The 56,867-nt window shown below is 67.6% G+C and carries 50 protein-coding genes, 1 tRNA gene, 1 other RNA gene and 2 pseudogenes; 26 read left to right on the forward strand and 28 right to left on the reverse strand.

Translation table 11 applies throughout. From position 1 onward, the window contains the following. The 5 genes and pseudogenes from AC5RW2_RS19780 to AC5RW2_RS19800 form a co-directional block, all read left to right on the forward strand. The coding region (locus AC5RW2_RS19780; RefSeq protein WP_494074340.1) for a malate synthase at positions 1-920 on the forward strand (920 nt) is incomplete at its 5' end. Between the two features lie 595 nt (positions 921-1,515). Further along, positions 1,516-2,424: a hypothetical protein gene (locus AC5RW2_RS19785; protein ID WP_494074341.1), complete on the forward strand. Its 909-nt coding sequence runs from the start codon at positions 1,516-1,518 to the stop codon at positions 2,422-2,424. 319 nt (positions 2,425-2,743) lie between these two features. Beyond that, positions 2,744-2,926: a MarR family winged helix-turn-helix transcriptional regulator gene (locus AC5RW2_RS19790; protein ID WP_494074342.1), complete on the forward strand. Its 183-nt coding sequence runs from the start codon at positions 2,744-2,746 to the stop codon at positions 2,924-2,926. 207 nt (positions 2,927-3,133) lie between these two features. Then, the gene (gene mtr, locus AC5RW2_RS19795) at positions 3,134-4,543 is read left to right on the forward strand and encodes a mycothione reductase (protein ID WP_494074343.1); all 1,410 of its coding nucleotides are present in this window, start codon (positions 3,134-3,136) and stop codon (positions 4,541-4,543) included. A 52-nt stretch (positions 4,544-4,595) separates the two neighbouring features. Further along, positions 4,596-4,905, forward strand: a pseudogene (locus AC5RW2_RS19800) (dioxygenase family protein); the annotation flags it as partial. A 237-nt stretch (positions 4,906-5,142) separates the two neighbouring features. Here the strand turns inward: AC5RW2_RS19800 and AC5RW2_RS19805 are convergent. After that, positions 5,143-6,057, reverse strand: a complete 915-nt coding sequence (locus tag AC5RW2_RS19805) for a LysR substrate-binding domain-containing protein (RefSeq protein WP_494074344.1) — start codon at positions 6,055-6,057, stop codon at positions 5,143-5,145. A 103-nt stretch (positions 6,058-6,160) separates the two neighbouring features. Between AC5RW2_RS19805 and AC5RW2_RS19810 the strand changes: the two genes are divergently transcribed. The 4 genes from AC5RW2_RS19810 to AC5RW2_RS19825 all read left to right on the forward strand — a co-directional run bounded on the left by AC5RW2_RS19810 (position 6,161) and on the right by AC5RW2_RS19825 (position 10,553). Continuing rightward, a complete protein-coding gene (locus AC5RW2_RS19810) occupies positions 6,161-7,480 on the forward strand; it encodes a cytochrome P450 (RefSeq protein WP_494074345.1) in 1,320 nt (439 codons plus the stop codon). A 15-nt stretch (positions 7,481-7,495) separates the two neighbouring features. Next, complete coding sequence (locus AC5RW2_RS19815) at positions 7,496-7,822, forward strand: 2Fe-2S iron-sulfur cluster-binding protein (RefSeq protein WP_494074346.1); 327 nt, start codon at positions 7,496-7,498, stop codon at positions 7,820-7,822. Between the two features lie 8 nt (positions 7,823-7,830). Continuing rightward, on the forward strand, positions 7,831-9,081 hold the full coding sequence (locus tag AC5RW2_RS19820; RefSeq protein ID WP_494074347.1) for an NAD(P)/FAD-dependent oxidoreductase: 1,251 nt from the start codon (positions 7,831-7,833) through the stop codon (positions 9,079-9,081). 77 nt (positions 9,082-9,158) lie between these two features. Next, a complete protein-coding gene (locus AC5RW2_RS19825) occupies positions 9,159-10,553 on the forward strand; it encodes an MFS transporter (protein WP_494074348.1) in 1,395 nt (464 codons plus the stop codon). 116 nt (positions 10,554-10,669) lie between these two features. On the opposite strand, the gene AC5RW2_RS19830 is transcribed toward AC5RW2_RS19825, so the two are convergent. Next, a complete protein-coding gene (locus AC5RW2_RS19830) occupies positions 10,670-11,077 on the reverse strand; it encodes an XRE family transcriptional regulator (protein ID WP_494074349.1) in 408 nt (135 codons plus the stop codon). 56 nt (positions 11,078-11,133) lie between these two features. Here AC5RW2_RS19830 and AC5RW2_RS19835 point away from each other — a divergent pair, with 56 nt between their 5' ends. Together AC5RW2_RS19835 and AC5RW2_RS19840 are read left to right on the forward strand one after the other, a co-directional pair. After that, entirely contained in the window at positions 11,134-11,646 is a 513-nt protein-coding gene (locus AC5RW2_RS19835) for a hypothetical protein (protein ID WP_494074350.1), read from the forward strand. A 48-nt stretch (positions 11,647-11,694) separates the two neighbouring features. Continuing rightward, a complete protein-coding gene (locus AC5RW2_RS19840) occupies positions 11,695-12,024 on the forward strand; it encodes a hypothetical protein (RefSeq protein ID WP_494074351.1) in 330 nt (109 codons plus the stop codon). Positions 12,025-12,090: 66 nt separating this feature from the next. Here the strand turns inward: AC5RW2_RS19840 and AC5RW2_RS19845 are convergent, their stop codons facing one another. The 5 genes from AC5RW2_RS19845 to AC5RW2_RS19865 form a co-directional block, all read right to left on the reverse strand. Then, entirely contained in the window at positions 12,091-13,113 is a 1,023-nt protein-coding gene (locus AC5RW2_RS19845; protein ID WP_494074352.1) for a 1-aminocyclopropane-1-carboxylate deaminase, read from the reverse strand. A gap of 19 nt (positions 13,114-13,132) precedes the next feature. Further along, positions 13,133-13,579, reverse strand: coding sequence for a VOC family protein (locus AC5RW2_RS19850; RefSeq protein WP_494074353.1), 447 nt, complete (start codon positions 13,577-13,579; stop codon positions 13,133-13,135). Positions 13,580-13,759: 180 nt separating this feature from the next. Then, the gene (locus AC5RW2_RS19855) at positions 13,760-14,713 is read right to left on the reverse strand and encodes an acyl-CoA thioesterase (protein ID WP_494074354.1); all 954 of its coding nucleotides are present in this window, start codon (positions 14,711-14,713) and stop codon (positions 13,760-13,762) included. Between the two features lie 166 nt (positions 14,714-14,879). Then, on the reverse strand, positions 14,880-16,337 hold the full coding sequence (cycA, locus tag AC5RW2_RS19860; RefSeq protein ID WP_494024796.1) for a D-serine/D-alanine/glycine transporter: 1,458 nt from the start codon (positions 16,335-16,337) through the stop codon (positions 14,880-14,882). Positions 16,338-16,487: 150 nt separating this feature from the next. Then, a complete protein-coding gene (locus AC5RW2_RS19865) occupies positions 16,488-16,667 on the reverse strand; it encodes a hypothetical protein (RefSeq protein ID WP_494024797.1) in 180 nt (59 codons plus the stop codon). Between AC5RW2_RS19865 and AC5RW2_RS19870 the strand changes: the two genes are divergently transcribed. Continuing rightward, positions 16,666-18,636: a vWA domain-containing protein gene (locus AC5RW2_RS19870; protein ID WP_494024798.1), complete on the forward strand. Its 1,971-nt coding sequence runs from the start codon at positions 16,666-16,668 to the stop codon at positions 18,634-18,636. The two genes, AC5RW2_RS19865 and AC5RW2_RS19870, sit on opposite strands and share 2 nt — an antisense overlap. A gap of 7 nt (positions 18,637-18,643) precedes the next feature. On the opposite strand, the gene AC5RW2_RS19875 is transcribed toward AC5RW2_RS19870, so the two are convergent. The 4 genes from AC5RW2_RS19875 to AC5RW2_RS19890 form a co-directional block, all read right to left on the reverse strand. Next, positions 18,644-19,978 (reverse strand): DUF2254 domain-containing protein, encoded by a 1,335-nt coding sequence (locus AC5RW2_RS19875; protein WP_494074355.1) that lies wholly within the window; start codon positions 19,976-19,978, stop codon positions 18,644-18,646. Further along, the gene (locus tag AC5RW2_RS19880) at positions 19,975-20,607 is read right to left on the reverse strand and encodes a CG0192-related protein (protein WP_494024799.1); all 633 of its coding nucleotides are present in this window, start codon (positions 20,605-20,607) and stop codon (positions 19,975-19,977) included. The genes AC5RW2_RS19875 and AC5RW2_RS19880 overlap by 4 nt, the downstream gene beginning before the upstream one ends. Positions 20,608-20,718: 111 nt before the next feature. Further along, positions 20,719-21,216, reverse strand: a complete 498-nt coding sequence (locus AC5RW2_RS19885) for an SRPBCC family protein (protein ID WP_494024800.1) — start codon at positions 21,214-21,216, stop codon at positions 20,719-20,721. Positions 21,217-21,229: 13 nt separating this feature from the next. Beyond that, positions 21,230-21,562: an ArsR/SmtB family transcription factor gene (locus tag AC5RW2_RS19890; protein WP_494024801.1), complete on the reverse strand. Its 333-nt coding sequence runs from the start codon at positions 21,560-21,562 to the stop codon at positions 21,230-21,232. 237 nt (positions 21,563-21,799) lie between these two features. Here AC5RW2_RS19890 and AC5RW2_RS19895 point away from each other — a divergent pair, with 237 nt between their 5' ends. Beyond that, a complete protein-coding gene (locus AC5RW2_RS19895; RefSeq protein ID WP_494024802.1) occupies positions 21,800-23,236 on the forward strand; it encodes an amino acid permease in 1,437 nt (478 codons plus the stop codon). Positions 23,237-23,267: 31 nt separating this feature from the next. Here the strand turns inward: AC5RW2_RS19895 and AC5RW2_RS19900 are convergent, their stop codons facing one another. The 7 genes and pseudogenes from AC5RW2_RS19900 to AC5RW2_RS19930 form a co-directional block, all read right to left on the reverse strand. Beyond that, positions 23,268-23,831, reverse strand: coding sequence for a hypothetical protein (locus AC5RW2_RS19900; RefSeq protein WP_494025739.1), 564 nt, complete (start codon positions 23,829-23,831; stop codon positions 23,268-23,270). A 51-nt stretch (positions 23,832-23,882) separates the two neighbouring features. After that, a pseudogene (locus AC5RW2_RS19905) lies at positions 23,883-25,457 on the reverse strand (DEAD/DEAH box helicase); the annotation flags it as partial. 10 nt (positions 25,458-25,467) lie between these two features. Then, positions 25,468-26,121 carry a GDSL-type esterase/lipase family protein gene (locus AC5RW2_RS19910; RefSeq protein ID WP_494024538.1) on the reverse strand — a complete coding sequence of 218 codons (654 nt, stop codon included), beginning with the start codon at positions 26,119-26,121 and terminating at the stop codon, positions 25,468-25,470. Positions 26,122-26,308: 187 nt separating this feature from the next. Further along, positions 26,309-26,932 (reverse strand): RraA family protein, encoded by a 624-nt coding sequence (locus AC5RW2_RS19915; RefSeq protein ID WP_494024803.1) that lies wholly within the window; start codon positions 26,930-26,932, stop codon positions 26,309-26,311. After that, positions 26,925-27,320, reverse strand: a complete 396-nt coding sequence (locus AC5RW2_RS19920) for a RidA family protein (protein ID WP_494002081.1) — start codon at positions 27,318-27,320, stop codon at positions 26,925-26,927. The genes AC5RW2_RS19915 and AC5RW2_RS19920 overlap by 8 nt, the downstream gene beginning before the upstream one ends. Continuing rightward, positions 27,317-28,678, reverse strand: a complete 1,362-nt coding sequence (locus tag AC5RW2_RS19925) for an MFS transporter (RefSeq protein WP_494013251.1) — start codon at positions 28,676-28,678, stop codon at positions 27,317-27,319. The genes AC5RW2_RS19920 and AC5RW2_RS19925 overlap by 4 nt, the downstream gene beginning before the upstream one ends. A gap of 194 nt (positions 28,679-28,872) precedes the next feature. Beyond that, positions 28,873-30,030: an RsbRD N-terminal domain-containing protein gene (locus AC5RW2_RS19930; RefSeq protein WP_494024804.1), complete on the reverse strand. Its 1,158-nt coding sequence runs from the start codon at positions 30,028-30,030 to the stop codon at positions 28,873-28,875. A gap of 117 nt (positions 30,031-30,147) precedes the next feature. On the opposite strand from AC5RW2_RS19930, the gene AC5RW2_RS19935 reads away from it, so the two are divergent. From AC5RW2_RS19935 to AC5RW2_RS19945, 3 genes are read left to right on the forward strand one after another with little or no spacing between them, the layout of a single operon-like run. Continuing rightward, positions 30,148-31,833, forward strand: coding sequence for a thiamine pyrophosphate-dependent enzyme (locus AC5RW2_RS19935; RefSeq protein ID WP_494025740.1), 1,686 nt, complete (start codon positions 30,148-30,150; stop codon positions 31,831-31,833). Further along, positions 31,830-33,086: a M20 family metallo-hydrolase gene (locus tag AC5RW2_RS19940; protein ID WP_494024805.1), complete on the forward strand. Its 1,257-nt coding sequence runs from the start codon at positions 31,830-31,832 to the stop codon at positions 33,084-33,086. Before AC5RW2_RS19935 ends, AC5RW2_RS19940 begins: the two co-directional genes overlap by 4 nt. 28 nt (positions 33,087-33,114) lie before the next feature. Next, on the forward strand, positions 33,115-33,819 hold the full coding sequence (locus AC5RW2_RS19945; protein WP_494074356.1) for a DsbA family oxidoreductase: 705 nt from the start codon (positions 33,115-33,117) through the stop codon (positions 33,817-33,819). A 67-nt stretch (positions 33,820-33,886) separates the two neighbouring features. Here the strand turns inward: AC5RW2_RS19945 and AC5RW2_RS19950 are convergent, their stop codons facing one another. Beyond that, complete coding sequence (locus AC5RW2_RS19950) at positions 33,887-34,528, reverse strand: dihydrofolate reductase family protein (protein ID WP_494024807.1); 642 nt, start codon at positions 34,526-34,528, stop codon at positions 33,887-33,889. 246 nt (positions 34,529-34,774) lie between these two features. Here AC5RW2_RS19950 and AC5RW2_RS19955 point away from each other — a divergent pair, with 246 nt between their 5' ends. After that, positions 34,775-35,965 carry an MFS transporter gene (locus tag AC5RW2_RS19955; RefSeq protein WP_494024808.1) on the forward strand — a complete coding sequence of 397 codons (1,191 nt, stop codon included), beginning with the start codon at positions 34,775-34,777 and terminating at the stop codon, positions 35,963-35,965. 123 nt (positions 35,966-36,088) lie between these two features. Here the strand turns inward: AC5RW2_RS19955 and AC5RW2_RS19960 are convergent, their stop codons facing one another. The 5 genes from AC5RW2_RS19960 to AC5RW2_RS19980 form a co-directional block, all read right to left on the reverse strand. Then, complete coding sequence (locus AC5RW2_RS19960; protein WP_494024809.1) at positions 36,089-36,766, reverse strand: LytR C-terminal domain-containing protein; 678 nt, start codon at positions 36,764-36,766, stop codon at positions 36,089-36,091. Continuing rightward, complete coding sequence (locus AC5RW2_RS19965; RefSeq protein ID WP_493977152.1) at positions 36,759-37,058, reverse strand: type II toxin-antitoxin system VapB family antitoxin; 300 nt, start codon at positions 37,056-37,058, stop codon at positions 36,759-36,761. The genes AC5RW2_RS19960 and AC5RW2_RS19965 overlap by 8 nt, the downstream gene beginning before the upstream one ends. A gap of 140 nt (positions 37,059-37,198) precedes the next feature. Continuing rightward, positions 37,199-38,719: a multicopper oxidase domain-containing protein gene (locus tag AC5RW2_RS19970; RefSeq protein WP_494074357.1), complete on the reverse strand. Its 1,521-nt coding sequence runs from the start codon at positions 38,717-38,719 to the stop codon at positions 37,199-37,201. After that, positions 38,719-40,257 (reverse strand): multicopper oxidase domain-containing protein, encoded by a 1,539-nt coding sequence (locus AC5RW2_RS19975; RefSeq protein WP_494074358.1) that lies wholly within the window; start codon positions 40,255-40,257, stop codon positions 38,719-38,721. The genes AC5RW2_RS19970 and AC5RW2_RS19975 overlap by 1 nt, the downstream gene beginning before the upstream one ends. Further along, the gene (locus tag AC5RW2_RS19980; RefSeq protein ID WP_494074359.1) at positions 40,250-41,005 is read right to left on the reverse strand and encodes a DUF4352 domain-containing protein; all 756 of its coding nucleotides are present in this window, start codon (positions 41,003-41,005) and stop codon (positions 40,250-40,252) included. The genes AC5RW2_RS19975 and AC5RW2_RS19980 overlap by 8 nt, the downstream gene beginning before the upstream one ends. 73 nt (positions 41,006-41,078) lie before the next feature. Between AC5RW2_RS19980 and AC5RW2_RS19985 the strand changes: the two genes are divergently transcribed. The 3 genes from AC5RW2_RS19985 (at position 41,079) to AC5RW2_RS19995 (ending at position 44,291) form a co-directional block, all read left to right on the forward strand. After that, positions 41,079-41,990: a Cof-type HAD-IIB family hydrolase gene (locus tag AC5RW2_RS19985; RefSeq protein WP_494013260.1), complete on the forward strand. Its 912-nt coding sequence runs from the start codon at positions 41,079-41,081 to the stop codon at positions 41,988-41,990. A gap of 202 nt (positions 41,991-42,192) precedes the next feature. After that, on the forward strand, positions 42,193-43,224 hold the full coding sequence (locus tag AC5RW2_RS19990) for an isopenicillin N synthase family dioxygenase (protein WP_494074360.1): 1,032 nt from the start codon (positions 42,193-42,195) through the stop codon (positions 43,222-43,224). A gap of 161 nt (positions 43,225-43,385) precedes the next feature. Beyond that, complete coding sequence (locus AC5RW2_RS19995; protein WP_494074361.1) at positions 43,386-44,291, forward strand: oxygenase MpaB family protein; 906 nt, start codon at positions 43,386-43,388, stop codon at positions 44,289-44,291. Positions 44,292-44,610: 319 nt separating this feature from the next. Here the strand turns inward: AC5RW2_RS19995 and AC5RW2_RS20000 are convergent. Further along, a tRNA-Ser gene (locus AC5RW2_RS20000) sits at positions 44,611-44,698 on the reverse strand. 383 nt (positions 44,699-45,081) lie between these two features. Between AC5RW2_RS20000 and AC5RW2_RS20005 the strand changes: the two genes are divergently transcribed. The 5 genes from AC5RW2_RS20005 (at position 45,082) to AC5RW2_RS20025 (ending at position 52,150) form a co-directional block, all read left to right on the forward strand. Beyond that, positions 45,082-46,095 (forward strand): prenyltransferase/squalene oxidase repeat-containing protein, encoded by a 1,014-nt coding sequence (locus AC5RW2_RS20005; RefSeq protein ID WP_494024813.1) that lies wholly within the window; start codon positions 45,082-45,084, stop codon positions 46,093-46,095. A 46-nt stretch (positions 46,096-46,141) separates the two neighbouring features. Next, positions 46,142-46,237, forward strand: an RNA gene (gene ffs / locus AC5RW2_RS20010) — signal recognition particle sRNA small type. Between the two features lie 75 nt (positions 46,238-46,312). Continuing rightward, complete coding sequence (locus tag AC5RW2_RS20015; RefSeq protein WP_494024814.1) at positions 46,313-49,999, forward strand: DNA polymerase III subunit gamma and tau; 3,687 nt, start codon at positions 46,313-46,315, stop codon at positions 49,997-49,999. A 24-nt stretch (positions 50,000-50,023) separates the two neighbouring features. Next, entirely contained in the window at positions 50,024-50,620 is a 597-nt protein-coding gene (gene recR, locus AC5RW2_RS20020; RefSeq protein ID WP_494002065.1) for a recombination mediator RecR, read from the forward strand. A gap of 240 nt (positions 50,621-50,860) precedes the next feature. Further along, positions 50,861-52,150, forward strand: coding sequence for an aspartate kinase (locus AC5RW2_RS20025; RefSeq protein ID WP_494002064.1), 1,290 nt, complete (start codon positions 50,861-50,863; stop codon positions 52,148-52,150). Positions 52,151-52,264: 114 nt separating this feature from the next. On the opposite strand, the gene AC5RW2_RS20030 is transcribed toward AC5RW2_RS20025, so the two are convergent. Beyond that, complete coding sequence (locus AC5RW2_RS20030; RefSeq protein WP_494074362.1) at positions 52,265-52,477, reverse strand: hypothetical protein; 213 nt, start codon at positions 52,475-52,477, stop codon at positions 52,265-52,267. A gap of 74 nt (positions 52,478-52,551) precedes the next feature. Next, entirely contained in the window at positions 52,552-52,764 is a 213-nt protein-coding gene (locus tag AC5RW2_RS20035) for a hypothetical protein (RefSeq protein ID WP_494002062.1), read from the reverse strand. A 91-nt stretch (positions 52,765-52,855) separates the two neighbouring features. Between AC5RW2_RS20035 and AC5RW2_RS20040 the strand changes: the two genes are divergently transcribed. After that, positions 52,856-53,320 carry a MarR family winged helix-turn-helix transcriptional regulator gene (locus AC5RW2_RS20040; RefSeq protein ID WP_494024554.1) on the forward strand — a complete coding sequence of 155 codons (465 nt, stop codon included), beginning with the start codon at positions 52,856-52,858 and terminating at the stop codon, positions 53,318-53,320. A gap of 113 nt (positions 53,321-53,433) precedes the next feature. On the opposite strand, the gene AC5RW2_RS20045 is transcribed toward AC5RW2_RS20040, so the two are convergent. Continuing rightward, positions 53,434-56,595, reverse strand: coding sequence for a S8 family peptidase (locus AC5RW2_RS20045; RefSeq protein ID WP_494024815.1), 3,162 nt, complete (start codon positions 56,593-56,595; stop codon positions 53,434-53,436). Positions 56,596-56,867 lie beyond the last annotated feature (272 nt).

The following is a 56,867-nucleotide window of genomic DNA, read 5'->3' on the forward strand; positions in this document are numbered from 1 at the left end:
TCCCGCAGGGCACCATCCGCGCCACCGTGCTGATCGAGACCATCACGGCCGCGTTCGAGATGGAGGAGATCCTGTACGAGCTGCGCGACCACGCCTCCGGGCTGAACGCCGGCCGCTGGGACTACATCTTCTCGGTGATCAAGAACTTCCGGGCCCGCGGGCCGCGCTTCGTGCTGCCGGATAGGACGCAGGTGACCATGACGGCTCCGTTCATGCGCTCCTACACCGAGCAGTTGGTCCGCGCCTGCCACCGCCGCGGCGCCATGGCCATCGGCGGGATGGCCGCGTTCATCCCCAGCCGCCGCGACCCGGAGGCCAACGCCATTGCCATGGAGAAAGTGCACGCGGACAAGACCCGCGAGGCCTCCGACGGGTTCGACGGCTCCTGGGTGGCGCACCCGGACTTGGTGCCGGTCTGCCGCGAGGTGTTCGACGGCGTGCTGGGTGACCGGCCGAACCAGCTGGACCGCCAGCGCGAGGACGTCATCCCGGACGACGCCGCCCTGCTGAACGTCGCCGGTACCGAGGGCTCCATCACCGAGACCGGCATCCGTACCAACCTCGAGGTCGGCATCCAGTACATCGAGTCCTGGCTGCGCGGCAACGGCGCGGTGGCCATCCACAACCTGATGGAGGACGCGGCGACGGCGGAGATCTCCCGCTCGCAGATCTGGCAGTGGATCCACGCCCACGCCGTGACCGACGACGGCGAGATCATCACCCGCGAATGGGTTCGCGAACTGCTGGAGGAAGAGTTCGCCGGCCTGCCGCGGTTCGACGGCGACCGGTTCGACGACGCCCGCGAGATCTTCGAAGAGGTGGCCCTCGGCGAAGAGTTCCCGGCCTTCCTGACGATCCCCGCCTACCAGAACTACCTGCTGGAGAAGCCGTCGTCGGTCAGGGAGCCCGCCGCCGCCTAGTCCGTCCGGTGGCGGGCCGGGGTCAATAGCCAGCACCGGTCTGCCGCCGGCACCAAAGACTTTCCGCAGGGCCGCCAGGTCCACGCATCTTTCGCCACAAGCAGCCCGATGGTCGGGCGGGCCACCGGCCCTGCGGAAGCACAGCCAAACGAAACGCCGGGCGCGGCTCTATCTTCAGAGCCGCACCCGGCGTTTCTTCGTTGCTACATGGCGTCACGAGCCCGGCGACGAGGACTGCTGAGCCAAGATCTAGCTGTCGGGGTCGTATCCGAAAGCCCGCACCTCCTGGGCACAACGGCAAGCGAGCGCGAACTTCGCGGCCCATTTCAGGGCCGCATCGTAGGTGGCCCAGCTCCAGCACCGTATAACTGCATTCGAGATGCGACGCAAATGACATTCGCTTCCCGGACGTTTGGAAGAAATATGCCCCTGATGTCCGTGGAAATGTCGGTGATCGCACGTACAGTTGAAGCACGGCCCATGGGGGAAGTTGTCGCTAAAACGACAGCAGCGTCGCTATGTCTGGACGTGCCGGAAGGCTGAGGGTCGCCCGCAGGCGTACCCGTCTTATATCGCGGCAAAATGAAGGCGACAAATGGCTAAGAAGAGATTTGACGTTGAAATTCCCGACGGTCAGCACCTCGGATTTTCAATGGACACTGATGGTGCATTCCGCGCTCACCTCTTTGACGATGAAACCAACGATCTCGTAGGTCATGCAGAGCTATTCAAGCCCGATGACGCGGATTCGCCGGACATTCAGTACGTGTATGTATCGGATTCGGGGGCAGACGACCGAGGGCTCACACAAGAGGAACTGGACCAGGCAGCTGAGGCCCTGGTTGGCCTTGCAATCATCGTTACGATGCTTGCGGCTACGGCTGCTCCGCACGTCAAGAGATGGTGGCATGACATAGCGTTTCCGGCAATAAAATCCGCAAGTGACAACGCGCTCCTAACCATGAAGTCAACAAGTGACAATGCGCTCCAGACCATGAAGTCGACAAGCGACAAAGCCCTTTTGACCGTGAAGTCGACGTGGAACAGATTCACCGGAACTCATAACGTCGAGCGTGCGGTTGCGCCTACTGAAAAGGCTTCCGCGACGGGACCTGTGCGTACAGAATCCTCCACAGAACTAAATCTTGCGTTTCAGCACTATCAATCTCGCACTGACAGCGCAATGGCACGGGAACGCCTTGTTGCGGCTCTGCTGGCAAAGGCGTTCAGAGAAGATTGGATGAAAATGCTGCGTAAAGCCAACAGTGCGGACAACGGTGATCCACTCGGTATGAAAGCTGCAATGGAGGCGCTTACACCGCAAAGGGTTGGTGAAACTATCACATTTTTGCTTGAGAAGAATCCGTCGCTACTCGAGCGTGAGTCACTGGTTGAGCTCGGGACGATCCTCAGGGAGAGTCGAGCCGATGGCAAGCATGCACCGTTGAGAATCGAAAGGATGAACGCTGGGCCGCGTTTGGGTAGCGGTCAGAGGGGGTCTTAACTTAAAAGTTCCGCCGGAGACGGCGGCAGGAGGAAAGACGGTCCTCGTGTAGATCGACCTTGACTGCACGCCCGCTCGATCAGATCGTCTAAGACAAGATGATCCTTTTTGGATGATCTGACGTAGGTCGATACCTTGGTGGGCGTGATACCCGACCTTGACCTTGAGACGCCCACGCTCAGGCCGTGCGCGGCGGGGGATAACCCGTTCACCAGCGACCTGACTTGGCTGATGCATCGTGCGGTCGGAGTGCTGACCGAGAACTTCAACGCAGCGTGCGGGACAACGGTTTGCACGGCGTGACACGCTGGTGCTTGCGGTGGCCGGAGATGGCACGCCGCGCACCCAGATCGAGATCGCCACCACGCTCGGCCTAGACAAGTCCACGCTGATGTCGATTATCGACCGGCTCGAAAAGCAAGGCTACGTGGTGCGGGACGCCGATCCTGGAACCGGCGCATCCGCATTCCACGCACCACCGACGAAGGCCGGGCGGTGCTGAACCGCGCCCTTGCCGCACGCGATCAGGTAGTCGAACAGACGCTCGCCGGCTTCGGCGAGGACGACGTCCGGCAACTGCGCACTCTCCTGTGGAAGATCGCCACCGCCAAATAACCCCGACTCGCCTCTCCAGCCGGCTGCCTCCCGCTGCCCGGCCCGCCCTTTTCCGCGCCCCCACCCCGAAACGAACCCTTAGTGAGGATTTGCCATGGATGCTCCTGCCAGCGATATCGCCGTCGATGCGCACTACGACCTGATCATCATCGGCACCGGATCCGGAAACTCCATTCCCGGGCCGGAGTTCGAGGACAAATCGATCGCGATCATTGAGAAGGGAACCTTCGGCGGCACCTGCCTCAATGTCGGCTGTATCCCCACGAAGATGTACGTCTATGCAGCCGATGCAGCGTTGGAGACCGCCCAGGCAGGGCGGCTGGGCGTGAATGCCCAGGTCAACTCCGTGGACTGGTCTGGAATGGTCACCCGCATCTTCGAAAACCGCATCGATCCGATCGCCGGCGGGGGTGAAGCGTACCGCCGCGGTCCGCAGACTCCCAACATCGACGTCTACGACCAGCATGCTGTCTTCGTCGGCGAACGCACGCTGCGCACCGGCCAAGACCAGCAGCAGAAGATCATTTCCGGTGACCAGATCGTCATCGCCGCCGGCTCCCGCCCCTTCATTCCCAACCCCATCGCTGCCTCCGGAGTGCGGTACTACACCAACGAGGACATCATGCGCCTGCCGGAGCAGCCAAAGTCCATGGTGATCATCGGTGGAGGCTTCATCGCCATGGAATTCGCCCACGTCTTTGAGGCCCTCGGCACCGAGGTAACGATCATCTCTCGCTCTTCGCTGCTGCGCAGCCTGGACACCGAGCTGGGCGAGCAGTTCAACGCTATCGCCGCCCAGCGGTACGAGCTTCTGTCCGGCCGAACCGCCATCGGCGCCGAGGAGACAACCGAGGGCGTGACTGTCAGGCTCGACGACGGCACCTCCGTCACCGCGGAAGTACTGCTGGTGGCCACCGGCCGCGTACCCAATGGAGACCAATTGGACCTGACTTCTGCCGGGATCGAGATGACCGACGACGGACGTGTCCGAGTCGACGAGTACGGTCGTTCGACCACCGCCCAGGGTGTTTGGGCCCTTGGCGATGTCTCCTCGCCGTACATGCTCAAGCACGTGGCCAATGCGGAGATGCGCGCCGTGCGCCACAACCTCCTCCACCCAAATAATCTGCGAAAAATGCCGCACGACCACGTTCCCTCCGCCACGTTCACCTACCCGCAGGTTGCCACGGTCGGGCTGACCGAGGAGCAGGCGCGGGAACAGGGCCACAATCTGACGGTCAAGGTGCAGAAGTACGGGGATGTCGCCTACGGCTGGGCCATGGAAGACACCAGCGGCATCTGCAAACTGATCGCAGACCGCGACACCGGGAAGCTGCTCGGCGCGCACTACCTGGGCCCGCAAGCCTCCACCCTGATCCAGCAGATGATCACCGTGCTCGCCTTTGACCTGGACCTCCGCGAATTCGCCGCCAAGCAGTACTGGATTCACCCTGCACTGCCCGAGGTCACCGAGAACGCGCTACTCGGCCTTGAGTTCAATTAGAACGAGGGCACGCTTTCCTCGTGGGGGCGGCTCTACCTCAAGAGCCCACCACGGCAACCCCGTCCCCAACGCCCGGATCGAGGTCTGGGAAGCCGACGACGACGGTTTCTACGACGTCCAATACACCGACGGACGCGTCGCCGGCCGCGCCCACCTGTACACCGACCAGGACGGGAACTACAGCTTCTGGGGCCTGCCCCCACCCCCTACCCATCCCGCACGACGGACCCGTCGGCCGGATGCTCGAAGTTACCGGCCGCTCCCCGGTCCGCGCCTCGCACCTGCACTTCATGGTCACCGCCGAGAACCTGCGCACCCTGGTCACCCACATCTTCGTCGACGGCGACCCGCAGATCGAAATCGACCAGTTCCTGCAGGACAGTTCGAGTTCTGATCCCGAGGTTAACGCGTTCCCTATCCCCCGCCTCTGGCTGGGGATGACGCGGCCATCCCGCCGTGCGGAGCCGTCTCAGGTTGTCGCGGTTCGTGTCGGCATTGAAGCACGGCCTCCTTCCTGATGATGCGAACCATGCAGCCAGAGCGCTACTGCACCTTCCCGCAGGGCTGGGCACCGCCGTCGTTATTTCCAGCCCCGAGGGTCAGACCGTTTCGATCCCTTCCAGCACTTCGGATGCGTAGTCCATGACCGCACGTGCGCGCGCGCTCAGGGCGACGCCGTCGGGCCATACGGCAACGACGGAAGTGATCCCTGCCCTGGGACGTAATGGCCTGGAGACTATAGGCAGCCCCTCTGTAGTCACTGGGATCTGGTTGGGCCGTGACATCAACAAGCTGTAGCCAAGCCCCCGGCCCACTAAAGCGCGGACCAGGTCAATCTGCGGCACGCGCGCCGCATATGTGGGAGTGAGTCCACGTTCGTCGAACATCAGCTGGGTGTAGCCGGTGCTGGGCTGTGATTCGAGCATGATCAGCGGTTCAGGGGCGAGCTCCGCAAGGTCGACGTCCGGATTCTCAGCCAGCGGGTGCGACTCGGCGAGTATTGCCATCACTTCTGTCTTGTAGATCTCCTGCCGCTGCAATCTTGCCGGCATTCCGATCTCGTAGACGATGGCTGCATCCAATGCCCCCGTCTCCAGCTTCGGCAACAGGTCCCGGTGGTCCCCTACTGTGATGCTGATGTCCACGCCAGGGTGCAACTTGCCAAAGCCTTCCATGACCGATGGCAGTACGTTGCTGGCGAGCCCGATGTAGCAGCCCAGTGCAACCGGTCCCCTCAGTTCCCCGCCGACGCCGGCGAGCTCACTGACCAGCCCGTCGGTTTCCTTCACGATGGTGCGGGCCCTGGCGGCAAGGTATTGGCCCGCCTGCGTCAACCGCATACCTCGGGCTTTCCTGCGGACACACAGCTGCTCCCCTACTGCCGCCTCCAATTCGCTCAGCGCATGGGAGAGGGCAGACTCGGAAATGTGCAGCGCCGCCGCGGCAGAGCTCAACGTGTCATGGTCCGGAAGGGCAGCGAAGAGTTCAAGCTGCCGCAAGGTGAACTTTGGCATCTAATCCCAAGCAATCGAAGAAGTTATGCGAATATCCACAGTTTACTAGGAGAAGTGACACGGGCGACACTAGTCACAAGACGTAGTTCAAACAGGAGGACACATGTCTACCGCCCTCGAAGGCCGATGCCCCTTTGGCTATGGAACAGATTCCGAAAGCACTCCCGCCTCCGCGCTCCCGGAATCCCCGGATGCCCGAGGGGCTGCCGTTGCAACAACCTCGGTTGCCGGTGCCGTCCCGGACACTTCCTACCCGGTAGCCGATTGGGTTGACCCGGCGCAGATGATGTCCGACCCCTATCCAACTTACGAGAGGCTGCGGCAGGAGTCCCCAGTCGCCTGGGTGCCGGCGATCAAGAAGTTCCTTGTGACCAACTACGAGGGCTGCCACGCAGTGGAGATGGACCAGGAGATTTTCAGTGCCAACGTCAGCGGCGCCGCAATGAACCGGGCGCTGGGCGCGCAGCCGATGCTACGCAAGGACGATCCGGACCACGCCGCCGACCGAGCCCCGATCAACCCGGTGCTGCGCCCCAAGAACATCAAGGAAGCATGGGCGCCCGTCTTTGAACGCAATGCGCAGACTTACTTGGACGTGCTGGAGGAAAAGGGCCCGGACAACGCCGACCTCAACCTGGACTACGCGGCACCCGTGGCCTCGCAGAACCTGATCGACTTGTTGGGCCTCAAGGACGTCGCCGTCGAGCAGATGCGCCGCTGGTCCCACGACTTCATTGCCGGTTCCGGAAACGTTCTGGACGACCACGCCATTTGGGACCGCTGCGATGCATCGCAGGCCGAGCTCGACGCCATCCTCGACGAACTCATCCCGTTCTACCAGCGGCATCCCAACGCGTCGATGACCTCGGCGCTGGCGAACAGCGGACTGCCGTTTAACAACGTGGCCGCCAACGTTAAACTCACGATTTCCGGCGGAATGAACGAGCCGCAGCACATGGTGACCAACACTGTTTGGGCACTGAGCCGGCACCCCGAACAGCTGGAGAGAGCCCTGAGCGACGATTCTCTTTGGCCAGCAGTGTTCGATGAGACTGTCCGGTGGCGCTCGCCCATCGGCATGTATCCGCGCGAAACCACCCGGGAGACCACACTGTGCGGAGTCCAGCTGCCCGCAGGTGCAGGCCTCGGCGTCGTGGTCGCCTCGGCCAACCGGGACATTGAGCACTTTGGCCCCACGGCCGACGAGTTCAACATCTTCCGGCCCAAGACTTCCCACCTGGCCTTCGGCAGCGGTGTCCACCTGTGCGCCGGCCACTGGGCCGCCAAAACCTCCATCGGCCAGATCGCCGTACCGCTGGCGTACAAACGCTTCCCGGGCCTGCGCACCGACGTCACCCGGGCGGAAAGCTGGGACGGCTGGGTCTTCCGCGGCATCACCAGCCTGCCCGTCACCTGGAACTAGAAAGCAGAAGAACCAATGGCAAAAATTAGTTTCCACCACTCCGATGGCAACGTGGACGTCTTGGACGTCGACCCCGGCACTTCACTGATGCGGGCGGCGGTCACGAACGGCGTGTCCGGGATCGTCGGCGAATGTGGCGGCCAGGCGATGTGCGCCACCTGCCACGTCTACGTCCGGCCCGAATACCTCGTCGGGCTGCCGGAGATCAGCGATGACGAAGACGAAATGCTCGACTGCACCGCCGGCCCCCGAGACGAGTCCCGCAGCCGCCTCGGCTGCCAGATCACGGCCGGCGATGACTTCGAAACCATCGAGGTCGACGTCCCCAAAGACCAGGTCTAGGGCAAGCCATGAGCACGTTCGGGAACATCGTCATTGTTGGCAACGGCCAGGCCGGCGTGCAGCTAGTCGATTCGCTGCGCAAGGAAGGCTACGCCGGCGCGATCGCGCTGCTCGGCGAGGAACCGCACCACCCGTACCAGCGGCCCCCGCTGTCCAAGGACTACCTGGCCGCGGAGAAGACCCCGGCCCCGCTGCCGCTGCGCCCGGAAAAATTCTTCACCACCAACGACGTCGACGCCCGCCTCGGCGTGCATGCCACCTCCATCGACCGGGCCGCCAAGACCGTCACCCTCGACGACGGCACCACCCTGGCCTATTCGAAACTGGCGCTGGCCACCGGAGCCGCCAACCGCGAACTGAGCGTCCCCGGCGCCGGCCTGGCCGGCATCCACGGCCTGCGCACCCTCACCGACGCCCAGACCCTGCACGCCCGCCTCGACACGGTGGGCTCCGTCGTCGTCATCGGCGCCGGCTTCATCGGCCTGGAGTTCGCCGCCGCCGCCCGCGCCCGCGGCCTCGACGTCACCGTCCTCGAGTACGCCGACCGGCCCATGGGCCGGGCCCTGACCCCCACGATGAGCGCGTTCTTCGCCGCCGCCCACCGGCGCCTGGGCGTGGACCTGCGCCTGGGCGAAGGCATCGCCTCCCTCGACGCCGACGAGACCGGGCACGTCACCGCCGCGGTCAGCACCACCGGCGAACGCTACCGCGCGGACCTGGTCCTCGTCGGTGTCGGCGTCATCCCGCGCACCGAACTCGCGTCGGCCGCCGGCCTCGAGGTGGACAACGGCATCACCGTGGACGCCGACCTGCGCACCTCCGACCCGGACATCTACGCCATCGGCGACTGCGCATCCTTCCCCAACCCCCACGCCGGCGCCCGCACCCGGCTCGAATCCGTGCAGAACGCCACCGACCAGGCCCGGCACGCCGCCCGCGCCATCCTCGGCACCGGGTCCGGCGGCTACGCGGACCTGCCTTGGTTCTGGTCCAACCAGGGGCCGCTGCGCCTGCAGATCGCCGGCCTGGTCGCCCCCGGCGACGACGTTGTGCTCCGCGGCGACCCCGCCGACGAAAAGTTCTCCGTCTTCTGCTTCCGCAACGGCACCCTCGCCGCCGTCGAATCCGTCAACCAGCCCGCGGACCACATGGCCGCCCGCCGCCTCCTCGCCGCCGGCGCCACCCTCACCCCCGACCAAGCCGCCGACCCCGCCTTCGACCTCAAGGCCCACTCCAAACTGCAGCCGGCGGCGCTCTAGCAACACTCACTTTCCGTTTTGCCCAACCCATCATTGTGAATCCCAACCCATCATTGTGAATATCGAAGAGGATAATCATGAGCACTGCAGTATCCGGCCAATCCTCCGCCGCGAATCAGCGTCGCGTCGCGTTTGCCACCATCATCGGCACCACCATCGAGTGGTACGACTTCTTCATCTACGCCACCGCCGCTGGCTTGGTCTTCGCGCACCTGTTTTTCGAACCCGCCGGTGAATCCATCGGGCTGCTCCTTGCCTTCGCCTCCGTCGGCATCAGCTTCCTGTTCCGGCCGCTGGGGGCCTTCCTAGCCGGACACTACGGCGACAAGCTCGGCCGCCGGGCGATGCTGGTGATCGCTCTGATTTTGATGGGTGCCGCCACCACGCTAATCGGTATGCTGCCGACCTACGAGACCGTCGGGGTGCTGGCCCCGGTGCTGCTGCTCCTGCTGCGCATCCTGCAGGGCATCTCTGCCGGCGGTGAATGGGGTGGCGCCGTGTTGATGGCCGTCGAGCACGCCCCGCGCAGCCGCCGCGGCCGGGCCGGTTCCTTCCCCCAGCTGGGCGTTCCGCTCGGCATGCTGCTCGCTTCGGGCGTCATGACTTTGATGACCGGCGTGATCTCCCCCGGCGAGGCCTTCCTTGAGTGGGGCTGGCGCATCCCGTTCCTGCTCAGCATCGTTTTGATTGGGGTCGGCTACATGGTTCGCCGCTCGGTGGACGAGTCCCCGGTGTTCAAGGAGATCGCCGAGAAAAAGCAGCAGCAGAAGGTCCCCATCGTGGAACTGTTCCGCAAGCACTGGCTGCTGGTCATCCTGGCCGCACTGATCTTCGCCGGCAACAACTCTGCCGGCTACATGGCCACCGGCGGGTTCATCCCCAGCTACGCCACCAGCGATGCGGTGGGCTTGGAACGAACCGATGTACTGCTGGCCATCACGTTCGCCTCGGCCATGTGGTTCATCTTCACCGCCGTGTCCGGCATCATGGCCGACAAGATCGGCCGCAAGCGCACGTACCTTCTCGGGTTCGGCGCCCAGCTGCTGACCGTATTCCCGCTGTTCTGGTTGATCGACACCGGTTCGCTGGGCATGCTCTACCTGGCTCTCGGCCTGTTTACCATCGGTCTCGGGCTTGGCTACGGCCCGCAGGCGGCCTGGTACAGCGAGATCTTCCCGGCCTCCGTGCGATACTCGGGTGTCTCCATTGCCTACGCACTGGGCGCGATCCTCGGCGGCGCGTTCGCCCCGACCATCGCCCAGGCACTGATCAATTCCACCGGGACCAGCAGCTCCGTCTCGGCGTACCTGTTCGGCATGACGATCATCTCCATCGTCGCCGTGCTGATCCTGCGCGACCGCCCGGGCATCGACCTCTCGATCAACAACCAGGCCGAGCAGGAAGTCGGCGCCACCGTCTTCGACAAGCGTCGCGGCGTCTCCACGGACGAAGCTGTGAAGGCAAGCGTCTGAGTCAACCCGCGGGTTGTTGCACCTAACTCCATAGGACCTGTTGCGGGTGTCCGGGCGGAATCATCCGGCCGGACACCCGCAACAGCATCTACCTCGTCTTCGTCGGGAGGAGCGGTCTAGATGTCGTCGCCGTGGGCCGATCCGCCTTCGCCTTCCCAGGTTTCCAAACGCGCGACCTTGGAAGCGTTGAACTTTCGACGCACTCCGTAGCCGCCCTTATCGTCGTCCTCGATGAAGACGACGCCGAACTGCTCCAAGGCACGGCGCAATTGCCAGTTCTGCTCCGGAGTCAGCGCCTGGTTGCCCTTCTCGAAATCGCGCACCTGTTTCTTGTCCAGGCCGGCTGCCTTGCCGATCACTTTGGATGAGACCTGGGACAGTGCGCGGGCCGCACGTGCAAGATCTGAAGGAATGATCATCAATGACTTACTCATGGCCTGATCATCCCAGTCTTTGAGAAAAGGTGCAGCCGTCGTTTCGACTTTCTGCCACGCCACCTCCAGCGTCGAGAAAGATACGGGCACGTAAATAGCTTGTTGTCCTCAACCCCATCAACCGATGCATGCCCTAAGTTGGAGCCATGATCGCGCTGCAAGCTCCAGATCCGGTCGAGGTTGTGGTCCGCAATGACGCCCCTGATGCCTGGGATGTTCTCGCTTCCCTCGGTCCGCTGGCGATTCTCGTCGCCGCCTTGATAGCCGCCTACATCGGCTGGCGCAGCATGCGGGTTCAGGCCGAGGCAGATCGCCGTGCCCAGTGGTGGGCGCGGGCGGAGTGGGCGTTGGAAGCCTCAATGTCACCCAGCTTGGACCGCAAAGTCGTCGGGCTCGGCGTGTTGGCACTTCTCGCCGACAGCCATCTGGCCGGCGAGGAAGAGGCGCGGATTCTTCAGGTCGCCTCGACTGAAAGTTTGGCTCAAAAGGTCACGGCTCTTGAGGATGTGGAGATCGAGCCGCCCTCCCCTATGGCTACTGAGAATTCCCGGCAGGAGCACATTAGAGTCCAAGCGGCCAAGCTGCGGGTAGTTACGGACAAAAAGCAAGGACACGAGACACCCGAGTGGATCGTAAAGCTGGCTCAAACTTCGACTTAATCCACCGCCATGGCACAATGACGGCAGACTAAGCCCGGAGGAAAATGCATGACAACCCACGATCAAACCGCGCCAGAAACGCAGCAAAAGCCGAAAAGCTACCTGGAGTGGAAGTTCTCCAGCGGCGGCAAAGTCTTCCGTGATCTGCTCGGAATTGGCTTTCTTTTTCTGTTCATCACCCTTTTCAATATTGCGGGGACCGGGTTTTGGATGAACCTTGGCGGTGCCATCCTCATCGGCTTGGCCCTCGATGCCGTTGAGTACCAGCACGAGGTACACCGGCGGCCCGCCGGCCGGAAAACCGTTGTGTTGTGGCAGGTGCTCGCTGCGCTTGCCGTGACCATTCTGTACATCAGCCTGATCCAACTAGCCCGCTAGCGCTCCCCAGCTGGCCGAGGACCCGCTGAACGGCGGCGCTCAGGCGAGCGCCGCCGTCGTTGTTTCCTAGCTTCGGAAGAGGCCGCTGTAGGCGTTGAGGGCCGGCTGGCCGCCGAGGTGGGCGTAGAGCACGGTGCTCTCGGCCGGGATCTGCTTGCTGCTGACCAGGTCGATCAGGGCGGCCATGGATTTTCCTTCGTAGACCGGGTCGGTGATCATGGCTTCGAGCGAGGCGCTCAGCCGCATGGCTTCCAGCGTGGAGTCGACCGGGATGCCGTAGAGGTCGCCGGCCCAGCCCTCGAGCACCGTGATCTCGTCGTCGTGCAGGTCCCGCTCGAGCCCGATGAGCTGCGCGGTGTTGCGGGCGATGCGGCCGACCTGGTCGCGGGTTTTGGTCAGGGTGGCGGAGGCGTCGATGCCGAGCACGCGGCGCGGCCGGCCGCCGGCGTCCTGCAGGGCGGCGAACCCGGCGATCATGCCGGCGTGGGTGGAGCCGGTGACGGTGCAGACCACGATGGTGTCGAAGAAAACCCCGAGTTCCTCCTCCTGCTGCTGCACCTCGTGCGCCCAGTTGGCGAATCCCAGCCCGCCGAGCTTGTGCTCGGAGGCTCCGGCCGGGATGGGATAGGGCTTGCCGCCGGCTGCCTCGACCTCGGCGATGGCGTTCTGCCAGGAGTCGCGGATGCCGATGTCGAAGCCGGCCGGGTCGAGCCGCACGTCCGCCCCCATGAGCCGGGAGAGCAGGATGTTGCCGACGCGGTCGGTGAGCGGGTCCGGCCAGTCGACCCAGTTCTCCTGCACCAGCAGCGCCTTGAGGCCGAGGGTCGCGGCCACTGCTGCCACCTGCCGGGTGTGGTTGGACTGGAAGCCGCCGATGGACACGATGGTGTCTGCGCCCTCCGCGAGGATATCCGGGACGATGTACTCGAGCTTGCGGGTCTTATTGCCGCCGTAGGCCAGGCCGGAATTGACGTCCTCCCGCTTGGCCCAGACCTGCGCGCCGCCCAAATGCTTGCTGAGCCGGGGCAGGTGGTGGACCGGGCTGGGTCCGAAGGTCAGCGGGTAACGGTCGAAATCCGTGGTGGCCATGGGTCCTCGTTCTGCCGGGTTACGACTGCCGCGCCGAACCGGCGTTTTCCGGGGCGGTGATGTTGACCATCCAGTTCACGCCGAAGCGGTCCGTGAGCTGCCCGAAGTAGTCGCCCCACGGGGCCTGCTCGAGCGGCTGGTTGACGTTCGCGCCGTCGCTCAAGCCCTCCCAGTAGCTCCGCAGCTTGGCGTCCTCACCCGGGTCTTCGCCACTGGAGCTGAGGCAGATGTAGCCGTTGGGCGATGACTGCATCTCCGGGGGCACGTCCGAGGCCATCAACAGGAAGCCGCGGTCGACGAACACCGACGAGTGCATGATGTTCGCGCCGGTCTCGGGGTTGTCGTCGCCCATTCCCTCGGCGTAGGTCATCTTGCTCAGTTCACCGCCGAACACCGAGTGGTAGAACTCGATCGCTTCCGCGGCGTTGCCGTTGAACTGCAGGTAGGGGTTCAGGTCCAGTGCCATGGGTCTGCCTTCCATAGTGGATGCGGCGCGGTTCCGTGCCGCGTTCATTCTTGCGCCTTCACCGGCGTGCGGGAAGGGGCCGCGGGCCACGGCTGCACCTGCCCGTGAGGTGTAACGTCCAACTTGGGCGTCCCCCGGTGCTTCCGCACCCTGTGCCGGGAAGTGGGTCCGTATTACGGGTCAGTAGGTCCGCTCGACGCCGAACTCCAGCGGCGGCAGTGCCGAGCGCCGCCGGACCAGGTCCTGCGCGTGGGCGGCCAGCCGCCGGTCTTCGTCGGAACGCAGCACCAGTTGCGGAACCTTGGCGGCGTGCCCCTCGTCGTCCCTGGTGACGAAGATGGTCATGCACTGGGTGGTGTCCCGCCAGTCGCCGCCGCGAGGGTCGCGGGCGCGAACGTTGACGGCGATGTGCATGGAGTGCGGCCCGGTGTGGATCATCCGGGCGGAGAGTTCCACCAGGTCCCCGATGTGGACCGGGTTCAGGAAGTGGATGCCGCCGGAGTAGACCGCCACGGCGTCGGCGCCGCACCAGCCCATGGCGCAGGCCCTGGCCACCTCGTCGATCCAGCGCATCACGATCCCGCCGTGGGCATGGCCGCCCCAGTTCACGTCCGTGGGGGCCGCGAGGAAGCGGAAGCGTTCGGAGGGCGTGGTGCCCGCCGCCGTGTATTCCTGGGCGCTCATCACCTCACGGATCTCGCGCCGGGCCTCCAGCCGGCCGGCGACACCGTGCGCGAGCCGTTCCGACGCCTCGTCGGTCGGCGCCCAAGCCGGGACTGGCCGGGGCTGCCGCTGCTCGTCCATGGCGACGAACACCAGGATGCAGTCCATGGCCGGGCGGAACTGCCGGGCGCGAACGTCGGCCGCGTCGACGGTGACGACCACCTGCATGCTGGAACGGCCGGTGTGCGCGATGCGGGCGCTGACCTCGATCAGGTCGCCGTTGCGGATCGGCCGGGTGAAGTGCACATTGCCGACGTACGCGGTGACGCAGTAGCCGCCCGAGTACCCGACGGCGCACGCGTACCCAGCCTTGTCGATCCACTCGAGGACCCTGCCGGCCTGCACCGTGGTCCCGTCGGCCGCGACATCCGTGGGCGCGGCGAGGAAGCGCAGCGTGATCGAATCTTCCATGGCGCCCATCGTAGTCGCGCGGTGGTGGGCCGCGGGGCTGGGGCCGCGAGGGTGGGACGGGGTGGAGCCCGAGGGATGGCAGGCCCGGAGGAACGCACAACGGAAAACGTCCGCTCCCCGGAGACCCCGGGGAGCGGACGTTCGGTGAAGCCGGCAGCGGGCTCGGCTAGCGCCGGCCAGCCAGGGCGTCCTCGCGGCCGGCGAGTGCCGCCTTTTCCTCGGCGACCTTGGCGTCGTGGGCGGCGCGGATGGCGGTGTGCTCCGGGTTGCGGCGCAGCAGCAGGTAGCCGATGCCGAGGGCGACGAACCATACCGGGGTGAACAGCAGGGCCGCCAACGTGTCCGGCTGGGTGGTCAGCGCCCAGAGGATGAAGGCGAAGAAGGCCATGACCACATAGGGCATGAACGAGCCGCCCGGCATCTTGAACGTGCTGGCCTCGTGCAGCTGCGGCCGGCGGCGGCGGTACACGATGTAGCTGACCAGGATGATGGTCCAGACGAACATGAAGCAGAGCGCCGAGACCGTGGTGACCATGGTGAACGCCTCGGAGACGCTGCCCTCCGCGTAGAGCAGGACCACGCCGGCGAGCAGGAACATGCAGGAGAACAGCAGCGCGCTGCGCGGCACACCGCGGCTCGAGAGCTTGCCGAAGCGCTTCGGGGCATCGCCCTCCAGCGAGAGGCCGTAGATCATGCGCGACGTCGAGTAGATACCCGAGTTCGCCGACGACGTCGCCGAGGTGAGGACCACGAAGTTCACGACGCCGGCCGCGCCGACGAGGCCGGCGAGGGCGAACATGCCCACGAACGGGGATTCGTCGGCGTTAAACCCGGTCCACGGCTGGACGGCCATGAGGATGATCAGGGCGCCTACGTAGAAAATCAGGATGCGGATCGGGATGGAGTTCACCGCCCGCGGCAGGTTCTTTTCCGGGTCCTTGGTCTCGGCGGCGGTGGTGCCGACCAGTTCGATTCCGACGAACGCGAACACGGCGATCTGGAACCCGGCCACGAAGCCCATGAAGCCGGTGGGGAACATTCCGCCGTGCTCCCACAGGTTCCCAAAGGAGGCGCGGACGCCGTCGTGCTCAAAGTTGGTGATGATCATGACCAGCCCGACGACGATCAGGGCCACGATGGCAATGATCTTGATCAGCGCGAACCAGAATTCGGTCTCGCCGAAGGCGCGCACGGTGGGCAGGTTCAGCGCGAGCAGCAGCAGGATGCAGGCGAGCGCCGGAATCCACAGCGGCAGGTCCGGCCACCAGAACGCCACGTAGTGCGCGATCGCGACGACGTCGGCGATGCCGGTGACCACCCAGCAGAACCAATAGGTCCAGCCGGTGAAGAACGCCGCCCACGGTCCCAGGATGTCGCCGGCGAAGTCGCCGAAGTTCTTGTACTCGGTGTTGCTCAGCAGCAGCTCACCCATCGCCCGCATGACGAAGAAGAGCATGAAGCCGATGATCATGTAGACGAAGATGACCGAGGGGCCGGCGACGGAAATCGTCTTGCCCGAGCCCATGAAAAGCCCGGTGCCGATCGCACCGCCGATGGCGATCAACTGGATGTGGCGGTTGGATAAAGACCGCTGGAGGTGCGGTTCGGTGCTGGTGGCGCTCACTGTGTTCCTTACGGGTGGGACTGTGCAGCTGCGGGAGGTTCCCTTCAAACCGGTCCGACGCAGGCTCCATTGCCCGTTCGGCCAGACCGAGAGCAGGCCCCCCGCCGCTCAGCCCGGAGGGGCCGACTGGGTGACCTACGCCACGAAAACCTATCCGCCGCGACTCGCGTGGGTCAAATCGAGAACAATCGGGAACATCGTCCCGGCTGGACCGCGAGGAAACGCGCGGTGAACAATGGCCGGCATTCCGCCGCCCGGCCGGTGGGCCGCGCTCTGCCGGATATAGTCGGGACGAAATAACGTTTCATCGAAAGAGTCGGTGTCGATCATGAGTGCGAGCGTCGGGCTCTTGAAGGGCGCGCTGGGAGTGGTTGCCGCGCTGGCCATGTTCCTGCCGCAGCAGGCGCCGGTTTCGCAGGTGCACGTCCCGCAGGCTCCCGCCTCGGGGTCCGAGGAGGCCGTGCCGGTGATGCTGATCCTGGACGCCTCCGGCTCCATGCTCAACCCCGACGCCGATGCTAAGGGCACCCTGCGGATGGACGCCGCCAAGGCCGCCGCCTCGGAGCTGGTGGAAACCCTGCCGGCGGGATCGCAGCTGGGCCTCATGGTCTACGGCACCAACACGGACAGTTCCCCGGAGGCCCGGGCAGAGGGCTGCAAGGACGTGAGCGTGCTGTCCAAACTGGGCACCGCAGATCCCGGGAAACTTGTGGATCAGATCGACTCGATCAAGGCCGCCGGCTACACCCCGGTGGGCGAGGCGCTGCGCCGGGCCGCAGCGGAGCTTCCCGACGACGGTCCCCGCAGCATCGTGCTGGTGTCCGACGGCATCGACACCTGCTCGCCGCCGCCGCCGTGCGAGGTAGCCAAGGACCTGGCCAAGGACGGCGTGGACCTTGCCATGCACACCATCGGGTTCAAGGTGGACGCGCAGGCGCGCAAGGAGCTCGAATGCATCGCCAAGGCCTCCGGCGGCACCTACGCCGACGCGGACAACGCGGACACGCTGCGCGAGCAGATGGTGATCAAGACCGTCCGCGCCTTGAATCCCTACGACTTCGCCGGCATCCCGGTGACCGGCGGGAAGAGTGCGGCCGGCGCGGCGGACGTGTCCACCGGCCAGTATCTGGACACCTTCGCCACCGGCAGCAAGAGAACTTACGACGGCGGCACGCGCAAGTTCTACAAGGTGCACCTCGACGACGGCGAGCGCCTGCACGTCAGCGCCTCCCTGGTGATGCCGATCAAAGCCGGCAGCATGTCGACGTACAGCAGCCTGGAGCTGGAGGTGCTCGGCCCGGACGGGCAGGAATGCCTGACCCCGGTGCGCGAAGCCCGTGACGAGGCCCGGCTGTCCGACGGCCCGGTCACCGCGGTGCTGTCCACGCCGGCCATGGGCAGCGGCGACAAGGAGTGCCTGGAGCCCGCGGACGGCGGCGACCTGGTGGTCGGCGTGACGCGCAGCGGTCCGGGCTGGCAGGACGACGCGTTGCCCATGGAGCTGCTCTTCCTGACCGAGCCAGAGGCCGACACCGCCGGTTTGCCCGAAGCCTACGACTCGGTGACCACGCTCGACCTGCTGAAACCGGGCACCAAGCCGCGGCAGACCACCCCCGGCAACAGCTTCAACTCCGCCCCCGAGCTGGCAGCGGGCAGCTACACGGCCACCCTCATCCCCGGCGAGGTGCACTTCTACAGGGTGCCGGTGGACTACGGGCAGCAGCTGCGCGCCGTCGCAAAACTCGGCGACTACGAGAAGGACATCTTCAATCCGTCCTACCTACAGGTGGGCGTTGCCAATCCGCTGCGCCAGCCGGCGACCATCACCGACGGCACCTCCACCGGCGCCTATGGCATGACCTCCATGGCGGATCCCGGGACCACCGTCGCCGCGAACTTCGCCTCGCCGGTGCGCTACCGCAACGCCGCCGAGGGCACGCACGACGTCCGCACGCTGTACCTTGCCGGTGACTACTACCTCCAGGTGGCCGTGGACCCGCTGTACTTTGAGGACGCGAAGGAGACGGAGATCCCGTACACGCTCACCCTGGATCTGGTCGGCGACGTCGAGCCCGGCCCCGGCACGGCCGGGCCCGACGCTTCGGCCGCTCCCACCGAATCCGCGGTGGTAGAACCGGCGGACCACCAGGCGGGGACGGCAACCGTCGTTGCCGTGGCGGACGACGGCGAAGGCCCGGCTTCGGTCCCTGCCCTCGCCTGGGGCATCGGCGCGGCCCTGGTCCTCGCCGCCGCCGCCGCCACCGCCGTCGTACTCCGCAAGAATCGCGGCGTGAAGTAACGCCGGGCTACCGGCTGTGGCTGTGGTCGGCGGGGTCCGTCTCGTCGGAGGAAAGCGCCTCCAGGCGCCGGAGGTCCTCGGGATGCAGCCCGGGCTGGTCCCGCAGTGCCTCGAGGAGTAATTGCATCTGCCGGTCCAGGGCCGGGGCGTGTTGGGGGTGGCCCTCGGCACGGACGTGAGCGGTGAGCATGCGCAGCACCCGGAGCAGCGCGGCGACCACCTCCGGCTGGTTCAGGCAGGTCTGGCGGAGCTGGTCGAAGGCGTGGTTGATGTATTCGCCGTGGTCCAGGTTCCACGGCTGCACGAGGACTCGGCCGGCTTTGTCCCTGAGCGCCTCCGGAGCAAGCGGGGCTGTCAGGACCGCCCGCAGGAGGCTGCCCAGTCGCAGGATGACCTCAACGGCGGTCGTGGGGTCGTTGACGGCGGGGCTCAACGCCCGCAGGCCGATGTCAACGAGCTGCCGGATGGCGAAGTCGACGTCCTGCAGCATGGTCCGCGCGGCGGCAACTTCAAATGCGCCGGCCAGCCTTTCCCGGCTGCGCTCCGGCGGAGGCGGCCACACGGTGACCAGCGGCTCGCCGGCATGGATGTAGGCCCCCACGCGGGTCTCCATCCGCACCGTTGTACCGGCAGGCACTGCTGCCAGAAGCTGGCCGCTGTCCACCTGGCTGACCCATCCGCTGGCTTGGCTGGGTACGACGGCGGCGTCCTCGGGGACAGGGAAGTCTGCGGGGTCGACGCGCTGCAGGCCGGCGGGCACCCGGTCGAGGGCGGCAACGACGGCTCGGCCCTCGACCGCGATGACCCGCGCGACGTTGCCCACCTGCAGGCCCCGGGCGAGATGGTCCAGGTGGACGATGATCCCCACCACCGTCACCAGCGTCAGGACGACGGCGATCGTCAGGGATACGCGCGGTGCAGGCTCGGTGGGTTCCCCGCTCAGGCTCGGCAGGATGAGGACGCAGTAAAAGAACGTGGCAACCAGCAGGCCGATCACTGCCTGGCTCAGCCGATCCCGGATGAACGAGCGCATGACGCGGGGGGAGAACTGGTCGCTGGCCAATTGCAGACTGACCACGGTGAGTGAGAAGACGACGCCGACCGTGGTGATCATCGCACCGGCGACGGTGGACAGCAGCCAGGTGGCGGCGTTACTGCTCATCGCCAGCGTGAGCGGCACGGCAGCATCGTGGCCGAGGGCGTTGTCGACGGCGGTGGCACCGATTGCCAGGGCGATGCCGGCCAGCATCACCACGGCCGGGAAGAGGAAGAGGCTCTCCTTGAAGTGGTAGCGGAAGGCTGCAAGCCGCAGGCCCCAGGCCTGCCCCGGGGCCCGCTTCACCAGGCGGAAGCGAGGATGAGCGGCGACTGGCCCGGCAGCGAGCAGGCCAGCGTCAGGGCCGTGGCCGGCCTCTCCTGGGCTTCGGGAGTTCGATAGACGGTCAACGTCAACGGGTTGGCGTCGATCGTGGTGACGCTGCCCTCGGTGGTGGGCACCGCCGTCGTCGTGGTGGGGACGATGCCGCCGGGACCGCCGCTGCCGCGGACCGGGAGGGCGCCGGCCAGCGGCTCGAGCTTGCCGTCCACGTCGCGGAACTGCTCCGCGCCGGATCCGCCCTGGATGATCACGGTGGCCAGCGCGGTGGCGTACACCGGGTCGGCGCAGGCGTCGTAGATCCAGCGGTCGCCGAGCACGGAGTGGTCCATGGTCCCGGCCAGGAATTGTTCGGCTCCGGGCAGCGGTGCGCCCCGGTAGGTCAGCGGGACGTGCAGCACCGGACCGTCGCCGGCCCGGACCAGATGCGTTTCCATGCCGACCTCTCCGGCCGGATCGTCGAAGCGGAAGGCGCCAAGGTGCTCCAGCTCGCCGGCGTCTGCCCCGAGTTCCCGGAACCACGGCTGTTCGGGCAGCCATGCCGCCAGCAACTCCTGCTTGGTGGGATTCAACACTGCGTCGTAAATGATGGCCATATTTGTAGCCTATCCACTCTCGGACAGGCACGGGCCGGCGGTCAGTCGGTCACCGGCCTGCCGTGCCGCCTCGGTGGTCACTCTCCCCTTTCGCTCGCGGGATGTCCGGGCTCAGACGGACGCGGGCTCGGCGAGGATGGCGTCGATCTGGCCCATGGCCCCCTGCATCCCCTCGACCATCCCCATCTCGAGCATCTTCTCCAGCTGCTCGGCGGACTCGAACCTGGACTCGGTGGTCATCCGGGTGCGGCCGTCGATGGATTCCAGCGTCACCGTGGCGTAGGTGGTGCCCAGGTCCGCCACCGGCTCGCCGTCGTCGTCGGCAAACCCGTCCTCGAAGGTCAGCCGGTGCGGGGCCTCGATCGCGGTGATCCGCCACCAGCCGGCGGCCGTCTCGCCGTCGGGCCCGGTCATGTAGTAACTGGCCGTGCCGCCGGGAGTGAACTCGTGCTTGCTGAAGGTGGCGGGCCACTCGGGCGGGCCCCACCAGCGTTCCAGCTGGCGCGAATCCTCCCAGAGCTGCCAGACGCGCTCGACGGGTGCATCGAACTCGGCCACGAGGGTGAACGTCAGCGCCTCAAGGTCCTGCTTGGTATCGGTAACCGGCATGACGGTGTCCTTCCTATCCCTGGTCGAGAATGTCCTGGATCCGGTCAACGCGTTGGCGCCAGAGCATCTCGTATTCGTCGAGCAGGCGACGCGCTCTTCGCACTCCTTCAGGATGAGGCCGCACCATCTGCTCCCTTCCGCGCTTCTCCTTAACCACCAGGGAAGCCCGCTCCAAGACCGCGACGTGTTTCTGTACCGCGGCGAAACTCATCTGGTACCCCGCCGCCAGACCCGACACCGAGAACTCGCCGGTGAGCACCCGGGCGACGATGTCGCGGCGGGTAGCGTCGGCGAGCGCCTGGAAGAGGCGGTCCAACTCGAGGTCACTGACTTGATTTACAACCATTTGGTTGCAGGTTAGACCTCGGGGAGCGCCGGGTCAAGGGCTTGGGTGGGAAAAGGGAAAACGGTGGCACAGCACACTGGGGCACCGATGCCGGCCTGGTGATCGCCGCTGCGGCCGCAGTGCGGTGTGCGTCGGGCGTACGGACGGCTTGTGGCCCGCCGAGGTTCCGGGCGGGGCGTAGAATTGATTGGCCGCTTTTTTGACCGGCCGTCTCCCTCCAGCAAGGTTGTTTCTCCCATGCCGCAATTCGCGTCCGCGCTCGCGCGTGGCCTGACTGTCCGCCACATCCGTTTCATGGCCCTCGGCTCCGCAATCGGCACCGGCCTGTTCTACGGCTCGGCCGCCGCCATCCAGGCCGCCGGCCCGGCCGTGCTGCTGGCCTACGCCATCGGCGGCGCCGCGGTTTTCCTGGTCATGCGAGCGCTGGGCGAGATGGCGGTGCGGCACCCGGTCTCCGGATCGTTCGGGCAGTACGCCAGCCGCTACCTGGGCCCGTTCGCCGGGTTCATCACCGGCTGGACGTTCGCGTTCGAGATGGCCATCGTGGCGATCGCGGACGTGACGGCGTTCGGCATCTACATGGGCTTCTGGTTCCCCGAGGTGCCGCGCTGGATCTGGATCCTCGCCGTCGTGTTCTTCATCGCCGCCCTTAACCTGGTCAAGGTCAAGGTGTTCGGCGAGACCGAATTCTGGCTGTCACTGGTCAAGGTCGCGGCCATCATCGCCATGATTGTCGGCGGCGCCGCGATCATCATCTTCGGCTTCGGGTTGCCGGACGGCGCCAACCCGGGGCTCGAGACCATGCTGGGGTCCGGCGGCTTCTTCGCCAACGGGTTCTGGGGGCTGCTGGCCTCCTTCTCCATCGTGATGTTCGCGTTCGGCGGAATCGAGACCATCGGGATCACGGCCGGCGAGGCGGAGAACCCGAAGAAGGCGATCCCGGGTGCGATCAACACGGTGCCGGTGCGGATCCTGCTCTTCTACGTCTGCACGCTGGCCGTACTGATGATGATCTCGCCGTGGGACCGGATCGACGGTTCCACCAGCCCGTTCGTGCAGATCTTCGACATGCTGGGCATCCCGGCGGCCGCGCACATACTTAACGCCGTGGTGATCACCGCCGCCATTTCCGCCATCAACTCCGACACGTTCGGCGCCGGGCGGATGATGTACGGGCTGGCCGAGCAGGGCCACGCGCCGAAGGCCTTCGCGAAGATCTCCCGGCACGGTGTGCCGTGGATGACGGTGGCGACGATGGCCGCGGTGCTGCTGGCCGGCGTCGTGCTCAATGCGCTCCTGCCGGAGTCCCTGTTCCTGATCGTTGCGTCGATCGCGACGTTCGCCACGGTCTGGGTCTGGCTGATGATCCTGCTCTCCCACATCGCGATGAAGCGGGAGATTGCGCGGAAGGGGCTGCCGGCGTCGGAATTCCCGGTGCCGTTCTGGCCGGTGGCATCCTACCTGGCGCTGGGCTTCATGGTGTTCATCGTGGTGCTGCTGGGCATCATGCCGGACACCCGGGTGGCCTTGGTGGTGGGCTGTGCGTGGATCGCCCTGCTGTTCGTGGCCTACCGCTTCGGCATCAAGGGCGCCGGGCGGCGCCGCGCGGAGCTGGTGGACGAAACCGGCGCGGACGTGGCCGCGGAACCGGCGCGGACGCCGGCGGAGCAGTAGTTTAGGCCCCTAGCCCTGCGCTGACCGACGCTCAGTCGATCTGGGTCCCGCGGGCCACTGCCCCGCGCCGGATGAGCCGCACGGCCTCTCGGCACGTGCCGGCGGTGGCCGACGGCTCCGGGTGGGCGGCGGCCACCTGCTCGAGCAGGTCGGCGCACCGCTTGGCCCAGAGCACAAAACCACCGGCGGACAGACCCGTCTCCGGCAGGACGTCGGCCAGGCTTTCGCCGGCCGCCCAGCCGTACAGCGGGCGCACCAGCCCGGTCTCCGGTTCCGCGGTACCCGGCAGCCGGTAGCGCCGCTCCAGCACGCTCAGCTCCGCCCAGGCGTCCGTGAGGGTGTCGAAGGAGTACTGCAGCCCGTCGGACGGCATTTTCACCGGCCCCGCCGGGCTCCTGCCGCTGCGGTACACCATGGCGGCCGCAAAACCGGCAAGCTCCACCGGAGTGAGCCGTCGCGCGGCGCCCCTGTCCAGGCCGAGGCAGACCAGCAGGTCCCGCTCGCCGTAGATCCCGCGCAGCCGCGCGCCGCCGTCGTTGTCGTCGATCAACGTCCCCTGCGCATCGACCGTCAGGTAGCCGTACCGGGCGAGCACGCGAACCAGGCCGTTGAAGGTTTCCTCATGAACAGCGGGGTCCGGCCGACCGGACCTCCCGGCCTGGAAACTGGCGAACGACCGCGCCAGCAGTGCGCGTGCGGCCTCGTGGCCGTGCCGCGCGATGAGATTGACGGCCATGTTGTAGCCGGGCCGGAAGCCTGAGTGCAGCGGGTAGGTGCGCCGGGAGGCCAGTGCCGCGACCCCCGCCGGATCCACTCCCGGTCTCCACAGCACGACGGCGTGGCCCTCCGTGTCGATGCCGCGCCGGCCCGCGCGTCCGGTCAGCTGCGTATATTGGCCCGCGGTCAAGGGAACCATGGCCTCGCCGTCGAACTTCTCCAACCGCTCGAGCACCACCGAGCGGGCGGGCATGTTGATCCCCAGGGACAGGGTCTCCGTGGCGAAGACGGCCTTGAGCAGTCCCTCGGCGAACAGTTGCTCCACCAGTTGCCTGCACGCCGGAAGCATTCCGGCATGATGCGCGGCGATGCCCCGGCGCAGGCCCTCCCGCCACCCGGGGATTCCGAGCGCCTCGCCCTCCTCCCCGGTCAGCCCAAGGTCCGCGGCGTCGATGCGGCGGAGGATCTCCCTGCGTTCGCGGAGGTCCGTCAGCCAGAGTTCCGATCCGGTGCAGGAACGAACGGCGGCGTCGCACCCGGCCCGGGAGAAGACAAACACGATCGCCGGCAGCAGCCCGTCGCGGCCGAGCCGCTGGAGCAGCTGCGCCCAGGGTTTGGAATCCCGGCCGCCTTCTGCCGGGCTGCGGGACCGGTGGAACTGCCGGGTCCGGCCGCGCTCCTGCTCATCGCCGGTGGCCGATCGGGTCAGCGAGGCCGCATCGGACAGCGCCAGCAGGTGGGGGTTGAGCGGATGCTCGTCAAGCACCGCCGGCGATTGCGGGTCGAGCTCGTCGAAGGCGACGGGCTCGACGAACAGGTCGAACAGCTGGTTCCCGGCCATCACGTGTTGGAACAGGGGCACCGGACGGTGTTCGGACACCACCACGGCGGTATCGCCCCCGACCGCTTCCAGCCAGCCCCCGAACTCTTCGGCGTTGGAGATGGTGGCGCTGAGGCTGACCAGCCGCACCGTCTGCGGGAGCTGGATGATGACCTCCTCCCACGCCGCTCCCCTGGTCCGGTCCGCCAGGTAATGCACCTCGTCCATCACCACATACGCCAGTCGCTCCAGGCCCGGGGATCCCGTGTAGAGCATGTTGCGCAGCACCTCGGTGGTCATGACGACGACGTCGGCGTCCGGATTGACGCTGCTGTCTCCCGTGAGCAGGCCGACCCGGGCGCTCCCGTAGGCCGCAGAGAGTTCGGCGAACTTCTGGTTGCTCAGCGCCTTGAGGGGCGTGGTGTAGAACGTCCTGGTGCCCCGGGCGACGGACAGGAAGGCGGCGAAGTCCCCCACCACCGTCTTGCCGGCCCCGGTGGGGGCCGCAACCAGCACCCCGCGGCCGGCCTCGAGCGCCGAGCAGGCCTCTACTTGGAACGGGTCCAGCTCGAAGCCCAGCCGGTCCCGGAATTCCCGGAGCCCGCGGGCGCCGGCCGCGCCAGCCGCGCCGGCCGTGCCGGCCGCGCCGGCCGCGCCGGCTTCAAGGCGTTCGTTGTCCGGCATCTTCCGGCGCTCAGGCGCCGATGACCAGGGAGCGAGGGGCGGCCTGCTCGGGGAACAAGTAGGCGCTGATGGCGTGCGCGATCTTGCGGCCGCCCTGGACGGAGGGCTCGATCGGATTCGCGTAGTCGGCGTCTTCGGGACAGATAAGCCTCAGGTCCACCAGCGCCAGCCCCCGGGCGAAGACGGCCCGTGTGATGTGGTCGTTGAACAGGGCGGCGGCCGACCGGATGATCCGCTGGTCGGGGCCCGACGGCGGGGTGTCGTAGATGGTGCAGGCCGCCGTCGGCAGCCCCGTGGCCGCGACCGCATCCAGCATCGCGGCATAGCCGGCGCCGAATTTATCCTGGGCATCGGCGAACATGGCCAGGGCTTCGGCCGCCCAAACGGCCGGTTCATTGAGCAGGTAGGCGTAACCGAGAGCGTCGTTCCCGCCCACGCTGATCACCAGATGCGTGGCGTCCCGCGGGAGGGAGCGGAGCTGGCCGGCGACCCCGCTGATGACGGCGCCGTCGAGGGCCAGGAGCGTGGCCTGCCACCCGCGCGGCAACAGCCCGCGAAGGTGCGTCACGACGTCGGGGCCGCCGGCAACATAGGCAGCGTTGTCGAACACCGAGTCGCCGAGCAGCACGACGTGGCCGGTGCTGCCGGGTGCGTCAGCTGCCATGTCGCCCTCCTGCTTCAGGGTCGGTGAGGCCTTTGGGACCGCGGGCGGGCACTCGGGCCGGTGAGCACACCTTATCCCCCCGTCCCGACCACCCGGTAGGTGCGCCCCCTATCCCCCTGGAGCAGGCCAGAGGACGAAAGGACCCGGGTGCCGTAGAGCGCACCCGGGTCCTTGAGCGAATTACTGTTCAATAGCCGAGGTAGAGCACGTCCTGAAGGGGCTCTCCCGCGGCGATCCGCTTCAGGATTGCCGGCTCGGCATCGTCCGACTCAATGGCGGAATCGACGACGGCGGCTGCCACCTCGGGCGCCAGCACCACCACTCCGTTCTCATCACCTAAGACGATGTCGCCGGGATTCACCGTGGTGCCGCCGATGGTGACCGCGACACCGAACTGCGACCGGCCGGAGCCGTGCCGCTTCGTCGTCAGGCACGTGGTGCCGCGTGCGAAGACCGGCAACGCCCCGCCGTCGTCCGCCGCCTGCAAATCCGTGAGGTCGGTTACCGAACCGTCCACCAGGATGCCCGCCGCGCCGCGGGCCCTGGCCGCGGCAGAGGTGACCGCACCTACCGGGGCGTGGCTCCGGTCCCCGTTCAGGTCCAGAACCAAGACCTCGCCGGGACGAAGCCGGACCAGCGCCTGGTTTACGGCCACGGCATCTGCGTCGGGAATCAACGCGGTGGCGGCTACCCCCATCATGCGGACGCCCGGCACCATGCTCCGGATGTCCCCGCTGCAGAAGCCGTCCTCCAGGAAGTGGCCGAGCGTGGGGAGGCTGACCCGGCCCAGTTTCCGCAGCAACTCATCCATGGTCTGCCCCTGGAACCACTGCCACGCATTCGATCTCCAGGGACACGCCCCACAGGCTGACGCACACCGACGTGCGGGCCGGCCGGTGCGGACCGAAGTACTCGTCGTACACGGCGTTGTATTCCTCGAGCTGGTCAGCACTGGTCAGGTAGGTGTTCACCTTGACCACGTGCTGCAGGCCGCTGCCGGCCTCGATCAGGATCGCTTCCAGGTTCCGGATGGTCTGGCGCACCTGGTCGGAGAAGTTCTCCGGCTGGTCGGCCAGGCCGCCGGGCCCCGCCGGGATCTGCCCGGAGGTGAAGACAAAACCGTTCGCCACCACCGCCTGGGAGTAGGGCCCCACCGGCCCCACCGCACCCGGCGCTGCAGTGATGCGGCGAATGCTCACGATTCCGCCTTGGCAAATGCCTTCACCGTGTCCGTGTTGTCCACGGCGTCGATATCGCCGTGACGGGTCTCCGTTAGAAGGTACAGCGCGATGAGGGAGAGCACTGCGGCGCCCATGATGTACCAGGCGATGGACGTGCTCTGGCCGGTGGCCGCCAGCAACGCCACGGTGATCGCGGGAGTCGCCGCGGAGCCCAGCAGGCCGGAGAGCATGTAGGAAACGGACAGGCCGGAGTAACGGACCTTGGACCCGAAGAGCTCGGCGAGGAAGGTCGCGATCGGTCCGTAGTTGGCGGAGAAGGCGAGCATCATCAGGCCGTAGGCAACGAAGAGCAGCGGCTCGGATCCGGAGTTGAGCAGCCAGAAGAACGGGAAAGCCAGGAGGGCCTCGGCGATGATGCCGGCGAAGATGATGGGTTTCCGGCCCACACGGTCCGAGAGCCGGCCGAAGAAGGGGATGGCGACGAACGCCAGCGCGCAGGCGAACATGACCACCCAGAGCATCTTGTCCTTGGAGTAGCCGAGCTCCGCTGTGCCGTAGTTGACGCCGGAAGCGACCAGGAGGGTGAAGGTGCTGCCCGTGGAGAGGGTGGCGACGCCGCCCAGGATGACCTGCTTCCAGTAGCGCTTCATCAGGTAGGCGAACGGCAGCTTGGCCTTGGCCCCGGTCTCGCGGACCATCTGGAAGGACGGGGTCTCCTCGATGTTGAGGCGGATGTAGATTCCGACCGCAACCAGGACGGCGGAGAGGAGGAACGGGACGCGCCAGCCCCAGCTGAGCAGTGCCTCGTCGCTCATGGTGGAGGCCACGATGAGGAAGGCGACGTTGGCCAGCAGGGTTCCGATCGGAACACCGATCTGCACCATAGAGCCGAAGAAGCCGCGCCGGTTCTCCGGTGCGTGCTCGACGGTCATGAGCACCGCGCCTCCCCACTCGCCGCCGAGCGCCAGACCCTGGATGAGCCTGAGCAGCAGCAGCAGCAGCGGCGCTGCCACACCGATGGTGTAGTAGTCCGGCACCAGGCCGATGGCGAAGGTCGCCGCGCCCATGGTCATGAGTGAGATGAGCAGCATGGACTTGCGGCCCAGCCGGTCGCCGAAGTGACCGAACAGGATGGCCCCCACCATGCGGGCCAGGTAGGCCGACGCGAAGGTCAGGAACGACAGGATGGTGCCGACGGCGCCGTCGAGCTCGGGGAAGAAGATCCGGTTGAACACCAGCGCGGACGCGGTGCCGAAAAGAAACAGGTCGTACCACTCGACGGTGGTGCCGATGACGCTTGCCGTGGATATCTTCCGCATCTTCCGGCGGTCCAAACGGGCCGCGGCCGCGCTGGTGGGTGTCACATGCTGGGACATTGCATCTCCAATAGGGGTGCGAAGTGGTCGGCGGCAGGGCCGCATGCTCGTGCTGAGCGCATTCGAATCGTTTACCCACTATCCCGGGCGTGTAGTGTGCCTCACAATCGCTAAGCACACACGTTTCGGACGCCGGGGCTGGGCATCTGCACACCCGCGCCCGACACAACCCCTACAGGCCCCGGGGGTTTGCCTCAGGCCCAGGCGACAACCGCGCGGGCCGCCTCCACGGGTTTCATCAGGTCGATGCCGGTGAGGTCCTTGAACCGCTTGAGCCGGTTCAGGATGGTGTTGCGGTGGCAGTAGAGATGCTCGGCGGTTTCGGTGACGCTCCCGTTCCGCATGAAGCTGAGCACGGTTTCTTCCAGCCGGTCGCGTTCGTCCGGCCGGCAAACCGCCAGTTGTGCCTCGAGCCCAGCCCTGACATCGATGCCGATCCCTGCCATCCGCAGGCGGGTCAGGCGGGTCCAGTCCTCACCTACGGTCAACGGTTGCTTGTCACTGCTGTTGACCAGATCGCTGAGCACCGCGGCGATCCTCGCCGCCGGCGTCAGTTCCCCGAGTCCGAGCACGGGTCCGTGCACCCCGCAGGGAACCGATGCCAGCGGTGCCGGGACCCGCACGCCGCCCAGGTTTTGCATCCCCTGCGTTTCGGGCCAGAACACGTACGTGTACTTGTCCGCCTGATGGAGGAAGGCCGGCGCCCCACGGTGTGAATAGGACGCGAGCTGACGCAGCGCCGCGGCGGCCTTCCCCTGCGCGGCGGCTATCCCGAACCGGCCATCCGGATTCACGTCGAACGCTGTGGCGAAGCGGTTCCTGGTCTCCGGCAGTTGGCCCTCCGGCCCGAACAACGCGGCCACGAACTCGTGCCGCACGCCTGCTTCCTCCCGGGCCATGAGGATGCGCTCGGCGAGATAGCTGGAATGGGCGGCGGCGGCATAGTCGTCAACCACCTTCCAGACGGTTTCCACCCGGTTTGTCAGCATGGCGGCGTCCTCGGGGCCGGACAGCTCCAACAGGCTGCCCCAGACCACCGGAAAGTCGAGACGCACGGCGGAAATCAGCGCCTCCGGCGGCACACCCTGGCGTGCCCGGCGGGCGCCCAGTTCCTCCGCAAACCTCAGCAGGCCGGGATAGGAAGCGGGTTCCTCCAGGCAGTCCAGGATCAGCTCGAGGGAACCTGCCGCCGTCGACTCCAGATCGTCGTGGCCGACCAAGTCCTGCGCGTAGCCTGGGATGCTCCGAACCCGCTGGACGAAATCCGCCTTCAACGCCCCGGCCTGCTGCCGCAGCCGCGCCACGAGTCCTGCCCAGGCCCGGTCGGACGTCTCGCCAAAGACTGTGTGCATGAGCACAGTCTAAACGCGCCAAAGGGGTTGGCTTCAGCTAGTTACTTCGCAGTTGGCGGCTGCCAGCATGGAACGAGACAAAGACCGAAGGAAGGGAACAGCGTGAGCACTACAGCCATGCCGGAGGCCGGCAGGACCGGCAGCGCAGGCAGCGCCGGCGCCGGTATCAGCGCGGGACATCTGATCGTGGCACAGCTCGAGGCCGCCGGGGTGAAACGCGTCTACGGCGTCCCGGGCGAGAGCTTCCTCGACGTCCTGGACGGCCTGCACGATTCCTCGATCACCACCGTCGTCACCCGCCATGAGGGAGGCGCCGGGTTCATGGCGCTGGCCGAGGGCCGGTTGACCGACCTTCCCGGGATCGCCATGGTGACCCGCGGGCCCGGGGCGGCGAACGCGTTCATCTCCGTCCACACCGCCTATCAGGACGCCACTCCCCTGGTGCTCTTCGTCGGACTCATCCCCGTGGCCGACCGCGGACGTGAGTCGTTCCAGGAGTTCGACATCAACGCCTGGTTCGGCAGCACCGCTAAGAAGGTCTTGGTCCTCGACCATGCAGCCTCGGCAGCCGCAGTCGTGGACGACGCCATCCACACCTCCCTCAGCGGCCGGCCCGGCCCGGTGGTCATCGGCCTTCCCGAGGACGTTCTCACCCACATGGTCCCGGGCGGCGTCCCGGTGACGCCGCGAGCCTTGGCCCGAACGGCCCCGTCGTCGTTGGCACTGCAGGAATTCGGCACGAGGCTGGCACAGGCCAGCCGCCCGATGATCGTGGTGGGCGGCGAAAGCTGGACGCAGGAATCCGGCGAGGCGCTGGCCAGGTGGGCGGCCGGGCGTGGAATCCCGGTGGCCGCGGACTTCCGCGCCTACGATGCCGTGCCGCACCGGCTCGAGGGCGGAAACAGCTACGTAGGGTCGCTCGGCTACGCCCGCAGTGACGCGCTGGCTGCGCGGTTCGATAAGTCGGATCTGCTGGTGTTCATCGGCTGCCCGCGCGCGGACGTCCTGAGCGACGGGTACACCGCCGGCCTGGATGCCGAGACCGTGGTGGTGATGCCCGGCGACACGCTGGGGCACTTCGGGCGCCTCGACCAGCACATCGTGGCCGATCCGATTGCTTTCACCGAGGCCCTGTCCGGGCTGCCGGAGACCGGCGCCGCCGAGCCGTCCTGGCTGCCGGACGCCCGCGCCGAGTACGAGCGCTTCAGCGCCCCGGTGCCGCTCGACGGCGGCCGCGGCGTGGACCTGAACGAGTGCATGGCGGTGCTGCGCGAGGAACTGGACGACGACGCCGTCATCACCTACGGCGCGGGAAACCACGCGCTGTGGCCGGCACGCTACCTGCCGCACTCGGCGGCGGACTCGCTCGTGGCACCGCGCAACGGCGCCATGGGGGTCGGCATCCCTGCCGCCGTGGCGGCCGGATTGATCTTCCCCGGCCGGCAGGTGGTCTCCGTGGCCGGCGACGGCTGCTTCCTCATGAACGGGCAGGAGTTCGGGACGGCCGCGGCGTACGGCAGCGCGCCGGTGGTCATCGTGGTGGACAACGGGTGCTTCGCGACCATCCGCGAGCACCAGGAGCGCAGCTATCCGGGCCGGCCGTCGGGCACGGAGCTCACCAACCCGGACTTCGCGCAGTGGGCCCAGTCCTTCGGTGGCTACGGCGAACGGGTGGAGCGGACAGCTGATTTCCGCGATGCCTTCCGCCGCGCCGTCGACAGCGGCAAGCCCGCCCTGCTGCACGTGCTGCAGGACCCATCCGTGCGGTCACCGAAGACCGGAGAACAGGAGGACGCGCGATGAGCGGGCTGGATTCACACGACGACGCACGCTTCTTGCGGGACTTCGAGGCGCTGAGCGGGTTCGGGGCGACGGAGAACGGCGGGGTCCACCGGCTGGCCGGATCGGCGGCGGACGGCGAACAGCGGCGCTGGTTCACCGAACTGCTGGAGTCAGAGGGCTTCCGCGTGGAGTTCGACCAGATAGGCAACCAATTCGGCCTGCTGGAGTTGGTGCCGGACGCGCCGTTTGTGGTGGTGGGCTCGCACCTGGACTCCCAGCCGACCGCGGGTAAGTACGACGGCGCCTACGGGGTCCTCGCCGCCGCGCACGCCGCGTTCCGGCTGGCGGCCGAATGGCGCTCCTCGGGCACCGCCCCGCAATACAACCTGGCGGTCGTGAACTGGTTCAACGAGGAGGGCGCACGGTTCAAGCCCTCGATGATGGGCAGCTCGGTCTACACCGGAAAGATGACCGCCGCTGCCGCGTTGGCGGTGGAGGACCCGGCCGGTATTACGGTCGCGGAAGCGCTGCAGTCCATCGGCTGCCTCGGGTCCGGCACGGGGCCGGCGGCGGCCTACTGCGCCGAGATCCATATCGAGCAGGGCCGGAGCATGGAGCGCGACGGCGTGACGATCGGCCTGGTGGATTCAAACTGGGCGGCGAACAAGTACGAGTTCGTGGTGCACGGCGAGCAGTCGCACACCGGCTCCACGGTGATTGCGGACCGGAAGGATGCCCTGCTGGGGGCCTCGATGCTGGTGGTGGCGGCGCGGGAAATTGCGGACCGGTTCCCCGGCGTCCTGCACACCTCCGTGGGCCAGCTCGACGTGTATCCGAATTCCCCCGTCGTCGTGCCGTCCCGGGTGAACCTGTTGCTTGACCTGCGGTCAGCCGACGAGGCGGTACTGGCCGAGGCCGACCAGATGCTGCACGAGCGGATGCTTCAGATCGAGCGGGCCGCGAACGTGCGGATCGACAAGGGCGGCTCCCACTGCTGGCCCGTGACGCCGTACCAGCCTGAGGGCGTGGAACTGGCCGAAAAGGCCGCGGTCGACCTCGGCCTTTCCTACCGGAAGGTGAAGACCCTGGCCGGGCATGACTCGACGAACATGAAGGACATCGTCCCGACGATCATGCTCTTCGTGCCCTCGGTCGAGGGCATCTCGCACAACGAGCACGAGTACACCAGGGACGAGGACGTCGTGGCAGGCCTGCACATGCTCACGGACGTGGTCCGGCGCCTGTGCCACGGGGAGTTGGACCGCGCGGAATAGTCGGCCCGCGCTCTTTGTTGACGTGTCCATGAAGATTGAGATCTGGTCCGACATTGCCTGCCCCTGGTGCTTCATCGGCAAGCGCCGCTTCGAAACGGCCCTGGAGGGCTTCGAGCACAAGGACCAGATCGACGTCGAATGGCGCAGCTACCAGCTCGACCCCACCCTGCCGGAACACTATGACGGCACCGAGACCGAGTACCTGTCCCGGATGAAGGGCATGCCGCAGGACCAGGTCAAGCAGATGTTCGGGCACGTCACGGCGCAGGCCGCGGGCGAGGGCCTGAACTACGACTTTGACTCCGTGGTGGTGGCCAACAGCTTCACCGCGCACCGCTTCCTGCATCTGGCCAAGGAGCACGGCGTGATGGACCAGGCCAAGGAAGCCCTGCTGTCCGGCCATTTCGAGCAGGGCAAAGACATTGGCGACGCCGAGTACCTGGTGGGCATCGGCGTCGAACTGGGCATTTCCGAGACGGAGATCCGCGAGACGCTGGCGGGCGACCGCTTTGCCGCGGAGGTCCGCGCCGACATCGCCGAGGCCCGCGCGCTCGGCGTGAACGGGGTGCCGTTCTTCGTGCTGGACCGCAAGTACGGGATCTCCGGGGCGCAGCCGGCCGAGGCGTTCGCGCAGGCGATTCGGCAGGCGTGGAACGAGCGCAGCCCGCTGACCGTGCTGCCGCAGTCGAAGACCGACGACGGCGCGGTGTGCGGCCCCGACGGCTGCAACTGACCTGACCGGACCGGAACCGGCGGGCTGCTTCCCGAAGCGGCCCGCCGGTTTTCCTGTGTCCTATGCCTTATCTTGTGCCCTGCGCGTTGCCGGGCGGGCCGTCGAGCACGGTGGGGACGTACTCAAGCAGCTGGAGCCGGCCGTCGAAGGTTCTGCTGTCCACCATCTCGAGCGCGACGTCCGGGTAGCCGTCGTAGATCCGTTCCCGGCCGGTGCGGCCCGTGATGACGGGGAAGACGACCAGCCGGAACCGGTCCACGAGGCCCGCGGTCAGCAGCGACCGGCACAGGCTGAGGCTGCCTAGGGTGCTGAGCTGCCCGGTCCCGGTGCGTTTCATCTCAGCCACGGCCGCGACGGCATTCCCGGTGACGAGTTCCGAGTTCGGCCAGGTCAGCGGCGCCTGCAGCGTGGAGGAGAAGACGACCTTCGGCACGGCGGCGAGCCCGGTCAGGCTGGCGCCCTCATCTTCGGAGAATTCCGAGGACCCGGCCGCGGCCTGCTCGGACATGCCGGACATCAGCCGGTAGGTGTTCGCGCCCAGGAGGAAGGTGTAGTCCTTCTCCCCCTCCTGCTCGAGCCAGGCCAGATACTCCGGGCCCTCCAGCCCCCACCAGCCGGGCCAGCCCACGGCCGAGGCATAGCCGTCCAGCGAGATGATCAGGTCCACCATCAGGTTCGCAGATCGCGCCTGCGCAGTTGTCTCGCCCATCGCACGCTCCTCGCTCTGCACGGCGCTTGGCCGACATGTTACTCCCGAAGCGATAGGTTGTTGAGGGTGCTGCGGGCGCCCGGGCGCCCGGAGCGAAGGTCCGCTTCCCTGAACTGTGGCGGTCGCCGTCCCCTTGGGCGACCGGCGAAGCACCCTGGCTGCACACTGCGGTTCCATCGGCGTGTGCAGCGCATGTACTGATTGGCCGGCCGACGCTTCGGCCCGATTGAGAGGACCGATAGCGGGATGAATCAGCAACCGACGAGGCTCTGGACCAAGAACTTTATTCTGGCCATCGTCGTCAACCTGTTCATCTCCCTGGTTTTCTACATGCTGATGACCACGATGGCGCTCTACGCCGTGGACCGATTCCAGGCCTCCGACACCGCCGCCGGTTTCACGTCCAGCGCGTTCGTGCTCGGTTCGGTCATTGCGCGGATCTTCGCCGGCCGGCTGCTGGACGTCGTCGGCCGCCGGAAGATGATCCTGGCGACCATGGCCGTGTTCGTGGCCGCCTCGCTGCTGTACATTCCCACCGGTTCACTGACCTGGCTGCTGGTGCTGCGCATCGTGCACGGCATGGCCTTCGGCGCGGGCACCACCGCGGTGGCTGCCTCGGCACAGACCCTCATCCCCCACACCCGGCGCGGCGAGGGAACCGGGTACTTCGGCCTGTCCACCACGCTCTCGACGGCGGTGGGCCCCTTCGTCGGCGTGCTGCTGGCGGGGCTGCGCAACTACGATGCGATGTTTTACTTCTGCGCCGCCGCCTCCGTGGTTGCCCTCGTGGTGGCCCTGTTCCTGCGGGTGCCGGAACTGCCGGCCCCGAAGCGATCCGGTCGGTTCCGGATGAGCCTCAGCGATATTTTCGAGACAGCGGCCCTGCCCATCTCCTGCATCATCCTGCTGGCCGGGACTTCCTACTCCGGCATCCTGATCTTCCTGACCTCCTACGCGGAGTCGCGGGGCTCCACCTCCGCGGCCAGCGTCTTCTTCCTGGTCTATGCGGGGGCGGTGCTGGTCTCCCGCCTGTTCGCCGGCCGGATCCAGGACCGCCGCGGCGACAACAGCGTCATGTACCCCACCCTGATCTCCTTCGTGCTGGGGTTGGCGCTGCTGATCCCGGACCCCACCCTCCTGACCATCATCGGCTCAGCGATTTTCAGCGGCATCGGCTTCGGCACCATCATGTCCGGCGCGCAGGCGATTGCGGTGAAGGTGTCGCCGGCCATGCGCATCGGCACGGCCACGTCCACCTTCTTCCTGGCGCTCGACCTCGGTTCCGGGCTCGGCCCCATCCTCCTGGGCACGCTGGTTCCGGTTCTCGACTACCCGGGCATGTACGCCCTGCTGGCCGTGGTGATGGTGCTGACCACCCTGCTCTACTTCTTCGTGCACGGCCGCCGGAAGGGTGCCGCCGGCGCCGTCGGCACCTAGGGGCGCGGCGTCCCGGCGCCGCGGCGATGCGGAGCGGCCGGTGCGTCGGGCAAAGGTCGCGGGCGGAGCGTCGCGGCGGTGCGGAGGGCACTCAGGCCAGGCACCGCCGTCGTGCTGGAAGCGCTACTCCTGCTCCGCCGCTTCGCTGGGCGTGGGTGACAGCCGCGGGCAGCTCAGCGTCCCCGGCGTCTGGTCCACCCGGTTTGCCGGGACGAGTTCCTTGTAGCCGGCGCCCACCACCACGTCCACGCTGTCATCGGCGCGGTCGTCGGCCACGTATTCCGAGTCAGGAATATTCCGTTGGAGATTGAAGGCGTTGGCTTCGCCGGCCTTGCCGGACACGACGACGGCGCTCATCCCGTAGACGCTCAAGGTCTTGTTGCCGACGGAACCGATGTCGTAACCGCGGTCGGACAACGCCGCGGCCACCTTGCTGCCCAGGCCCTCCAGCTGCGTGCCGTTGTAAACGTTGAGCCGGAACGAACCGTTGTCCGGATAGTCGTAGGTGCCGGTCGGGCAGGTGACCGCCTCCGGGGGCGGCGGCGGGCCCCAGCCGGGAACCTTCAGGTCGCCGCGGGCGACGGCCAGGGCCGCGAGCGCCGCGGCGATGACCAGGCCGACCAGCAGCACCAACACCACCCCATGCAGGATCCGCCGCTGGTAACTGTGCGGCTTCTCCACATTGCCGTCCTCGACGAAGACGCGGTCCAGATCCTCTTCGGTGATGACGCGCTGGCCCTGCCAGCTCAGTATCTGCTTGGGCTTGCGTCGGGGTGGCGGCGGGATGCTGGGTTCAGTCATCGACCACCAGGACCCGGGCATGCAGCACGGCCCTCTGGTGAAGCGCCGTGCGGACCGCGCGGTGCAGTCCGTCTTCCAGATAAAGGTTCCCCTGCCACTGCACCACGTGCGGGAACAAATCCCCGAAGAACGTGGAGTCCTCGGCCAGCAGGGCATCGAGGTTAAGCGTCGACTTGGTGGTGATCAGCTCGTCCAGGCGCACTTGGCGCGGCGGCACCTCGGCCCAATCCTTGGGGCTGACGTGGCCATGTTCGGGGTAGGGGCGGCTGTCGCCCACGGCTTTGAAGATCACGAACCCAGCCTAAGGAAGTCGGCCCGCGAAGGAAACGCGCGCCACAGCGTGCCGCGGACCCGTAGCCAAAAGGTTACGGTCCGTGTGCTGCACGTGTTGGGCCCTATTGCTGCCTGCTTTAGGCCGCCGTCTCCCGCCTGTCAGGCCGCGGTGATCGGCACTTCGCGGACGCCCACGGTCTCGCCGGTGATCCAGTCCTCCCACTCGACCCGCAGCCGGTACTCCCCCCGCTCCGGCGGGTGCAACATCACGTCGTACCGCTCGGCCGCGCCGAAGGCCAGCACGTCGGTCATGAGCGGGTATCCGGCCTCCCGGCAGGTCGGTGAAGGCGCCCCCGGCACGGAGGTGTCACGGAACGGCCGGCCGTCGTGAGCAATCAGCTCGGCCATCCGCACCGGCTCCCCGTCCATGGCAGTGAAGTACATGCGGTTGGGAAGGTAGTTGGCGTTCAGGATGCGCAGCAGCGTCGGCTTCTTCTCGCCGCCGGCCACGTTGGCCCGCAGCGCCGACAGGCTCCACACCCGGTTGTCGCCGGAGCGCCGGCGAATCAGCTCGCCGCCCATCAGGTAGAAGTGCTTGGGCTCGAACCGGTTCAGCCCCACGTCTTCGCCGGAGAGCCCGGCCGCGTGGTGCATTTCGTGCCAGCGCGGATCCAGCGAATACGGGATCAGAATGGACTCGGTGTCGACGTCGTACTCCGGCCCGTCCACGAACGCCCGCCGCGCTCCCGGCGTCACCGGGTAGTCGGGGTGCACCACCGGATCGACGATCACGGGGCCGAACATCCCCATCTGCGCGTGCAGCACGGTGTTGACGTGGCAGTGGTAGAAGTAGGTGCCGGCCGCGCCGTAGTTGGGATCTCCGGGCCGACCCGGCTCCGGCGCCCACTGGTAGGTGTACGTGCCGCCGATCTCGAAGGACGTATGGCCGACCCCGTCGTTGCGCGGGTCGGGTTCCAGCCCGTGCCAGTGGATGGTGTGCGGGCCCATCGAGGGATGCACGGTGGCGTGGAAGATCTGCCCTTCCAACGGCCGGATCAACGGGCCGGGAAAACCGCGGCCCGACTCCCGCGAGTCGAAGCTCCACATCTCGAACACGGCGCCGTCGTCGAAGCGCAGGTCCCGGTTGAAGACCTCCAGGTAGACGGACGAGTGCGGCGTCTGCCGGAATTCCGTGACCGGGCGGTCCAGATCCAACTGGTCGGAGCTGAAGTCCACCTGGCTCCGGAAGCGGTGGCGCGGTCGGCCGTCGTCGTCAGTGGGGCTCGGGCTCGGCGTCGGCTCCCCGGGCTGGGTTGGTTCCCCGGTGGGGGACGACGTCGGTGCCTCCGTGGGCTCCCACGTGGGCGTAGGCGTCGGTGCGGCGGTGGGAGTGCCGGTGGGCGAGGTGGTCGGCTCAGCCGTGGGCGCCGCCGTCGCGCTCGGTCGCGGCGTTGCGGTGGGCTTCGCCGTCGCCGTGGGCTTCGGCGTCGCGGTGGGCTCGGTCCCGCCGCTGCCCTTGCGGTCGTCGTCGTCCTTCTTCTTGCCCTTTTTCCGGTCCTCCTCGCGCCGACGGGCAGCTTCCTCCTGCTTTCGCTCGGCCTCGGCCCGCTTGCGTTGCTCTTCGGCCCGTTGCGCGGCGGTGCGGCTGCCGGAGCGCAGGGGCACTCTCGGGTTGCTCATCATCCCTCCCCGGGAAGCGGTGCCTTCAGGTTCCAATGAGCCACCAGCCCGCCCGGATACAGGCCGCCGGCGGCAGTTTGCGAGGGCTCGGCGTGGCAGTGCATCGGGTACTCCCAGTCGGTGGTCCGGGCGTACCAGACCGGATCGAGGGCATCCGGCGGCCGCTTGACCGGGATGATGCAGTCCTTCCGGTCCATCGGTTGCAGCTCCACCACGTCCTCCCACTGCTGCAGCACCACGTGGCCCTGCTTGTCCATGTACCCTTCGCGCCGCGGCCAGTGGTAGTTGTTCCGCCGCACGGTCCACAGGTGGTTCCCGTGAAAGTGGATCTGGTGGTACACGATTCCGGGGTTGATCAGCCGCACCAGCTGGCCGCCGCGGAGGGTGCCGGCGGTGGTGCCCTCGCCGAACTGGCGCACGTCGAGCTGCCGCGGATACCCGGAGACCAAGGTTTCCTCGTCGCTGGCCAGGTTGAGCGCCTCGTTCCGGGTCATCGCCAGCGACTCGTAGCCGCTGCGCCCGTTGAGCGTGAAGTACCGCGGCACCGCCTTGGTCTGCAGCGGGTCAACGGTGCCGCCGGCGGCCTCGATGGCCGCCCAGTTCGACTCCACCGCGTGGCAGATCCACACCCACTGCCGTTCGAAGCTGGCCCGGCCGGGCGTGATGTCCCACTGGTGCACCGGATCCATCACGATGAGCGCGCCGAAGAGCCCGAGGGTCCGCTCGACCGGCGCGTTGGTCGGATCGCTGTAGATATACGAGCCGGCTGGCGGGCACGGCAGCTCCAGCAGTGCGCTCCCACCCGGTGCAATCGGGCCAGTCCGGGCGTCCGCGTGGTCCGGTCCAACGTCGTGCAGGACAAACTCATGGTCCTTGGACAGCCGGTTGTGCACCCGGAAGCGGAGCGTCGAACCCACCTCCGCGATGATGGTGCGCGCCGGGAAGTAGCTGGCCCAGTAGTTGCGGCGGATGAAGTACTGTCCGGGGTTCGCCGGGTCCGGGCCGTAGGGCTGCGGGGTGCCGCGCGGCGGCAGCGCCGCCCCCAGCGGATAGGTCCGCGACTCCACCAGCCGCCCGTCGGCGGTGAACACCTTAGGCGCCACGGCCAGGCTCGGCGAGGCGTCCCGCAGGCCGGTGGGCCGGTCGCCGAAACCCCGGTGGTAAACCAGCGAGTCGTCCACCATCTTCAGGTAGCCCTCGTTGATGTAGAGGTCCAGCACGCCGGGGACGGGCACGACGGCGGAGGGCCGGGTTCCGGTGGCGACGGACTGGGCGGGGCTCCTCCGCCCAGTCACGGTCGTCTGGGCCGATGCCGCGCCGCCCAGTCCGCCCAGGGCCAGCGCTCCGAGGCCGGCGGCCGCCCCGTATCTCAGGAAGTTCCAGCGCCCGACGCCGGCTGTCTCCTGGGAGTCCTTTGGCATCCGGGGCTGCGCGCCTTCGGTGCCGGTCCTATCCGAGGCAGCGCTGCCCAACGCAGAGCTACCCGAGGCTGCGTCCATCGTGCGGCCGTGGTCCGGCTCCGGAACGTGCTCAGCCATGATGTCCGCCTTCGTCCAGCCAGCCGGGTCTGAGCGCCACGCGCGGCAGTTCGAGCCGCAGCGGCGCCGCGTGCAGCCACGGATCCGTAAACTCCGCCGCCAAGCGCTGCGCGTCCGCCGGCACCAGGAAGCTGATCCAGAAGCGCTCGGTACTCCGAGCTGCCAGCGCCACGGCCTCCCCGGAGTCCCGGTTGGTCACCGTCGGACCGCCGTCGCCGACCCTCAGCCGCAGCTGCCCGGGGGCGAACAGCACCGCGTCCTCCGAAGCGTTTTGAACCTCCAGCTCCACCAGCAGGTGGTCGCCCCAGGTCATGTTCGCCGGTTGTGGCGCCGCCGCCATGATGGGGCCGTGGCCGGCGTGCCCGGATCCACCCCCGACACTCCCCCGGCCTTCCGCGCCGCCGCCCGCAGGCCGCCCCGCAGCAGCGGAGGTCTTCGCGCCCCTGGCGGGAACACCGCCGTCGTACGCCAACCGATGCTGGCGCTCCGCGGACACCAGCCTCACGCTCCCGAACGACGTTTCCACGCCTCCCGAGCCCACGGTGCCGGCCCGCAGGCGGCTGGCCGTGAGCAGTCCCGCGCCGCCCGCCACGCCGGCGATGCCGGCCCCAACAAGTACCCCAAAAACACGCCGCGAGAGACCGGACGGCAGGCTCGCGCTGCTGTCCGGCCCCGGCACGACCGCGCTATCCCCATAGAGCGTCGTCATTGCCTTACCGCTTTCCCATTCCCCCAAACCTGTAGGCACCCATCCTTGCCGGGCGGGCTTGGGAAAAACTGGTGGGATGCGAACGGCCGTGCCGTCCCGTCATACTGGGACCATGAGCCTCACAGCCGGTCTCCCTGCCCGCCCGGAGCAGCCGCCCATCGGCCTGCTGCTGGACGTCGACGGCCCGCTTTCATCGACGGTGACACGGACCGTGCCGGCGGAGATCATCCACTCGTTGCTCGTGATGGCCAAACGCGGCTGGCCGATCGTGTTCAACACCGGACGGTCGGACCAGTTCATCAAAGAGCAGGTGATGGAGCCGATGCTGGCCGCCGGGATGCCGCCGGAGGTGCGTTGCTATGCGGTGTGCGAAAAGGGCGCCGTCTGGTTCAGCTTCACCGCGGCCGGCCCGGGCACGATCCATGTGGACCATGCGCTGGCACCGCCGCAGGAGTTCGCCGCCGAGGTGCGCGAGCTGGTCCGCTCCGGCTATTCCAGCCACATGTTCTTCGACGAAACCAAGCGCGCCATGGTCTCCGTGGAGCAGGTGGTGGGAACGGAGAACCGGGAGTACCGCCAGGTGCAGGAAAAGTTCGACGCCGAGGTGCTGGCTTTGATGTCCCGGTTCGGCATGGGTGCCACGCGCCTGGACCAGCACCTGCCGGACAGCGACGACCAAATCGACTACCGGGTGGACCCAAACATCATTGCCACCGACATCGAGTCGGTGCAGCTGGGCAAGGACCTGGGCGCCGAGCGGGCGCTGGAAATGCTGGCCGCGGACGGCGTGGTGCCGCACGCGTGGCGCACGATGGGCGATTCGCGCACCGACTATGCGATGTCCGACCTGCTGCACCACAACGGGCACGCGGTGCTGCACGTGGACGTGCGCCCCGACGACGGGGTCCCGCAGAAGCCGTACCCGGTGCTGACCGCGGCCCACCTCGGTTTCCCGAGGGCCGTGCACGAAGAGGCCGGCGCGGCGTTCCTGCGGACGTGGGCGGCGATCGCGCAGACGTTGTAGGGCTTGCCGGGCGGCGTAGGGGCTTTACGAGCCGGCCCGAGGGTCTTCCTAGTCGGCCGCGCCCGCCGTCGGGCCGTAACACGGCGAAATACGGGGCCCATTCCACGCCGATTCCCTTCGCGAGTCAAGAGAAACTCTGCCTTCGCAGCAAAACGTAACGTCCGTAACAATTGACTCCAGGCCCGGTGCTAGTCTGCCTTCCATGAACGCACTTCAGGGGAGCATTCCAGTACTCGACATGAGCACCGCCCGCCTTGCGGACGGCAGCTTCAACCCGGTCTTCATCGACCAGTTGCGCGACGCCGCGCACCGCGTCGGATTCTTCCAGATCACCGGTTACGGCGCCGCCGAGGGCCAGGTGGCGGAGCTCTTCGACGCGATGAAGTGCTTCTTTGACCTGCCGCTGGAAGAGCGGTTGAAGCTGGACAACCGAAACTCCCCGCATTTCCGCGGCTACACCCGCATGGGCACCGAGCGGACCCAGGGCCGCGCCGATGCCCGCGAGCAGCTGGACTACTCGCCCGAGAGCGAGCCGGTCACCGACTACCCCGAGGACCAGAAGTACTGGCTGCTCCGCGGTCCGAACCAGTGGCCGGACGCCGTGCAGCCGGACCTGCGCGAGAAGGCCATGGCCTGGGCCGAGCTGATGTCCACGGTGGGCCATGACCTGCTCTCGGCCATCGGCGTCGGGCTGGGCCTGCCGGAAGACTACTTCGACGAGCCGTTCGCCGGCACCCCGCACTGGATGGGCAAGCTGGTGCACTACGTGGGCGGCGTGGTGGAGGAAGCCGGCGACCAGGGCGTGGGCGTGCACGCCGACTACGGCTTCGTCACCCTGCTGCTGCAGGACATGGTGGGCGGGCTCGAGGTGCGGCCGCCGGAGTCCGATGAGTGGCTGCCGGTCGAGCCGATCGAGGGTGCCCTGGTGGTGAACCTGGGCGAAATGCTCGAGGTCGCCACCGACGGCTACATCACCGCCACCGTCCACCGCGTGCAGGCTCCGCCGCCCGGCGTGGACCGCTACTCGGTGCCGTTCTTCTGGTCGCCGCGCCTGGATGCCGTGATCGACCCGGTCCCGCTGCCGGACGAGCTCAAGGCCGAGTCCCGCGGCCGCACTGACGACCCCACCAACCCGATGCTCTCTAGCTTCGGCGCCAACATGCTCAAGGGCCGACTGCGCGCCCACCCGGACGTGACCGAGAAGTTCTATCCGGAGCTGCTCGCCAAGAAGTAGGCGCGGCAGGTCGCCGGGACGGGGCTGAGCCTCCTGGCCGGGACTCCTGGCCTCCTGGCCTTCGATGGTGTGTGCGGCGCTCGGCGTCGCACACACCATTCTTCTCGGTAGAGGCTTTCCCACCCGATGCGCGGCCGTTCCCGCTCGCCCATAATGGCTGTGTGGGCAACATCCTGACCCGCTGGCGCGAAGAACTGCGGGGCACATTTTCCGGGCAGAGCGACACGATCCCGCAGTGGGAGCTGGACCTGGAGAACGGCGACGACGCGGGCTACTTCGCGCCCGATTCGGCCGTCTGGGCGGTTCACGGCTCGATGCATACTCTGGTCGCCGGCATCCGTTCGCTGCTCACCCAGACGCTGCATCCCGGCGCGCTGGCCGGCGTGCATGACTTCTCCGCCTACCGGGATGATCCGCTGCGGCGCCTGGCTAATACCATCCGGTGGATCTTCACAGTCACTTACGGCGACACCGCGGCGGCGCGGTCCGCCTGCGACCACGTCCTGCGCCTGCATGAACGCGTCCGCGGAACCTACACCGACTCCTCCGGCGGGCAGCAACCGTACTTTGCCAACGACCCCCACCTGTTGCGGTGGGTGCATCTGACCTTCACCGACGCCTTCGTCACCGCGCATTTGGCCTACGGCCGCCGGTTGCCGGGTGGTCCGGACCGCTATGTGGCCGAATGGGCCAAGGCCGGCGAGCTCATGCAGGTCTCGGACCCGCCCCGCACTTATGCGGAACTGCGCGCTCAACTGGCCGGCTTCGCCCCGGAGCTAGCCGCGTCGCCCACCATGGAGGAGACGGTCGCGTTTGTCAGGCGGCCGCCGCTGCCCCGCTCGCAACGGCTGGGTTACCACATCCTGTTCGCCGCCGCCGTCGAAACGCTTCCCGAGGAGCACCGCCGCCTGCTGGGGCTGCGCCCGACCACTCCCCTGCCGCTGCGGATCCTCATAAAGTCCGCCACCCGGATCGTCCTAGGCGTCGTCCGGCTGGGGCTGAGCAAGACCGGGCCGAGCGAAGCCGCTGCCCGCCGCCGACTCGCCCGGCTCGGGCAGCAGGCTTGACGGCGCGCGTCACGGGACGCAACTGTCCACGTTTAAAACGACCCTGGGGCAAAGCCGCAGGTCAGGGGCCTGTGATTCGCCAAAAGATGGACAGTTATGGCTGAACATGGACAGAAGCAGCCGGATCCGCGGCTGGCTCGCCGGTAAGAACCCCCTCGTCCGGCCGCGCGCTGCCCCTCAACGACCGGCCTTGCGCTGCGCCTCCGCGACCGACCTTGCGCTGCGCCTCGGCAACGGGCCTTGCGCTGCGCCTCGGCAACGGGCCTTGCGCTTTAACGCCAGCGGCCCCGGTCTGCAGTGCAGATGGGGCCGCTGGGTCTGGCGGAGGATGGGGGATTTGAACCCCCGAGGGCGTGAACCCAACACGCGTTCCAGGCGTGCGCCATAGGCCGCTAGGCGAATCCTCCAGATGCTTGCTCACAAGAGCAGATACCAGAGTACCCGAAAGCGGCCCCATGTGCCGAATCGGCAGGAGTGCAGGGAACTGGGCGCGGGAGTCCAGAAAGCTGGGGCCGAGGACTCCAAGGTGTCTGGGGTGCGGGAATCCAGGGGGCCGAATCCGGGAGTCCATGTACCTCAACCCAAGCCTCTAAGGGGCCTGAGGTTGGGCGACCTGGCCTCCTCCGGAGACGGCCGCCACCCCTTCAGCACGGGCCCAAAAATTGAATCCGAGACCGTGCGGGTACCGCCGCCGTTTAGCTCTGGAAGGCTGCGACCGGCAGTGGCAAACTTACGCCATGGGTGAGGTGAGGGGCTGGGGGCAGCCCCTTTTCTAAGGGGACTAAACAACATGGCCACCGGTACAGAGTCAGCGGTAGGCAGCGTGCCACCGGCACGCATTGTGGACTGGCTGCTGGCCGGGGATGCGTCAATCCGGTTCCAGACCCTGCGTGATCTCTGCGACGCGCCCGGAGGCGAAGTGGCGGCCGCGCAAGCCCAAATCGCCGACTCCGGCTGGGGTGCCCTGCTGCTCGAGGCGCAGGATTCGGACGGCAGCTGGGGCGGCGGCCTCTACAACCCCAAATGGACCTCCACCATGTTCACCCTGCTGCTGCTGCATTGGCTCGGACTCGCCCCGGGGCACCCGCAGGCCGTGGCCGGCTGTCGGAGGCTGCTGGACGGGGCAGAGTACTTCGACGGCGGGCTGACCTACGGCCGGCACCAGGACCGGGCCGAGAACTGCGTCACGGCCATGGCTGTGCTGGTCGGCTCCGAGCTGGGCCAGCGACTCGGCGGCGATCCACGGATCGACAAGGCAGTGTCGTGGCTGCTGGCCGAGGAACTGGACGACGGCGGTTGGAACTGCGAGCCCCACAGCTCGCCGACCAAGCACGCCTCGTTCCACACCACCATCAGCACGTTGGAGGCGCTGGCTGCCTACCGGCACAGCGGCGGTGCGATCAAGGTGGAGGTCGCCGAGGCACGCGGCCGCGAATTCCTGCTGATGCATTCGCTTTACCGGTCACACCGGACCGGGGCCGTGGCGCATCCCTCGCTGTCCCAGTTCCGGTTCCCGCCGCAGTGGCACTACGACATCCTGCGCGGCCTGGAGTACTTTCGCGCCGAGGGCTGCCCGCACGACGACCGGATGTCGCCCGCCATCAATGTAGTGGCCCACGGACGGCGCAGCCCGGGCAACTGGGGCGGGTACCGCCCGTATCCGGGGCGGATGTGGTTCCGCTGGACGGCAGAGGACATCGGCCGCTGGGCCACGCTGCGGTGCTCCCGCGTGCTGCGCTGGTGGGATGCTCCCGACGCCGTTCCCGACGCCGCCGCCGGCTCCCCGACGACCCCCGACGGGTGACGGGCGCCTGATTTCGGGCCGCCGTCCGACGTCAGGTAGACTGTTCGTCGGCCCCTCATGCGGTGTCATCCTGTGAACTCCCCCAGGACCGGAAGGTAGCAAGGGTAAGCGGGCTCTGTCAGGTGCATGAGGGGTCTTTACTTACCCCCATGCTGCCTATCCCCAGCCCGGCCGCTCCGGCGTGCACCGGCCCAGTTTCAACCGATAGGGTTTGATCGTGAGTACAGCCCTTTACCGTCGCTACCGCCCGGACACTTTCGCGGACGTTATCGGGCAGGAACACGTCACCCATCCGCTGATGGCGGCGCTGCAGAAGAACCGCGTCAACCACGCGTACCTGTTCTCCGGCCCGCGCGGCTGCGGCAAGACCACCTCGGCCCGCATCCTGGCCCGCTGCCTGAACTGCGCGGAGGGCCCCACCCCCACCCCTTGCGGCACCTGTGACTCCTGCGTCGAGCTCGGCCGCGGCGGACCCGGCAGCCTCGACGTCATCGAGATCGACGCCGCATCCCACGGCGGCGTGGACGACGCCCGCGACCTGCGCGAGCGGGCCACCTTCGCCCCGGTGCGCGACCGCTACAAGATCTTCATCATCGACGAGGCCCACATGGTCACGTCTGCCGGCTTCAACGCCCTGCTCAAGATCGTCGAAGAGCCGCCGGAACACATCAAGTTCATCTTCGCCACGACCGAGCCGGACAAGGTCATCGGCACCATCCGCTCCCGGACCCACCACTATCCTTTCCGGCTGGTCCCGCCGGAACCGCTGATGCAGTACCTGGAACTGCTGTGCCGGCAGGAGAACGTTCCGGTGGCCCCGGGCGTCCTCTCGCTCGTGATCCGGGCGGGCGGCGGTTCGGTCCGCGACTCGCTCTCCGTGCTGGACCAACTGATGGCCGGCGCCGGACCCGACGGGCTGGACTACGAACTGGCCGTTTCCCTGCTCGGCTACACGCACGCCTCCCTGCTGGACGACGTCGTCGACGCCTTCGCCGCGGGCGACGCGTCCACCGTGTTCAGCGCGGTGGACCGCGTGGTGCAGACCGGCCACGATCCGCGCCGCTTCGTCGAGGACCTGCTCGAGCGCTTCCGCGACCTGATCATCGTGCGCGCCATGCCGGAAAGCGCCCACGCCATCCTGCGCGGCGTCCCGGAGGACCAGATCGCCCGGATGCAGACCCAGGCCAACCAGCTGGGCGCGTCCGAGCTCTCCCGGGCCGCGGACATCACCAACCAGGCGCTGACCGAAATGACCGGCGCCACCTCCCCGCGCCTGCACCTTGAACTGCTGTGCGCGCGGATCCTGCTGCCCGCCGCAGACCAGGGCGAGCAGGGCGTCGCGGCTCGGGTGGACCGGATCGAGCGCCGGCTCAGCTACGGTGGGGCCCCGGTTTCCGCACCGGCAGCCGGCCAGCCGCAGGCGCCCGCCGTGCATGCCGCCGCGGAGCCCCCGCTCTCCGGGCCCGAAGCCGCGCGCGCCGCGCTCCGGGGAGCCAACGCACAGAAGGCCGAGCCCGCCCGCCCGGACGCCGAGCGCCTCACTCCCCCGCGGGTGAGCACCACCGACTGGCCCCGCGAAGACCAGCAGGGTCCCGCCGCCCCCGCCGCCAACAACCCCCAAACTTCAGGCCAGCCTGCCCAACAGCACGACGGCGGAGCTCCCGCTGGCTCCGGGGGTACGGCACCTGCGACGGCGGCATCCTCCGGATCTCCGGATGGGAACGGCGCCGCGGCCGCAGCCGAGGCCCAGGCGTCTTCCGCCCAGCCGCCTTCGGCTCCGGCATCCGCCAACGATTCCAGCCGTCCGACCGTCCCGTCGTCGGTGTTCGGGAATCCGCGAGACGGCGGCAGGCAGGACGCCGGTGTGCAGGTCCCCTCCGATGCGGCCGGCCAGCAGAACGCTGCTGCCGGCTCCTCCGGCGAAAGCGCGGCCGACTGGGGTGGCACCTGGGGCGCCATGCCGGAGCCGGCTCCGGCACCCGAAGCCCAGCGCCCCGCCCCGCCGGCCGGAGACCAGGCCCGTGGATCGGGTCAGCCGGCTCAATCTCCCCGGAACACGGCGGCGCCGGTAGCGGCAGCCAACGAGCGGTCGCAGGCACAGGGCCAGCCCCCGGCGCAGCAGCGCGGACCGCAGCGGCAGGCGCAGGCAGCACCGCAGGCTCCGGCACAACCGGATCCCGTTGCACCACAGGCGCAGGCTCCGGCACGCCCGGAACCGGTTGCGCCACAGGCTCAGGTCCCGGCCCCGGCCCACCAGCCGCCGGCACGACCGGAACCGGTTGCACCGCAGGCGCAGGCTTCGGCACAACAGTCTCCCGCGCGCCCGGAACAGGCCGCGCCACGGGCGCAGGCTCCGCGCCAGGGCCAGCCCGGCCCGCAGGCGTCCGGGCAGATCGAGATGATCCGCCGCGCCTGGCCGGAGATCCTGAACACGCTCAGCGGCATCCGCAAGGTGACGTGGATGAACGTCAGCACGAATGCCTCGCCGCTCAGCCTCGACGGCACGGCGCTGACGCTCGGCTTCAAGAACCAGGGGTCCGCCACCAACTTTAACAACGGCGACCACGCGGACAACGTGCGCCAGGCCATCCAGCAAGTGCTCGGGATCGACTTGCAGATTCAAACCGTCGAAGACGCGTCGGTGACAGCGGGTGAGTCAAACCCAAAAGTACCTACTAGCCGGCCGCAGCCGGCAGACGGAGGTTGGCCCGCCAACACCGCTACGGTAGGTGCGCCCGCACCGGTTTCGGGACCGGTTGTTGGGCAATCTGATCATCGGCAGTCGGCACAGGCCGCAGCCGGGATGGCCGGCTCGGGCTCGGCGCCTTCTCCGTCTTCTGCTGAACCGGCGACGCCGGCTGCCCCGGCCGAACCGGCCGGGTCGGCGATGTCGGCTGGCTTCGCAACGTCCGGCTTCCCCGGTGGTCTTGGGATGTCGGGGGGATCCGGCGTATCCCCTGCCTCGGCCGTTTCCGGTCCGTCTGCCCCCAGCGGGGTCTCCGCGTCCACCGGCCTTTCAGCCACAAGCGGGGTGTCCGCAGGCTCAAGCTTGTCGGCACCCACAGCCGCCTCCGCCCCCAGCGGCATGTCCGCGGACTCAAGCCTGTCGGCGCTCAGCGCCACCTCAGCTTCCAGCAGTCCGTCCGCGGGCTCAAGCCTCTCGGCGCCCACAGCCGCCTCCGCACCCAGCGCTACCTCCGCCGCGTCAGGAGCATCAGCCCCCAGCGGTTTCTCCGGGGCCACCGCGGCGTCAGCGCCGTCGGCCGAATCGCCGAACAGCGCCTCCGGCAACGGCCAGCGGCCGCCTGCCCTGCCAGGGGAGAAGCCGGTGTTTGCGAAGCTGGCCGAGCGGATGGCGGCCCCGGGGGCTCCAACCGCTGTCCCCGTCGCTGCCGGTGCGCCATCGGCCTCGAACCACTCCGGCTCGGCGCTGGCCGGCTTCCCCGCCCCCGCAGCTCCAGCAGCTCCTGCAGCTCCTGCCTCTCCAGCAGGGGAGATCCCCGGGGCTGCCGCCCCACCGAACAGCAAGCCCGCCGGCGCCCTGTCGGCACCACCAAGCACTCCCGCCCCCTCCTCCCCGGCACAGGCTTCTCCGTACGACGACATCCCGTACGCGAACGATGAACCACCCGCCGAGGAATGGGAAACGACGCCGGACCGGCAAATGCCCGGGCAAAAGCGCAGCCGCTACCAGCAGTTGCTGGATCAGGCGAAGGCCACACGGGCGACATCGGCCGCCGCGGCGCCGTCCCCGGCAGCCCGTGACCTAAACTTGAAGTACGTCGAGGACATCCCCAGCGAAGACGACGAGGCCATCGAAGATTCCGGACTGGTGGGCCGCGCTGCCATTGAAAGGCTCCTCGGGGGACGCCTGATCGAAGAACGAAGCCTCGACGGTTCCTAACCGTTCGCGGAGATTGAAGGTTCAGTGTACGAAGGTGCTGTCCAGGAGCTGATTGACGAGCTCGGCCGCTTGCCTGGAATCGGCCCGAAGTCCGCCCAACGCATCGCGTTCCACATCTTGGAGTCCGATCCGGCCGACATGAAGCGGCTCGTTGACGCCGTTACCCACGTCAAGGAGCGGGTGAAGTTCTGCTCCATCTGCGGGAACGTCTCCGAACAGGACACCTGCAACATTTGCCGCGACCCGCGCCGGGATCCGACGGCCATCTGCGTGGTGGAAGAGTCCAAGGACGTCATAGCGATCGAGCGCACCCGGTCCTTCAAGGGCCGCTACCACGTGCTCGGCGGCGCCATCAATCCGATCGGCGGCGTCGGTCCGGAGCAACTGCGCATCCGCGAGCTGCTCGGCCGCCTCTCGGACGGACAGATCGAGGAAATCATCATCGCCACCGATCCGAACCTTGAAGGCGAGGCGACGGCGACCTACCTGGGCCGGATGCTCAAGACCATCGGCATTCCCGTCAGCCGGTTGGCGTCCGGCCTGCCGGTGGGAGGCGACCTCGAGTACGCGGACGAAGTTACGCTGGGCCGCGCCTTTGAAGGCCGCCGCATGCTCACGTAGCAAACCGGCGGCCCAGCCACGCGTGAGTGGCGGCGTCGGGCGCCTGGCCCGGCACCGTCGTCGTTATTACCCTGGCCGGTCATACTGCCCGCCGCATTCTCCGCCCTCACCACTACGGCGCTAGAATGGCGGTTGCCGCGCGGTGCGCAGCCGGGATGCGTGGCAGCAAATCCATGAGCCCGCATGCGCGCCCTGGCGGCCGCGGTCCGGGCCCCAACCCAGGAGTTGTTTAGAGAACACATGAGCCTGATAGTGCAGAAGTTTGGCGGTTCCTCAGTATCGGACGCGGAGGGGATCAAACGCGTGGCACAACGCGTGGTCGACACCCAGGCCGCCGGCAACCAGGTTGTCGTCGTCGTGTCCGCCATGGGAGACACCACCGACGAACTGCTGGATCTGGCCAACCAGGTCTCCTCCAGCAGCAGCAGTGCCCGCGAAATGGACATGCTGTTGTCCGCCGGCGAACGCATCTCGATGTCGCTGCTGGCCATGGCCATCCAGGAATTCGGCTCCAGGGCCCAGTCCTTCACCGGCAGCCAGGCCGGCATGGTCACCGACGCCATCCACGGCAGGGCGCGGATTATCGACGTCTCGCCGCACCGGGTGATGACGACCATCGAAAAGGGCGAGATCGCCATTGTCGCCGGCTTCCAGGGCATCAGCCGGGAGAGCAACGACATCACCACGCTGGGCCGCGGCGGTTCGGACACCACCGCGGTGGCGCTGGCGGCGGCACTGGGCGCCGACGTCTGCGAGATCTACACTGACGTGGACGGCATCTACACCGCCGATCCGCGGGTGGTGCACACCGCCCGCAAGATCGACGCCATCTCCAGCGAGGAGATGCTGGAAATGGCGGCCTCCGGCTCGAAGATCCTGCACCTGCGCTGCGTCGAGTACGCCCGCCGCTTCGGCGTGAAGCTGCACGTGCGCTCGTCCTTCAGCACGAACGAGGGAACCTGGGTACTGCCCAACCCCGACGACAAGATCAAGATTCAAGAGGGAGAACCCTTGGAACAGCCCATCATCTCCGGCGTTGCCCACGACCGCTCCGAAGCCAAGGTCACCATCCTGGGCGTGCCCGACATCCCCGGCAAGGCCGCGGAGATCTTCGGCATCGTCGCCGGCGCGCACTCAAACATTGACATGATCGTGCAGAACATCTCCACCCGCGGGACCGGCAAGACGGACATCTCCTTCACGCTGCCCATGGTGGAGGGCAAGGAAGCCCTGGAGGCACTCAACGCGGCCCAGGACGTGGTGGGCTTCGAGGGCATTCTCTACAACGAAAACGTCGGAAAGCTCTCGCTGATCGGGGCGGGCATGCGCTCCAATCCCGGCGTCTCCTACAAGTTCTTCGAAGCCCTGCACAAGGCCGGCGTGAACGTGGACATGATCTCCACCTCCGAGATCCGCATCTCGATTGTCACGCACGCCGATCTGCTGGACACGGCGGTCCGCGCGGTCCACGCGGCATTCGACCTGGACACCGATGAGGAAGCCACGGTTTACGGCGGCACCGGCCGCTGACGCCGCAGGCCGAACCGGAGAGGGGCTGTCAGCAGTTGGCTGACAGCCCCTCTCCGTGTGTCAGGCCTTGCGCGGCCTGCTCATGTGCCGGGCCCTGCGCGGCCTTGTCGCGTGTTAGGCCTTGCGCGGCTTGCGGTAGGCGTAGGCGTGGCCGGGACCGCGCTCCACTTCGATCTCGGCCAGCTGTTCCTCCGCCGCTTTCTCCGCCGCGTCGTGCCGGTGCACCACCGGGGAGTCGGCCTCGATCCGATCGGCAGGGCCCCAGACCTTCGCCGCCTTCTCCGTGGCTCGCATAAAGCGGTCCATGAAACGCCGATTTCCAGCCATCTGAATCACCTTCTTGCTCAGAAGAATCCGTGGCATCAGTTTAACGAGGCCCGGTACGGAAGAACAGGGCGGGGCTAGGCCGGCTTCTTCGGCACGATGTAGGTGCTGCCGTCCGCCCGGGTGACCGTTTCCCACTGCGACGCTTCGGCCTCGCGCTGCTGGAGCAGGGCCTTGTTCTCCTCGGTCATGGGATGGTCGACGCCGCTTTTCTGGGCCGGGCCGAAGACGATGCGGAACTTGCCGGTGGCCCGCATGAACGCGTTGACGCGGGACTTCTTCTCGGTCATGGGCGTGATCCTTCTTCCGGTGCCCGGTAGACTCTGCGGGCATTCAACCCCATAATAGGGCACGAACAATTAGCACACGAACTGATGGAGAGTGGTGGCCGTGACAGCGACGGCGGGGACGACGGACGACCTGCTGCTGGAGCACCAGTTGTGCTTTGCGCTGTCGGTGGCGTCGCGCAGCGTGGTGGCCTCCTACAAGCCGGTGCTGGAGAAGCTGGGCCTCACGCATCCGCAATACCTGATGATGCTCGCCCTCTGGGAGCAGAGCCCGCGGATGGTCAAGGACCTGTCCGAGGCGCTGCAGCAGGAACCCGCCACCCTGTCCCCCATGCTCAAGCGGCTGGAGCAGGCCGGCCTGGTGACCCGGGAGCGGGTGGAAGGCAACGAGCGGGCGCTGGCCGTGGGGCTGACCGCTGCCGGCCAGGCGCTGCGGGAGGAGGCACTGGCCGTGCCCGGAACCATGCTGGCGCGCCTGGGGCTTGAACGCGAGCAGTTGCGCGAACTGAACGCCTCGATGCATGCGCTGATCAAGGCCGCACGGGAAGCCAAGGACTAGCGCCGACGCACGGAGCTGCCGGAAGATGCGGCGGGAGGGTGGCCGGTGGTTGTATCCACCGGCCACCCTCCCGCTTGTTCAGGTGCTGTCAGCGGCCGGGACCGCCGGCGCCGTTAGCGGCCGGAGCGCTGCCCGGGCTGCTCCGAGGCACTGCCGTCGACTATCACGGCCGTACCTTCAGCTGCCGGCGCCTGCGCCGCGGCGCCGTTGCCCGAGACGTTGACCGTCACCGCCGTGGCCGCGCCGTCGCCGAACTTGACCAGGCCTACCCAGCTGCCGGCCGCCAGGCCGGACCAGGTGGCGGTTACCGTGCCGGTCTCGCCGTTGGCCAGCTGCAGCGGATCCGGGCTGACCGCCAGGTTGCCGGCGTCACCGCTCAGCGCCACCGTGTCGATGGTCCCCTTGCTGGCCTTGCCGTCCGGGCTGCTGTACAGGTGCGCGATGGCGTAGTAGGTGCCCGGGGCCGGATTGTTGATGGCCAGGGACTCGCTCGCCGACGCCGTGGCCGCCGAGATCACGGTACCGGCGGGGGTGTAGACATACAGATCCCAGTCTGCCCCCGGGTCGGCCGCGGTGATGGAGAACTGCGCCAGCGTGGCTCCTGCCGGGACCGCCTGCGGCGCGTATCCGGTGCTGCCGTTGGAACCGATCACGGCGGGCTGGCCGGGGACCTTCTCTACCGCGGTGGCGTTGGCCTTGGCCAGGCCCTCGACCGCGAGGTCGATCGGCGAGTTGGTGCCCGAGGTGACCTCGATCGTGCCGGTGCCGTCGCCGCCGTCGGAAGCGAACGCCACGCTGGCAGGGGCCACCGCGGTGACCGGCCGGACGGCGATGGGCGACGCAACCGAGTGCTGCCCGCCGGCGCCCTTGCCCTCTTCCGTCCAGACCAGCTCACCCATGGTGAACTGATCCAGCGGGGCATCCGCGTTCTCGAAGGTGACCTTGAACGTGCGTTCCTGGCCGGCCTTCTTGAAGGTCAGCTTGGCGGGCGAGACCTTCACGTTCACGCCCGGCAGGTCCACGTCCGCCGAGTAGGTGCCGGGCTTTAGGGCGGTGAGCGTGCGCTCCACGGTGACCTTGCCGGCCAGCTTCCCGAGGGCGAACGACGGCACGTTGATGTCCTTGGACTCGACGGTGTCCCGCTTCTTCAGGCCCAGGTCCAGGCCTGTGCCCTGGATGAAGCCGAGCCAGTCGTTGATATCGGCGTCGTAGGCCAGGCCGGGATCGCCCATCCGGGCGGTATCCACGTGGCCGGCGCCGGTGGCGAAGCGGTCTTCGTTCACCGAGCCGTCCTCGGTGACCAGGTCGCCGGCGGTGGTCATCATCGCCGACTTCACGGTGGCCGGGGACCACTTGGGGTTCTTGGCCAGCAGCAGCGCGCCGAGGCCTGCCACGTGCGGCGCGGCCATCGAGGTGCCGGACATGAAGCCGCTGGTCTCGCCGCCAACCACCGGGGAAACTCCGGCGAGCACGTTCACGCCGGGGGCCGCGACGTCCGGCTTCAGCAGGTTCGAGTCCACCGCCGTGGACGGACCGCGCGAGGAGAACTCGGCGACCTGCGGGACCGGGCTCTGCGGCAGCCCCGTGGTGTCACGGTCGCGCAGCGCCGCGGTCAGCGACGGGTCCGCGGCGACCTTGTCCTTGATGGACGGGTCGTCGATGTGCACGGTGGGGACGGCGTGCAGGTCCAGGTCGAGCGACCCTGGTGTCACGTTGACGAGCACCATGCCGACACCGCCGGCCTGCTCGACGGCGACCGATTTGTCCGCGCGGGCGATCACGCCGCGGTCGCAGATGACGATCTTGCCTTCGACCTTGGCCGGATCGAGCTTGCCGGGGTAGCACAAGCGTGCCTCGTCACCGGTGGCGCCGGCCGCACCGGCCTGCGCGGAAAGGATCAGCGCCGTCTGCGGAACCTCGCGGTTCATGATGGACGTGCCGCGGTACTTGGTGCCGTCGGAGAGTTCCACGGTGCCCTGCAGTTCGTTGGAGAACGTGCTGGCGGCCACCGTGGTCACCCAGGGCGCGCTGTGGTTGACGGTGGCGGGAGCCGGACCCGCGTTGCCGGCGGAGGCGGAAACGAAAACGCCCACTTCGGCCGCGCTCAGGAACGCCACCGACACCGGGTCCAGGACGGAGTTGTTGTTGCCGGAGATGGAGTAGTTCAGCACGTCGACGCCGTCGAGGATGGCCTGCTCGATCGCGGACACGGAGGCCGAGGTGTAGCAGCCGCCGGTGGCGTCGTCGTTGTCCTCCCAGCAGATCTTGTAGACGGCCACCTTGGCGGCCGGAGCCACGCCGTTGCCGGTGCCGAAGTCGCGGCCGTCAACGGTCTGCGTCACGCCGCTGTTGCCGGCGGCCGTGGTGGCGGTGTGGGTGCCGTGGCTGGCGATGTCCAGCGGGGAGATGGACTCCTGCGGGTGCCTGTCTTCCGGCGGCACGTAGGCCAGGAAGTCGTCGGCGTAGTAGCGGGCGCTGAGCACCTTGGAGTTGCATTCGGTGCCGTCGAAGCCGGAGCCTTCCTGACCCGGCTGGCATTCGCCCAGGAAGGTGCTGCCGTCTGCCTTGAGCATGGCGATCTTGCCGTCCGGCGTCAGGTAGGGTTCGCCGACCTTGGCCTTGCCGGTCAGCGGCTTGACCTCCTCGCCGGCCAGGAAGTCGCTGTCCGGGTAGTAGCCGGTGTCGATCACGCCGACCACGGTTCCCTTGCCGGCGTTCTGTGCGCCGCCATACTGTTCGGCCCAGACGCCGTTGCCGCCGGGCAGGTCCAGGAAATCGGTGCTGGAGTAGTCCGGGTGGTGCTGCTCGTCCGGAGCTACCGCCGCCACGCCCGGCTTCTTGGCCAGCTCGGCCGCCTGCAGCCCGGTCAGCTCCGCCGCGAAGCCGTTAACCGCCGTCGTGAAGCTCTTCCCGATCTTGACGCCCTGGGAGGCGGCGACGTCGTTCTGCTGCTCCTGCAGGTGTGCCCGGTACTTCTTGGCGTGGGCGCTGTTTCCGTTCAGCTTTTCGCCCGGCGCGGGCTTCGTTGCCGCGATGCCGGACACGCCGCCCTCATAGGTGGCCAGCGGATCGCCGGAGAGCATCACGATGTAGCGGCCGTCCTCGTAGACGGCCTGCTGCCCGTCCGGATTCGAGGTGATGGTGCGGGCGAGGTCGGCGGGTGCGGCCGCCGCCGGGCCGGCGAGCCCGGAGAGGATCAGCGGTATCCCCAGTGCGAGTGCCGCGGCAGAGCGCAATCCCTGCCGGTGCACAAAGCTGCTGCTTTGCTGTGTCATGAGAAGGAAATGCCTTTCATCCGGTGGGCGCGACCGCTTTGGTCGGCCCGCAGACGCAGCCGAATGCCTATCCTGCAGGCCGTGCGGCCGCAGGGTATTGGATTTACCCGGCGTGCGAGGCCGGCCCCATCCCCATCTGTGACAACAGCCACATTGGTGCGTCTGTGGGATCAAAGTACCGCACCGGAAGGTCTGAAAGAACCGTTTCACCCTTCTTGGGTGCGCCGCCGCGGAAATTCCCTGCGCGTACTTCCCTGCCGGGGCCGGCGGTG

The sequence above is a fragment of the Arthrobacter sp. B0316-1-20 genome (assembly GCF_059091865.1).

Coding starts and splice junctions, on each gene's coding strand:
- AC5RW2_RS19785 (WP_494074341.1), top strand. CDS start 1,516: ATGGCTAAGAAGAGATTTGACGTTGAAATTCCCGACGGTCAGCACCTC.
- mtr (WP_494074343.1), top strand. CDS start 3,134: ATGGATGCTCCTGCCAGCGATATCGCCGTCGATGCGCACTACGACCTG.
- AC5RW2_RS19805 (WP_494074344.1), bottom strand. CDS start 6,057: ATGCCAAAGTTCACCTTGCGGCAGCTTGAACTCTTCGCTGCCCTTCCG.
- AC5RW2_RS19810 (WP_494074345.1), top strand. CDS start 6,161: ATGTCTACCGCCCTCGAAGGCCGATGCCCCTTTGGCTATGGAACAGAT.
- AC5RW2_RS19815 (WP_494074346.1), top strand. CDS start 7,496: ATGGCAAAAATTAGTTTCCACCACTCCGATGGCAACGTGGACGTCTTG.
- AC5RW2_RS19820 (WP_494074347.1), top strand. CDS start 7,831: ATGAGCACGTTCGGGAACATCGTCATTGTTGGCAACGGCCAGGCCGGC.
- AC5RW2_RS19825 (WP_494074348.1), top strand. CDS start 9,159: ATGAGCACTGCAGTATCCGGCCAATCCTCCGCCGCGAATCAGCGTCGC.
- AC5RW2_RS19835 (WP_494074350.1), top strand. CDS start 11,134: ATGATCGCGCTGCAAGCTCCAGATCCGGTCGAGGTTGTGGTCCGCAAT.
- AC5RW2_RS19840 (WP_494074351.1), top strand. CDS start 11,695: ATGACAACCCACGATCAAACCGCGCCAGAAACGCAGCAAAAGCCGAAA.
- AC5RW2_RS19845 (WP_494074352.1), bottom strand. CDS start 13,113: ATGGCCACCACGGATTTCGACCGTTACCCGCTGACCTTCGGACCCAGC.
- AC5RW2_RS19850 (WP_494074353.1), bottom strand. CDS start 13,579: ATGGCACTGGACCTGAACCCCTACCTGCAGTTCAACGGCAACGCCGCG.
- AC5RW2_RS19855 (WP_494074354.1), bottom strand. CDS start 14,713: ATGGAAGATTCGATCACGCTGCGCTTCCTCGCCGCGCCCACGGATGTC.
- AC5RW2_RS19870 (WP_494024798.1), top strand. CDS start 16,666: ATGAGTGCGAGCGTCGGGCTCTTGAAGGGCGCGCTGGGAGTGGTTGCC.
- AC5RW2_RS19865 (WP_494024797.1), bottom strand. CDS start 16,667: ATGATCGACACCGACTCTTTCGATGAAACGTTATTTCGTCCCGACTAT.
- AC5RW2_RS19880 (WP_494024799.1), bottom strand. CDS start 20,607: ATGGCCATCATTTACGACGCAGTGTTGAATCCCACCAAGCAGGAGTTG.
- AC5RW2_RS19885 (WP_494024800.1), bottom strand. CDS start 21,216: ATGCCGGTTACCGATACCAAGCAGGACCTTGAGGCGCTGACGTTCACC.
- AC5RW2_RS19890 (WP_494024801.1), bottom strand. CDS start 21,562: ATGGTTGTAAATCAAGTCAGTGACCTCGAGTTGGACCGCCTCTTCCAG.
- AC5RW2_RS19895 (WP_494024802.1), top strand. CDS start 21,800: ATGCCGCAATTCGCGTCCGCGCTCGCGCGTGGCCTGACTGTCCGCCAC.
- AC5RW2_RS19910 (WP_494024538.1), bottom strand. CDS start 26,121: ATGGCAGCTGACGCACCCGGCAGCACCGGCCACGTCGTGCTGCTCGGC.
- AC5RW2_RS19915 (WP_494024803.1), bottom strand. CDS start 26,932: ATGGATGAGTTGCTGCGGAAACTGGGCCGGGTCAGCCTCCCCACGCTC.
- AC5RW2_RS19925 (WP_494013251.1), bottom strand. CDS start 28,678: ATGTCCCAGCATGTGACACCCACCAGCGCGGCCGCGGCCCGTTTGGAC.
- AC5RW2_RS19930 (WP_494024804.1), bottom strand. CDS start 30,030: ATGCACACAGTCTTTGGCGAGACGTCCGACCGGGCCTGGGCAGGACTC.
- AC5RW2_RS19935 (WP_494025740.1), top strand. CDS start 30,148: ATGCCGGAGGCCGGCAGGACCGGCAGCGCAGGCAGCGCCGGCGCCGGT.
- AC5RW2_RS19940 (WP_494024805.1), top strand. CDS start 31,830: ATGAGCGGGCTGGATTCACACGACGACGCACGCTTCTTGCGGGACTTC.
- AC5RW2_RS19945 (WP_494074356.1), top strand. CDS start 33,115: ATGAAGATTGAGATCTGGTCCGACATTGCCTGCCCCTGGTGCTTCATC.
- AC5RW2_RS19950 (WP_494024807.1), bottom strand. CDS start 34,528: ATGGGCGAGACAACTGCGCAGGCGCGATCTGCGAACCTGATGGTGGAC.
- AC5RW2_RS19955 (WP_494024808.1), top strand. CDS start 34,775: ATGAATCAGCAACCGACGAGGCTCTGGACCAAGAACTTTATTCTGGCC.
- AC5RW2_RS19960 (WP_494024809.1), bottom strand. CDS start 36,766: ATGACTGAACCCAGCATCCCGCCGCCACCCCGACGCAAGCCCAAGCAG.
- AC5RW2_RS19970 (WP_494074357.1), bottom strand. CDS start 38,719: ATGAGCAACCCGAGAGTGCCCCTGCGCTCCGGCAGCCGCACCGCCGCG.
- AC5RW2_RS19975 (WP_494074358.1), bottom strand. CDS start 40,257: ATGGCTGAGCACGTTCCGGAGCCGGACCACGGCCGCACGATGGACGCA.
- AC5RW2_RS19985 (WP_494013260.1), top strand. CDS start 41,079: ATGAGCCTCACAGCCGGTCTCCCTGCCCGCCCGGAGCAGCCGCCCATC.
- AC5RW2_RS19990 (WP_494074360.1), top strand. CDS start 42,193: ATGAACGCACTTCAGGGGAGCATTCCAGTACTCGACATGAGCACCGCC.
- AC5RW2_RS20005 (WP_494024813.1), top strand. CDS start 45,082: ATGGCCACCGGTACAGAGTCAGCGGTAGGCAGCGTGCCACCGGCACGC.
- AC5RW2_RS20025 (WP_494002064.1), top strand. CDS start 50,861: ATGAGCCTGATAGTGCAGAAGTTTGGCGGTTCCTCAGTATCGGACGCG.
- AC5RW2_RS20030 (WP_494074362.1), bottom strand. CDS start 52,477: ATGGCTGGAAATCGGCGTTTCATGGACCGCTTTATGCGAGCCACGGAG.
- AC5RW2_RS20035 (WP_494002062.1), bottom strand. CDS start 52,764: ATGACCGAGAAGAAGTCCCGCGTCAACGCGTTCATGCGGGCCACCGGC.
- AC5RW2_RS20045 (WP_494024815.1), bottom strand. CDS start 56,595: ATGACACAGCAAAGCAGCAGCTTTGTGCACCGGCAGGGATTGCGCTCT.